A 56,158-nucleotide genomic window follows, 5' to 3' on the forward strand; every position below is an offset into this window, starting at 1 on the left:
GACTCCGCCGCCGCCGGCGGATGCTGGGCGACCGCGCGCTTCTTCGCGGCCACATCGGCCTGGACCCGGCGGAACCCGGGAGCCTGCGACGGCGGGGGCTTCACCGGCGCGCTATAGCGCTGGGCGACCAGACCGGCAACGGCACGATTGCCCACCACACCCTGCAACCGCTGCACCAACCGCGGATCGGGAGCCTGGCGGTCGCCGGGCGCACCCGGCTGCGCGAGCGCGGGATCCATCGCCGTGTCGGCGGCCTGTGTAGGGGCGGGCGGCGCGGGTAGGCGTTGCACCGCGCCCCTGGCCGGGTCGGCGGCGGATCGCCCTGCCTTCGGCGCCTTCTCGCCGGGGGACTTCACGGCGTCACCCCGGGGTTCCGGGCGTTCCGGTCGTCACGCGCGCCATCTGGGCATGCGTGCTCGGCGTCACCGTGCGTCCGGACATGTCGCCCAGCATGAGCGGGGGTCGGCGGCGGCGGCTCAAGCGGACGGGCCGCGTTGCGGTGCAGCGGGGGTGCACGTTAGGGCAGCGTGGTCTGTACTCCGGGGCGGCCGAAAGCCCGTTCCGGTGATCCAGGACGGTGACAAGAATCGCTCTCGTTTCCCCGGTCAAGGAGAGTGGTATGCCGTCGTACCTGTCCCCGGGCGTCTACGTCGAAGAGGTCGAGTCCGGGTCCCGCCCGATCGAAGGGGTGGGCACGTCGGTCGCCGCCTTCGTCGGCTTCGCTCAGAAGGGTCCTTTCAACGAACCCACGCTGATCACGAACTGGACCCAGTTCACCAGCGTGTTCGGTGACTTCGTCGAAGGGACGTACCTCGCCAACTCCGTCTACGGATTCTTCGCCAACGGCGGTGGGATCTGCTATGTGGTGCGGATCGGTGGCCAGGGCAAGGAGGGGGAGGACAGCGCGGCCGCGCCGGGGGAGATCACCGCCGGAGCCCAGGCCCAGCTGGGCCCCTACGTCGTCCGGACGCTGCCCGGCGTCACCGGTGAGATCACCGTCGAGGTCGCCGACGCGGACGTCGAGGACCCGCCGCAGGACGTGTTCAAACTCCTGGTCAAGCGGGACGGCGAGGTGGTGGAGAGCTACCCGGCCGTCACCAGCAAGCGCAGCAAGGAGAACGTGGCCACCCAGGTCAAGGCCCGCTCCCGGCTGATCGCCCTGGAGGAGCCGGGCAAGGGCGCCGCGCCGGCCCGGCCGACGACCCAGTCGGTGCGGCTCGCCGTGCCGCCCGGCGGCGGGACCGAGACCGCTCCGGTGGCGGTGTCGGCGCAGACGTACGTCGGTGACGCCGACCAGCGCACCGGCTTCGGCGGCCTGGAGGCCGTCGAGGAGATCACCATGGTGGCCGCCCCGGACCTGATGAGCGCCTATGAGCGCGGCATGCTGGACCTGGAGACCGTGGTCTCGGTGCAGCAGGGGCTGATCACCCACTGCGAGTCGATGGGGGACCGGATCGCGATCCTCGACCCGCCGCCGGGACTCAGCCCCCAGCAGGTCCTCGCCTGGCGTCAGGAAGGCACCGGGTTCGACTCCAAGTACGCCACCATGTACTACCCGTGGCTCAAGGTCTTCGACCCGGCCGCCGGGCGGAACACCTTCGTGCCGCCCAGCGGTCACATCGCCGGGGTATGGGCCCGCAACGACGACTCGCGCGGAGTGCACAAGGCACCGGCGAACGAAGTGGTGCGCGGCGCGGTCGCCCTGCAGACGCAGATCACCAAGGGCGAGCACGACCTGCTGAACCCGATCGGCCTCAACTGCATCCGGGCCTTCGCCGGCCGCGGCATCCGGGTGTGGGGCGCCCGTACCCTGTCCTCCGACCCGGCCTGGCGCTACCTCAATGTCCGGCGACTCTTCAACTACCTGGAGGAGTCGATCCTGGCCGGCACCCAGTGGGTGGTGTTCGAGCCCAACGACGACGCCCTGTGGGCCCGGGTCCGGCGCACCATCTCGGCGTTCCTGGTCAACGAGTGGCGCAAGGGGGCGCTCTTCGGGCTCACCCCGGACGAGGCCTTCTACGTGAAGTGCGACCGGGAGACCAACCCGCCGGAGAGCATCGACCTGGGCCAGGTCATCTGCGAGATCGGGGTGGCCCCGGTCAAGCCGGCGGAGTTCGTGGTGTTCCGGCTGGCCCAGTTGTCCGGCGGCTCCGGCGCGGTGGACGAGTGACCCCTCCCGCGGCGGCCGGGCACCGGCCCGCCGACCCGCTACCGACCGATTCCTAGGAGGCCGGCATGCCGCTCCCCGATCTCGACAGCTCCGTAGGACACTCCTTCGGTCTGGAACTGGACGCCGTGCTCATCCGGCAGATCACCGAGGTCAGTGGTCTGAAGATGGAGCAGGACGTCATCGAGCTGAAGCAGAACACCGCCGACGGCAAGTACGCGATCAAGAAGCTGCCCGGGCGCCCGAAGGCCGGCGAGGTCACCCTGACCCGGGGCCTGACGGAGGACAACAGCTTCGAGAGCTGGATCAAGGACTCCCGGTTCGGGCGGATGACCACCGCCCGCCGGAACGGTTCGATCATCGTGTACGACTACGAGGGCATCCCGATCAAGCGGTACAAGCTCGTCAACGCCTGGCCCAAGTCGCTGGAGATCAGCACCCTCAAGGCGGGCGACACCTCGGTGCTCACCGAGAAACTGGTCATCACGTACGAGAGTATGGAAGTCGAGTGATGCGCCGAGGCTTTCCGGCACCGCCGCGGCCGCAGGAGAGCGCCGCGGCGGCGCCCGCCGAAGCCCCGGCCCGGGTGGAGCACACCGAGCGGCTGATCACCGAGTTCCCGTTCGAGCTGCCGCGCGGCTACGTCGACGACTCCGGCACCGTGCACCGCACGGGAGTGATGCGGCTGGCCACCGCCCGGGACGAGCTGATCCCGCTCCGCGACGACCGGGTACGGGAGAACTCCGCCTACCTCTCGGTGGTGCTCATCTCCCGGGTGCTCACCCGGCTGGGCACCATCGAGGACATCCACCCGGGCATCGTGGAGGACCTGTTCGCCTCGGACCTGGCGTTCCTGCAGGACTTCTACCGCCGTATCAACGCCGAGGGGCACACCCGGGCCGCCGTCACCTGCCCGTCCTGCCAGGAGAGCTTCGCGGTGGACCTGGCCGGCGGTGGTCGCCTGGGGGAATCGTGACGTACGCGGCGGACCGGATCCACGAGGAAGTCGCGTACCTGGCCTACCACTTCCACTGGCCGCTGGACCAGATCCTCGACCTGGAGCACGCCGACCGGCTCCGGTACGTGGACCAGATCGCGCGGCTCAGCCAGGGCTGAGGAAGCAGCACGGGCGGGGACCCGGGGCGTACGGGGGCGGCCCGGGCACGGACGTGCCCGGCACATCGAACGAGGGGGGAGCGAGGTACTGATGGGATTGCTGTCCTGGCTGAGCGGCCGTCGGCAGACCGCCGCGTCGGACGCGCCCGCGCCCGACGGCCCCCCCAGCGCCGACCCGGCTCCGGCGGCCGGGCGCCCGGCCGCACCCGCCTGGCGGGACCTGCCGCCGGTGCAGCGCACCGTGCCGGACACCGCGCTGATGATCGACCCCGACGGGTTCCGCGGCTCACTGGGCAGTTGGCGGGACACCAGCTTCCACACGCCGCTGGGCCACCTGGTCAGCCCGCAGGCGCCGTCCGGACTGGGGCACGGGCTGCTCAGCGCGGCCGGTTCCGGCGCCGCCACCGGCCCGACGGTGAGCAGACAGGCCGAGGGGACACCGGCCGGTGGCGGAGCGCCCGCCGCCGCACGGCAGGTGGAGATGATCTGGCCCAGGGGCGGTACCCGCACCGGGGCCCCGGTGCCGGTTCAGCGCGCGGGGACGTCGCTGGTCTCGGCGCACCCGCCCCGGACACCGACGGAGGCGCTGCACCAGCTGCCGGCGGTGCAACCGCCGCCCACCCAGTTGCCGTCCGCCGCCGACGTGCCGCCGGCCGAGCTGCCGCCCGCCGAGGTGCCGTCGTCCGCGGGGCCCGCCGCGGAAGCGCTCCACGGTGAGCTGCCGGAGCCCGCGGACCCGGGGGCCGGTCTGCCGTCGCCGACGGCCCTCGCGGAGGAGCCGACAGCCCCCACGGAGATCCCGGCAGCCCGCCAGGAGCCGGTGGAGAGCAGCTCCGGCAACACGGTCACGCACCCCGTTCAGCGCGACACCGACCCGGTGCCGGAGCCGTCGCGGACGCACCGCCCCGGTGCGGAGCCCCCGGTGCAGCGGGCAGTGGACCCGGAGGAAGGCGCGGCGGCTCCGGCCGGGCCGGCCCCGGAACCGAGTGCGGCCCGGCACGCCCCGGACCAGGGAGCCACCAGCACGGCCCCGTCCGGCCCGGGCACCGGACGACCGGTACCGGACGCCGCCACGACGGAGCCGGTGCAGCCGATCGGCGAGCCCGTCCAGCGGGTCCTGGACCCGGGCGGGCACGCGCCGGAGGCGGTGCGGCCGGACGCCGGCCGCGCGGCCGCGGTCCAGGGCGGCGCCGCACCGGCGCCGGCCCCGGTACAGCGAACCGGGCAAGCGGGCCGGCAGCCGGCGGAACCGGCACGGCGGGCATCCACCCCCGGCCGGCCGGGGGTGGAACCGGTGCAGCGCACGACGGACCCGGCACGGACCACCCCGGAACCCGTGCAGCGGACACCGGACCCGGGGTGGTCGAAGGCCCCGGAACCGGTGCGGCCCACGTCGGATCCGGGCCCGCGGGCCGCGGCCCCGGTACAGCGCGCACCGCACCCGGACCGGTCGCCGCACCAGCCGGTCCGGCCGGTGCCGGTGCAGCGCGCCGCCGCGGACACGGATCGCCCCGAGCCGGCGCCGGTGCAGCGCGCGCCGTGGACGGCCCGGCCGGTAGCCGAGCCGGAAGCGCCGACCGGCGGGCCGGACACCTCCCGCCGCCCGCACTTCGGACTGGGGGAGCCGCTCACCGCACTGCCGCCGACGGCCCAGCGCACCCCGGCCGCCGGCCCCGGGACGACCGCTCCGCAGGTCGCCGCACCGGACGGCGGCACGCCGGAGGATGGCGCGCCGGACATAGCCGTGCCGAACGCCGCCGCGCCGGACGGTGGCGACCCGGAACCCGGCGCACCGCCTCCGGTGGCCCAGCGGCAGGCGTCCGACGGTGACGGCGCCGGGGGCGAGCCGCCGACCGGGGAGGACGGCGGTACGGACCCGGGTGAAGGGTCCGCGCCGCTGCTCGGAGACGATCCGCTGGTGCTCCGAACCGACTCGGGGCCGTTGCCGGACACCACGGCGCAGTCCCCGGAGCCGGCCGGGCGGCCCCCGGCGCCCGGTGCGCAGCCGCCGCCGACCGGTGGTGCGGCGGTGCCGGAGCGCCCGGCGTGGGCGCCGGTCCCGTTGCAGCGCGCCGAGGCCGACGGCACACCCGTCCGTGCGGCCCCGGTGCCGCCGGGCGCGGGCGCGGTACGGGTGGTGCCCTTGGTGGCCCAGCGGTCCGTACCGCTGTTCTCCGGGGTGCGGCCGCCGCAGGACGGGTCGTCACCGGCCGTGCCGGCCACGGCGCCCGCGGCCGTGCCGGTCCGGTGGACCGCCGGCGCCGCGGAGTCCGCTTCCGCACCCGGCCCCGGGCCGGCCTCCGGCTCCGGGCCGGCCGGGTACGCGGTGCAGCGGTCCGCCTCCGGCCCTCCGACCCGGCCGGGGCCGGGGACCGGGGCCGGGCAGGGCCCGGGCACCGCACGCGACCGGTCGGCGCCGGCCGGGACGGCGGTGTGGCAGCGCACCGTGGCGCCGACGTCCACCGGCGGCGCGGCCGTATCCGGGCCGGTCGGGCCGATCGTCCCGCCGGCCATGGACGGGACCCGGTCCACGCCGGGTGCCGTTCCGCCCGGCCCCGGTTCCCCGCCGCGGGTGCAGCGCTGGGCCGCCGGAGCGCCTCGGCCGGCGGTACTTCCGGGTGCGCCGCCCGCGCCGGTCGTACCGGTGCCGTTCCCGGGTGCCGGCGGGCCTGCCCGGGCCGGCGTGCCAAGCCCGCCGGTGACCGCCGGGCTGCTGGACGCCGGGGCGGTGGCCGTCGCCGCCGGGGTGGCCCAGCGGATGGCCGACGGCTCGGTGGTGTTCCCGCCACCGGCCGTACCGTACGCGGCCGTTCAGCGGGATGCGGACACCGACGGGGGCACCCCGGCCGAACCACCACCGGAGTCCTCGCCCGAGCCGGTGCCGGAACCGGCGTCCGAGCCGTCCCCGGGGGCGGGATCCGCGCCCGAGCCGGCCTCGGAAGGCGCCGGGAGCGGGCAGCAGTCCGCTCCGGAGGCAGGTGGGGAGGGCGGCGGGAAGGGACCCGGGGGGAAGGGCGGGGCACCGGCGGTCACCGACGAACTGGTACGCGCCCTCTACCCGCCACTGAGCCGGATGCTCAAGGCGGACCTCCGGCTGGAGCGGGAACGGGGCGGATTCCTGATCGACACCAGGCACTGAACGGAGCCCGCGAGGGTGCTCCGCACCGCACCCCGCGACCCACCCGGCACACCGAGACGACGACACGGCACCCGGAGACGACGAACGGCAGACAGGACGGCGACACGGCACACGGCACCGCACACGGCACGACTCGACCCACGGCACGACCGCGACCACGGCACACCCGGCGTACGGCACGGCACCACCGGCAGGACCCACCGACCGCACCGGCCGCACGGGCGACATACGGCCCGGCCGACCACCGGCCGGAGCCAGGCCGTCCCGGCACCACCCGCACCACCCGCACCACCGAGCACCACCCGCACCACCGGCACCACCGAGCGCCACCCGCACGACCGAGCACCACCCGCACCGCCCGCACCACCGAGCACCGCCCGCACCGGCAGGACAGTACGAGCTCGGACCGAACGAGCCGCGAGAGAGAGGACAGGCCGTGCCCGCACCCGAGGACCCGGCGGTCAGCGTCTGCTTCGTCGTCACCATCGACGGCATCGAACTCGGCTCGTTCAACACCTGCGAGGGCCTGGGCTGCGAGGTGGTGCTGGAGCAGCGCGAGGAGGGCGGCAACAACATCCACCTGTGGCAGCTGCCCACCCGTCTGAAGTACTCGAACGTGAAGCTGTCCCGGCCGCTGACCCGGGAGACCGAGAAGGTCGCCAAGTGGTTCGCCAGCATGACGACCGGCTTCAGCCGCAAGACGGCGCACATCGAAGCGCGTACCGGGGACGGCCAGAAGGTCGCCCAGTGGGGCCTGCTGGAGGTGGTGCCGGTCCGCTGGACCGGGCCGGTCTTCAACCCCGAGTCACCCAAGGTGGCGACCGAGACCATCGAGATAGCGCACCACGGCTATGTGATGGAGGGCTGAGTGGTGAGGCGAGCGGGATGTGACCGAGCGGCACCAGGGGGTGCCCGATGAGCGCGCCGGTGGCGTTCAGCGCCGCCGGGGCCGGGGGCGGTGGAGCCGGAGGCGGTGGTGCGCGCCCCAAACTCGAACACGCCTATCTGGAGCTGCGCACCCCGCCGCCGGGCGGCAGCCTCACCCCGGGCGGGCCGTGCGGCCGGATCGACTTCCAGTTCAACCCCAAGGAGCTGAGCGTCACCAAGGCGGCGGCGTGGAAGCGGAACAACGCCAAGGGGGCGAAGAGCGCCGGGCCGCCGGAGTACCAGGGGCCGCAGCCCAGCAAGCTGACCGTCGAGATGTTCTTCGACGCCAGCGACTCGCAGGACACCAGCGTGGTGAAGTCGGTGGAGCAGCTGTTCGCCTGCTGTGTGCCGACCAACGAGACCCGCCAGCAGCAGCGCTCCTCCCCGCCCTGGGTGGTGTTCCACTGGGGCGGTCTCACCGGATTCCCCGGCTACGTCAGCCAGGTGCAGGTGAAGTACACCCTCTTCACCACCTCCGGGGTGCCGATCCGGGCGGTCTGCCAGGTCACCATGGAGGAGATCAGCGGCGAGACCCCCGGCCAGAACCCGACCTCGGGCGCGTTGCACGCCCGCCGGGTGCACCGGGTGCGGACCGGGGACACCCTGCCGCACCTGGCCTGGCGGGAGTACGGGGACCCGACCGTCTGGCGGGTCATCGCCGAGGCCAACGGGATCGACGACCCGATGCGGCTGACCGGCGGCCGGGAACTGCTGCTGCCCGCCCTCGACGAGATCGAGCGGCTGCAGGAACTCCCCGACGGCGGCTCCCCGGCCGGACCCCCGCGGAACGGGACGTCGCCGGCCGGCGGCGCCCCGAACCGGCGGCTCGAGCGCACCGGGGAGGCTCCGCGCGCCGTTCCGCACACCGCGCGCGCCGCCCTCGGCCCGGGCCGGTGAGGCGGACGTGGTCGAACAGAGCGTCGCCAAATCGGTGGTCGTGGAGATCGAGGGCCGGCCGCTGCCCGCGGGCCTCGCCAACACCCTGGTCGAGGGCCATGTGGACGACAGCCGCACGCTGCCCGGGGTGTTCTCGCTCCGGTTCCGCGACCCCGGCCGGGTGCTGCTCCAGCAGGGCGGGATCAAGATAGGCGGCAAGGTGCGGCTGCTGGCCCGGGCGGGCGGCGGCTCGTCCGGCGAGCCGCTGCTCACCGGTTGTGTCACCGCGCTGGAGGTGGAGATCGACGACACCGGCACCTTCACCGTGGTGCGCGGCATGGACGACTCCTACCGCCTCTTCCGCGGTCGGCGGGTGGCCAGTTACCAGAACATGACCATCGCCGACATCTGCTCCCAGGTCGCGCAGCGCGCCGGGCTGAAGGCCGGGAAGATCGACGTGGCCGGGCCGGTGCTGGAACACGTCGCCCAGCCGGGCACCAGCGACTGGGAGTTCGTCCGCGGCCTGGCCGCCGAAGCGGGCGCCCAGGCGTACGTGGACGACGGGCAGCTGCACGTCACCAAGCCGACCGAGGCGGGCGGCGCGCCGGACGTCTCGGCCCGGGCCGACAAGAACCCGCTGGTGCTGGAGATGGGCAACAACCTGCTGCGCTGCCGGGCCGGGGTGTCCGCGGCCGAGCAGGTCTCCAACGTCGAGGTGCGGGGGTGGGACGTCCGGACCGCCCAGCCGCTGATCGGCCGGGCCGACGCCGGCCGGACCAGCACCCTGGAACTCGGCGTCACCCCGGCCCAGGTGGCCCAGCCGTTCGGAAAGGCGGACCACCTGGTCTCCGACGGCGCCTACGGCTCCCAGGCCGAGGTCGACCAGGTGGCCAAGGCGCTGGCCGAGCGGATCGCCGGGTCCTTCGGCGAACTGGAGGCGGTGATCCGCGGAAACCCGTCGGTACGCGCCGGCGGCGCGGTGACCCTCACCGGGGTCGGGGAGCCCTTCGAGGGCCGGTACACGGTGACCGCCGCCCGGCACGTGTTCCACTCCGCACGCGGCTACGAGACCTGGATCACCGTCTCCGGACAGCAGGAGCGCACCCTCCTCGGGCTCACCCGCGCCGGCGGCGGCGGACACGGCCGCGGCACCGGCACCGCGCGCTGCGCGGGGCTGGTCAACGGCACGGTCACCGACACCAAGGACCCGGAGGGGCTCGGCCGGGTCAAGGTGCGGTTCCCCTGGCTGTCCGACCAGTACGCCACCGACTGGGCCCGTACCGCGCAGGCGAACGGCCTGGGGGACGGCGAGTCGTTCATCCCCGAGATCGGTGACGAGGTGCTGGTCGGGTTCGACCAGGGCCACCTGGGGCGCCCCTATGTGCTGGCCTCCCTCTACAACGGCAAGGAGAAGCCGGGCCAGAGGGGCGCCGCGGCGGACGGCACGCCCGTGGACTCCACCACCGGGGCGGTCAACAAGCGGGCCTTCGGCTCCAAGACCGGAAAGCTGGAAGTGCTCGACGCGGCCAACGGCAACCAGGGCGTCCGGCTGTCCACCGAGGGCGGGAAGCTCAAGATCGACCTCGACCGCAAGGGCACCACCATCGTGGTGCACAGCGACGGCACCGTGGAGATCGACGCCAAGGACAAGGTGTCCGTGAAGGCGGGCAGCGGGGTGACGGTCGACGCCGGCAGCGGCGCGCTGGAACTCACCGGGGAGTCGGTCAAGGTGACCGCGCGCAGCGCGGTGGAGATCCAGGGCAGGGAGGTGTCGGTGAACGGCACCGCGAGTACCGAGCTCAAGGGCGGCCGGACGCTCAGCGTCAAGGCCGGCCTGGTGGAGATCAACTGACCGCGGCGACGCCGCGGAGCACCACTTCGGACGGTTCGACGGTTCACGACTAAGGGGCGAGGAGCACATGCCAGCAGCCGCACGCGTCGGCGACCCCACCGGGCACCCCGGTACGATCGGCCCGCCCGGCGTGGTCACCGTGCGCATCGGCGGCATGCCCGCCGCCACCGTGGGCAACCCGCACACCTGCGCCGCCCCCTCTCCCCACCCGCCGTCGCCGATCGCGCCGCCCGGCAGCACCACGGTGCGCATCGGCGGCCGGCCGGCCGCCCGGATGGGCGACATGGCCGGCTGCGGGGCCCCGATCCTGTCCGGTTGCCCGACCGTGCAGATCGGAGGGTGACCATGGCGCAGCAGTTCATCGGCGCCGGCTGGGCCTTCCCGCCGCGCACCGACGCCACCGGCAGCATCGCCCTGGTCAGCGGGGAACGCGAGATCGAGGAGGCGATCCGGCTCGTCCTGGGCACCTCGCCCGGGGAGCGGCCGATGCGCCCCGAGTTCGGCTGCGCGCTCGGTGAGTACGTCTTCGCGCCCGCCGACGCCGGCACCGCCGGACAGCTCGCCTACGAGGTGCGGCTGGCCCTGGAGCGGTGGGAACCGCGGATCGAGGTGGTGGACGTCGTGGTCCGCTTCGACGAGGCCGACAACGGGGTGCTCTACATCGACGTCAGCTACCTGGTGCGGGGCGCCAACGACCCACGGAACCTGGTCTTCCCGTTCTACGTCATCCCGCAGCACGAGGAGGGCGCATGACGCTCCCCAGCCCCAACCTGGACGACCGGCGCTTCCAGGCGCTCGTCGACGAGGCCAAGCGGCTGGTCCAGCAGCGCTGCCCGGAGTGGACCGACCACAACGTCTCCGATCCGGGCGTCACCCTGATCGAGGCGTTCGCCACCATGGTCGACCAGCTCGTCTACCGGCTGAACCGGGTACCGGACAAGAACTACCTGGCCTTCCTCGACCTGATCGGCGTACGGCTGTACCCACCGACGGCGGCCCGCGCCGACGTCACCTTCTGGCTCTCCGCCCCGCAGCCCGAACCCGTCCGGATCAAGGCGGGCACCGAGGTCGCCACCGTCCGCACCGAGAGCGAGGAGGCCGTGGTCTTCACCGTCAGCCGCGACCTGTCGGTGCCCCCCTGCTCCTACGCCCACCTCGCCACCTGGCCCGCCACCGGGGGCGCCACCGACCGCTCCGAGGAGCTGGCCCTCGGCCGCGACGTACCGCTGTTCTCCACCTCGCCGGCTCCCGGCGACTGCCTCTACATCGGGCTGTCCAACCCGGTTCCGGCCGGCGTGGTGGCCCTCCGGCTGGACTGCCGGGTCGAGGGCGTGGGCGTCGACCCGCGCCGCCCGCCGCTGGTGTGGGAGGCGTGGGACGGCAGCGGCTGGGTGGTCTGCGAGGTCGACAAGGACGACACCGGCGGGTTCAACAAGGAGGGCGAGGTCATCCTCCACCTGCCGGCCGGCCACACCGGCTCGGTCGTCGCCCGGCACTCCGGCGGCTGGCTGCGCTGCCGGCTCGTGGAGGCGGCCGCCGACCAGCCCACCTACCTCCACTCGCCGACCGTGCGGCAGATCACCGCGTTCACCATCGGCGGCACCGTGGAGGCGTCGCACGCCGAGACCGTCACCGAGGAGATCCTCGGCCGGTCCGAGGGCGTCCCCGGCCAGAGCTTCCAGGTGGCGCGGCCCCCGGTCGTCCAGAGCGAGGAGCCCTTCGTGGTGGAGGTGGCGGAGGCCACCGGGTGGGTGGAGTGGACCCGGGTGGACAACTTCGCGCACTCCACCGTCACCGACCGGCACATCACCCTGGACCCCAACTCCGGCCAGGTGGACTTCGGCCCCGCGGTGCGGGAGGGCGACGGGTCCCTGCGGCTGTACGGCGCGGTGCCGCCGCAGGGCTGCGCGGTCCGGGTACGCGGCTACCGCACCGGCGGCGGCCACCGGGGCAACGTGGCGAGCGGGTCCCTGCGGGTGCTGCGCAGCTCGCTGCCGTACGTGGCCCGCGCGGAGAACCGGCGCGCGGCCCTGGGCGGCGTGGACGGGGAGACCGTCGAGAACGCCCGGGCCCGCGGCCCGATGACCCTGCGCACCCTGCACCGGGCCGTCGTCCCGCACGACTACGAGCAACTCGCCCGGGAGATCGCGCCGGACGCCGCGCGGGTCGCCTGCGTACCGGCCGGGAACGTCCGGGACGCCGACGCCTCCGGTGAACCGGCCAACGGCGTCCGGCTGCTGGTGGTACCCGCCGGACGCAGCGACGCCCAGGGCCGGATCCGCTTCGACGAACTCATCCCGCCCCGGGACACCCTCGCCATGATCGCCGCCTATCTCGACGAACGGCGTCCGATCGGCACCCGGCTGGTGGTCGAACCCCCGTACTACCAGGGCGTCACCGTGGTCGCCTCGGTGCAGGCGGCCCGCGGCTGCGCCCCCGACAAGCTCCGGGACGCGGCCCTCACCGCCCTGTACGGCTACTTCAACCCGCTGACCGGCGGGCCGGCCGGGCAGGGCTGGCCGTTCGGCCGGCCCATCCACTCCGGCGAGGTGTTCGGGGTACTCCAGCAGGTGCCCGGCGTGGACCTCGTCGAGGACGTCCGGCTGTTCCCCGCCGACCCGCTCACCGGGGAACGCGCCGAAGCCACCGCGAAGGTCACCCTCGACCGCCACGCGCTGGTCTTCTCCTACGAACACCAGCTACGGGTCCGGGAGGCATGAGGTGCGCGAGACGCTGCCCGGACTGCCCAACCCGCACCCGCTGCTGGACCAGCTGCCGGGGCTGTACCAGGACCACGACTTCCTCAAACGGTTCCTCGGCGCGCTGGACGAGGTGCTGGCGCCGCTGCTGCTGACACTGGACAACCTGCCCGCCTACCTCCATCCGCGTACCGCGCCGGAGGACTTCCTGTCCTGGATGGCCGGCTGGGTGGCGGTGGAGGTGGACGAGGAGCGCCCCGACACCCAGCGGCGCGCCGTGGTGGCCGGCGCCACCACCCGCCACCGGCAGCGGGGCACCCGCCAGGGGCTGGTGGCCGCCCTGCGGGTCGAGACCGGTGTCGAACCGGAGATCAGCGAGAGCGGAGGGGCCATCTGGTCCGAGACCTCGGGCACCGGGCTCCCGGGGTCGGCCCGGCCGTGGGTGGCGGTCCTGCTGCGGGTCCCCGAGCCGGCGCGCCACGACCGGGCCCGGCTGGAGCAGCTGGTCGCCGCCGAGGTACCCGCCCATGTCGCCTACCAGGTAGAGATCGTGCCGCTCGTGGCGGACGGAAGGGATGCGTCATGACGTGCCCCGAATGCGGACATCGCAATGCTGCCGGGGTGCAGTTCTGCACCTCCTGCCAGGCGTTCCTGGAGTGGGACGGCAGGCCGGACCAGGGATCCGGGACGCCCGGGCCGCCCGCCGCCACGGCCTCGCCCGACCCCCCGGGGCGGCCCGGCGGCCCGGGGACGGACCCGGCGGCCACCCCGGCCGCGTCCGCCACCACCACGGAGCAGCCCACCGCGACGGGCCCGTCGGCCCGGCCGGCGGCACCCGGTCGGCCGGCCGGGTCCACCGCCCCGGCCACCGCCACCCCGGCCCCGGCCACGACCGACGCGCCGACCATGCCGTTCGTGGCCGACCGGGCTGCGGCGGCGCCGGCGGCCCCGCCCAGGCCGTCGCCGGAGCCCGCGCCCCCGCCGTCGCCGGCCGCCCCGGCCGCGCCCGAGGCGGTGGTGCCGCCGGCCGCGGCCCCGCCCCGGCTGGTGGTTCCGCCGCTGCCGTCCGCGCCGCCGACGCGCCAGGCGGCCGCGGAACCGGCCGCCCCGGCCGCCCCGCGCCCGGCTCCGGCCGCGTCCACCGCCCGGCGGCCCGGCGAGCGGCTCCGGTACGGCGACGGGCCCGACCACCGCGAGGGGGACCTGGCAGCCGAGCCGGGCGGGACGTCCGCCGCACCGCCGGCGGCCGCCCCGCGGCCGGTCCGGGCCTGCCCGCGGTGCCGGGCCGACAACGCCACCGACCGGAAACTGTGCTCCCGGTGCGGAGCGCTGCTGGACCCGGTGGCCGCGTCCGGCCAGCATCCGCCGCTGCCGTGGTGGCGCAAATTCTTCCGGTGGGGCTCCGAGCGGGAGCTGGCCGCCGGGGCCCGGCCCCGGCACCGCGCCTGGCCCCGGCCCCGGCTCGCCCTGCCGATCACGGTGCTGCTCCTGGCCGGACTCGCCTGGTTCGCCCGCTCCCAGCTCAGCGAGGTGTTCACCTTCACCCAGGACCAGACGGCGAAGCCCGAGGCGCTCCGCCCGGAGACGGTACGGGCCTCCAGCGAGGCGTCCGGGCACCGGGCCGGCGCGGCCTTCGACGGGTTCAACAACCGCTACTGGGCGCCTGCCGCCGGCGGTCCGGGCGACGGACAGTACCTGGAGGCGGAGTTCGCCGCCCCGGTGCGGCTGCGGAAGGTCATCATCACCTCCGGCAGCTCGGCCAAGCAGGACGAGTTCCTGCTCCACGCCCGTCCGGCGGGCATCACCGTGACGCTGACCACGGCGGACGGCGACCGCAGCACCAAGGCGATCAACCTCAAGGACCAGGCGGGCGAGCAGACCTTCGACCTGCGCGGCTCGGACGTGGTGAAGGTCCGGCTGACGTCGGACGCGGCGTTCGGCGCCCGGTCGGACCGCCGACTGGCCATCGCCGAGGTGGAGTTCTTCGGCCGGCGCTGAACCGGCGGCGGGCGCGGGGTACGCCGCCCCCTCGGCGTACCCGGCCCGGCCGCCGGGGCCCGGCCGCCGGGGGCGGCCGTGGCACGCCCCCGGCGGCCGGGGGCCCGGTGACGGCCCGGCCGGCCGGAGTCCTGCCCGGGCCACGACCGCCCCGGCGCCGTCACCGGACCGGGTGCTACGCGCGTCGCCCGCCGGCCGGCCGGGTCCCCTTGATCGGCTACGCGCGTCAACCGCGAACGGCTACGCGCGTCACCACGACAGCTACGCGCGTCGCCCGTGGACGGTGCGCGTCACCAGATGGCCTCGACCCACTCCGGGTGGTCGATGAACGGGTTCCGGTTGTGCTGGTACTGGTCGAAGATGACCTGGTTGCGGCGCTTCTCGAAGGTGTCCGGCGGGTCCTGGAGGCTCCACTGCTTCAGCACCGAGAGCCGGCCGTGGTACGGGAGGGAGCCGTTGTTCACCCGGTCGTTGGGCTCCAGGTTGGGGAACCCGTCGTTGCCCTCGTAGCGGACGGCCATGTAGAGGATCATCCGGGCGACGTCGCCCTTGACGGCGTTGCGCGGCTCGAAGGAGTCGGCGTCGGTGTAGTTGCCCGGGGCGCCGCTCACCGCGCTGCCGCCCTTGTCGAAGTCCTTGTTGCCCCTGATGCTGTTCACCGTCACGTCCTCGGGACGCAGGTGGTGCACATCGGTGCCGGGGCCGGTGGCGGTGCCGAAGTCGCCGTGGGACTTGGCCCACACGTGCTCGCGGTTCCAGTCACCGGAATTGCCCCCGGCGCGGCTCTTGCTGATCGAGCGTCCGGTGTACAGCTCGATGACGTTCGCGGAGTTCGCCGGGTCCTGGTCGGTGACCTTCAGCGCCTCCCACACCTGGGTGTAGCTCAACTTGGACTGGTTCTTGATGATCGAGTGCAGCGCGCTCTTCAGCTCCGGCCCGGTCTTGCCGATGGCGTTGCGGTAGTAGGTGTCGTCGTACGAGCTCACGGTGGCCGTGGCGGCGGCCGCGGGTGTGGGGGACGCGGTGGCCGGGGCCTGGGCGACGAGCCCGACCGTCACCGCGAGGGCGGCGGTCAGGGGCAGGGGTATCCAGCGGGTCACGCGGCGGACTGACATGCGGAAGTCCTCTCCCGTGGGGGACCTCGCGCCGTCCACCGAGGAGTGATCGGCGACCGATGCGAGGTGATTGGTTGAATGGGTCAACCGGGAGGGTGACACAGACATGACACTCAGGTGTGAACCCGATGCGGCGGTTGTGTGTCAGCGTGGTGGACGCTACGCGCGACAGTCGCCGACGCGTGACACCAGCAGGGCCACGTCGTCGTGCTCCGCCGGATTGCGCAGCGCCGCCAGCAGCTGGTCGCAGAGCGCTTCCAGGTCGTCCCCGGGCTCGGCGAGCAGGTCCACCAGCATCTCCAGCCGGGTGTGTATCGGCTGGTCGCGCGTCTCGACCAGCCCGTCGGTGTACAGCACCAGCAGGTCCCCGAGGGCCAACTGCACGGTGGTCTCCTCGAAATGGACCCCACCCACCCCCAGGGGCGCCCCCGCGGGCAGCTGCAGCAGCTCCGCCTGCCGCCCGGGCCGCACCACCACCGGCGGCACATGACCGGCCACCGAGATCGTGCACCGCATCAGATGCGGGTCGTACAGCGCGTAGATGCAGGTGGCCAGGGCCGGATCCAGATCGGCGGCGGTGCGGTCCAGATGGCGCAGCACCTCGGCCGGGGGCAGGTCCAGCTCGGCCAGCGTCCGGGTGGCGGTGCGCAACTGCCCCATGGTGGCCGCGGCGTTGATGCCGCTGCCCATCACGTCACCCACCACCAGTGCGGTCCGGTCCCCGGTGAGCGGTATCGCGTCGAACCAGTCGCCGCCGATCCTGGCCGCCGCGTGCGCGGGCTCGTAACGGTAGGCGATGTCCAGCCCGGTGGGCTGCGGCGGGCGGTGGGTGAGCAGATGCCGTTGCAGGGCGAGCGCGGTGCGCCGCTCGTTCTGGTACCAGCGGGCGTTGTCGATGCACACCGCGGCGCGTGCCGCCAGTTCGCCCGCCAGCACCACGTCCTCCTCGTCGAACGGCACCGGATTGCGCGCCCGGCACAGGTCGAGCGCGCCCAGCACCTCGCCGCGGGCGATCAGCGGTACCGCCATGTAGGAGTGGACCCCGGCCTTGGCGAGCAGCTCCGCCGAGCGCGGATTGGGCGCGATCGTGCGCAGCTCCCGCTCGGTGACCCGCTCCACCAGCACCGGGCGGCCGGTCACCACGCACTGGGTGATCAGCCGGTCGGCCGCGTAGGCGGCTATCTGCCCGGCCGGGTCGGCGGCCTCCACGGCCTCGGTCGGATAGGCCGCGGTGACGGCGAGCGCCCGGAAGCGCTCGGTGCCCGGGGCGGGCGCCGGGGCCCGGCGGCGCCCCTCCAGCACGGCGTCCAGGATGTCCACGGCGCCCAGGTCGGCCAGTTCCGGGACCAGCACGTCCGCCAGTTCCCGCGCGGTGCGGTCCACGTCCAGCGTGGTGCCGACGGACACCGAGGCGTCCGCGATCAGCGCCAGCCGTTTGCGGGCCCGGGCCGCCTCCCTGGCCGCCTGGTGCTGCTCGGTCACGTCGATCACCGAGACGGACAGCCCCAGGACCCGCCCGCCGGGGTCCTCCAGCCGGTAGTACGACACCGACCAGGCGTGTTCCACTCCGGGGTCGGCCGGCGGTCGGCCCACCGTGTACTGGTTGAGCACCGGTGCGCCGCCGACCAGCACCTCGCGCATGGTCCGGGTCAGCGCACCCGTGTCCAGGAACGGCAGCATCTCGTCCAGACCGCGGCCGATGTGCTCCTCGACGGAGCGGCCGTTCATCCGGGCCAGCGCGGGGTTGACCATCACATAGCGCAGCTCGGTGTCGTAGACGGCCAGGCCGATCGGGGACTGGGCCACCAGCCGTACCGAGAGCGCCAGGTCCTGTTCCACCTCGCGCAGCACCGACTCGTCGGCGGCGATGCCCAGGGCGTAGGAGGCGCCCTGCTCGTCCAGCAGCCGCATGTTGCGGAACTCGATCATCCGGGTGCTGCCGTCCTTGTGCCGGACCGGGAAGACCCCCGCCCAGCTCTCGCCGGCCTCCATGACCTCGGAGAACAGCCCCAGCACCAGGTCCACGTGCTCCGGCGCCACCAGTAGTTGCAGCGCGTAGCGGCCCAGCGCCTCGTCGGCGCTCCAGCCGAACAGCTTCCGCGCCTGCGGGCTCCACAGCGTGATCCGGCCCTTGGCGTCCAGCATCACGGCCGCCACTCCCAGCACGTCCAGCAGGCCGCCGGGCTCGGCCGGGCCGGCCGCGGCCGGGGCGAGGCTCGTGGGGAACGCGTCGGTCGAACCCATCGAGGCACTCCTTCCGCCGGCCGTCGCGGGGCGCCGGCCGTGGGGCCGGTCCCCGCCCCGGCCGGGCCGGCCGCCGGCCTCCATCATCGCCCCGGGCGCGGGGTACTTCCAGATCAAGTGCGATGACCTTACCGGACCAATCCGGCCCCCGGCCGTCGTACGGCACGGCGTGCCGTCCGGCGTCCGGGGGCGGTGCGGTGGCGGAATGCGCCGCTCCACCGGGCCGCCGCCGCCGGATTCCCGTCCGTGCCGTGCTGACCTGCGGTGACGGTCCGGGTCCCGGTTCCAAGCCGGCCTCCGGGCGCCGCTACGGCACGCCGTATCGGGGTGCACCGGGTGCCGGGCCGCGGTGCCCGGGGCGCGGGGCCGTCCGCGGGCCCCGGGTGACGGCCGCGCCGTGGCCGGGAAGCATCAGGCGAAGGGCGGCTCCCGGGTGGCACCGGGCCCGCCCCGGCGGATGCCGCGACGACCGGAGGGCGCACCGAAGATGGACCACGTCAACACCACCAACACCAACGACACCAACAACGCCAACAACACTGCCAGCACCGACAGCACCGTCGACACCGGTACCACCACCAACGCCGTCACCACCACGCACGGCACGCTCCTCGGCCGCGAACGCGACGGCGTCACCGCGTTCCTCGGAATCCCGTACGCCGCACCGCCGTTCGGGCCGCGCCGGATGCGTCCGCCGCGGCCACCCGAGCCCTGGACCGGGGTCCGCGAGGCGCTGGAGTACGGCCGGACGGTGCCCCAGCCCGGCTACCGGCCGCCGCTGAGCGACCTGTTGCCCAACGCCGGGAACCCCGGTGAGGACTGCCTCAACCTCAATGTGTGGACCCCCGCCCCCGGCCGGACCGGCGGCAGGCTGCCGGTCATGGTGTGGATCCACGGAGGCGCGTTCCGCAACGGCGCCGGTTCCCTGCCGCTGTACGACGGTGCCCGGCTCGCGGCCGGCGGCACCGTGTGCGTCACCCTCAACTACCGGCTCGGCGCGGAGGGCTTCCTGCTGCTGCCCGACGGCACCGCCAACCTCGGGCTGCTCGACGTGGTCGCCGCCCTGGAGTGGGTGCGGGACAACATCGCCGCCTTCGGTGGCGACCCGGACCGGGTCACCCTCTTCGGCGAGTCCGCGGGGGCGATGGCCGCGGTCACCCTGATGGCGATGGACCGCGCCCGCGGGCTGTTCCACCGGGTCGTCGCGCAGAGCGGAGCCGGCCACCACACCCACCCGGTGGACGTCGCCCGCCGCATCACTGAACGGCTGGCCGCACTGGCCGGTGTCGAGCACACGGTGGAGGCCCTGGCCGCCGCGCCGCCGAAGCGCCTGATCGCCGCCAACAACGCCCTCGCCATGGAGTTGGCCGGCGCCGAGGACCGCAAGACCTGGGGGGAAGCGGTCGGCGGCATCGCCACGCTGCTGCCGGTGGTGGACGGCGTGACCCTCCCCGCCCGCCCGTCCGACGCCCTCGCGGCCGGCGCGGGGGCCGGGATCGACCTGCTGATCGGCACCAACGCCGAGGAGTTCCGCTTCTTCCTGGTCCCGGTGGGCCGTCACCACCGGGTCACCGAGGACTCCCTGCGCCGGACGCTCACCGCGTACGGCGTCGACCCGGAGACCGCCCTGCCCGTGTACCGCGCCGCCCGCCCCGGGGCCGTCCCCGGGGATCTGCTCTCCGCGGTGATGACCGACCAGATCTACCGGATCCCCGCCCTCCGGCTCGCCGAAGCCCGCGCCGCGTACCGGGCGGCGACCTACGTCTACGAGTTCGCCTGGCCCTCGCCCGCCCTCGACGGCCGGATCGGTGCCTGCCACACCCTGGAGATCGGCTTTGTCTTCGGCCGGCTCGACTCCCCGCTGACCGGTGACGACGCCCCGGCCGCGCTGTCCGACCGGATGCGCGGTGCCTGGACGGCCTTCGCCCGCGACGGGCGGCCCGGCACCGCCGACGGACGGCTGCCCGACTGGCCCGCCTACGGCACCCGCCGCGCGGTCATGCGGCTGGGCGGCGGTCCGCCGACGGTCCGTCAGGACCCTGCCCGGCAGGAGCGGTTGCTGTGGGAGGGCGTCCGCTGAGCGCGGCGGGGCGCGGCGGGCACGGGTAGCCCGGTCACACCTGGCGCACGGCCACGCCCGCCGCGCGCAGCGCGGCCAGGTCCTCGGGGGACGCGGACGCGTCGGTCACCACCGCGTCGATCGCGTCGAGCGGCGCCACGAACGCCAGGGCCGTCCGGGAGAACTTCGCCCCGTCGGCGACCGCGATCACCCGCCGGGCCGAGGCCATCGCCGCCCGCTTCACCGCCGCGTCGGCGAGGTCGTAGGCGGTCAGCCCGTCCCCGGGGGTGAGCCCGCAGCAGCCGATGACCGCGGTGTCGAACCGCAGCGCGGCCAGCGACGCCTCCGCCAGCGGGCCGGTCACCGCCAACTCGCCGCGCCGGGCCTCGCCGCCGGGGAGCAGCAGCGTCACCGCGGCGGGGGCGCCGGCCAGCACGTTCGCCGCGTGCAGGGAGAGCGGCATCACCGTCAGCGGGCGGTCCGCCACCGCCCTGGCGACCTCCAGGCACGTGGTCCCGCTGTCCAGCACCACCGACTCGCCGTCCGCGATCATCCGCGCCACCTCGGCGGCGATCCGTGCCTTGGCGTCGACCCCCTCCCGGACCCGCAGGCTGAACGGAGGCTCCTCGCCGCGCAGCACCAGGCTCCGGGCGCCGCCCCGGTAGCGCTCCACCAGGCCCTGGCCGGCCAGCTGCTCCAGGTCCCGGCGGATGGTCATCTCCGAACAGCCGGTGATCGCGGCGAGCTCCGCCACGCTCAGCCGCTCCGCGTCCCGGAGGGCTTCGGTGATCGCTGTCAGTCGGTCCGTGGTCGATCGCATGGACGTATCGCACAGGATTGATGTGCGTAAGTCAACCTGGCGATCGTGAAAATTGTTCGTTACGCTCCGGTCGATGACCGACACCACTGCCGCACCCAGCGCCCCACCGGGCCGTCCGCTGCGCCGCGCGCGCCTGTCCACCTTCGCGTTCTTCACGCTCAACGGCTTCCTGATGGGGATGTGGATCGTGCACATCCCGGCGGTCGAGGACCGCACCGGCACCGGCCACGCCGCGCTCGGCTGGCTGCTCCTGCTGCTGGGCGCCGGCGCCTTCCTCGGGATGCGCCTCGGCGGCCCGCTGACCGACCGGTACGGCACCCACCGGACGGTGCCGCTGGGCGGGGTGCTGTGCAGCGCGGCCCTGGTCCTCCCCGGACTGGCGGTGGACGCCTGGACGCTGGGCGCCGCGCTGTTCCTGCTGGGGCTGGGCAACGGCTGCCTCGACGTCGCCATGAACACCCACGCCGTGCAGGTCGAACGGGGTTACGGCCGGCCCGTGATGTCCGCGTTCCACGCCTTCTTCTCCATCGGCGGGGTCCTCGCGGCGCTCGTCGGCGCCGCCACCCTCGGCTGGGGCTGGAGCGTGCCCGCGACCCTCACCGCGGTGGCGGTGGCCGGTGCCGCGGCGACCGTGCCGGCCACCCTGGGACTGCTGCGCCCCGGCCCGGACGCGGCGGGACCGGAGCCGGTGCCCGGCGACCGGCCGCCCGCGGTGGCCGACGGCCCGGCGGCCGGCCGTGCCCGGCGGACCCCGGCCAGGGTGTGGACGCTTGCCGTGCTGGCCCTGCTCGTCATGCTCTGCGAAGGCGTCGCCAACGACTGGAGCGCGCTCCACCTGCGGGACACCCTGGACGCCTCGGGGGCCACCGCCGCCCTGGCCTACGGCGCCTTCGCCACCGCGATGACCGTCGGACGGCTGGTCACCGACCGCGTGGTGACCCGCGTCGGGCCGGTCCGCGTCATCCGCCACGGCACCGCCCTGGCCGCCGCGGGGCTGGCCGTCGCCGCGCTGACCCCGTGGATCCCGGCGGCCCTGGCCGGCTGGGCGGTCTTCGGCATCGGGCTGTCCGGGGCGGTGCCGCAGTTCTTCAGCGCCGCGGGGCACGTGGACCCGCGGGCGGCCGGGGCGAACGTCGCCACGGTCGCCGGACTCGGCTACCTCGGCATGCTGGCCGGACCGGCGGTCATCGGGCCGCTGACCCGGCTGATGCCGCTCAACGTCACCTTCCTGCTGCCGGTGGCCTGCTGCGTGGCGGTCGCCTGCGCCGCCACCGTGGTCCGGCCGGACCCGGCCCCCGGCGAGGCACCGGACACCGGCCGGGCGCCGGCCGGTCTCGCGCACCGGGCCGGTCCGGCGTAGGCAACGGCAGCCGGCTCCGCGCCGGACCGCCGCCCCGCCCCGAGGCGGGGACCGTCCGGTGACCCGGACCGGCCGCGCCTCAGTCCTGACGGCCCGTCCCGGACGGGCCCGCGCCGCCCGCCACCCCCGGGCCGGCGGGGGAGGGCCGGCGCGGCCAGTAGTGCTCCGCGAACAGCCGGGCCACCAGCGCCCCCCGGCTGGACACCCCGACCTTCTGGAACACCGTCTTGACGTGGCCGCGCACCGTGTGCGGCGAGATGACCAGCGCCTCGGCGATCTCACCGGTGGCCAGGCCGCGTGCGATCAGCTGGGTGATCTCCAGCTCACGCGTGGTCAGCTCGTAGGCGTCGGCGATGATGGAGGCGATGTCGCCGACCGGGGCCGGCTCGATGATCACGGCGATCGGCCCGGGGGCCCCGTCGGCCCCGGTCATCCGCGAGGCGTGGCACACCAGCCACCGGCCGTCGACCGTCCGCACCCGCACCCGCGCGGTGCCGCGGTCCCGTCCCTCGGCGATCGCCCGGGCCTGCAGCGCGGTGCCCACCACACAGACCGGCAGGCGCAGCCCCGGCACCGGGCCGGCCAGCGGCCCCGGCGGCAGCTGCCCCAGGTGGTGGCGCGCCTCCTCGTTGACCGACAGCGGGGTACCGGAAGCGTCGAACAGCACCAGCCCCGGGCCCGGCCCGTCGGCCGGCGGCCGGCCCGGCACCGGACGGGCGAAGGCCCGCAGCCGGGTGGCCAGCGGCCCGGACAGGCTCGCGGCGAGCGCGGTGTCCGCGGCGTCGAACGCCGGCCGGCCCCGCTCCCGGAAGAGGCTGACGACCCCCCAGGAGCGGTTCGCCACCCGGAGCACGATCCGCAGCTCGTCCCCCAGCCCCTGCCGCCGTCCCAGCTTGCGGAACTGGGCGCTGCGCGCCGGGAGATCACCGGTACTCGCCCGCAGCCCGGCCACCGGCACGGCGGCCCGCGCCAGATCGCGGAACGCGTTGACGTTGTCCTCCAGCAGCTCGCACTCCCAGAAGGCGAAGCAGTCCGACCCGCCGTTGAGGTTCTCGGTCACCATCGGAGCGGTGATCAGCGCGGTCTCCGGGTCGGTGGCGCACCACGCCGCCGAGTCGAAGCCGAGCATCCGGCGCAGCCGGGGCGAGACCGCCTCGAACAGCTCGCCCGGGTCCGCCGCCCGGTCGGCCCGTGCCAGCAACTCCCGCAGCCGACGTTCCTGTGACACCGGATCCTCCCCCTCCGCGCGGCCGCGACGACCACCTGACCTGCATCTCCGGCGGGGCCGGGGATGCTCCCCCTCCGCGCGGCCGCGACGACGACCGCCGGTCACCCACCCTGACCCATCGTGCCCCGGCCGCCAACCCCCCGAATGAGGGGGTCGGCCGGGCCCGGTTCGCCACCGCCGGGGCGTGGGCCCGCGGTGCCGCGCCGACCAGGGTGGACCACGGACGGCGGCGGCTCCCGGCCCGGCCGTCCGACCCTGCCCGAACACCCACCCCCGGAGGAACCCATGACCCGTCTCGGTGTGATCGGCGGCGGCGCGGCAGCCGTCAGCCTGCTGGACGCCCTCTCCCGCACCGCCCGGCCACCGCGCTCGGTGACGGTGTTCGAGCCCGCCGCCCGCCGCTGGCGCGGCCGGGCCTACCAGCGGGACCTGGACTCGGTGCGGGTCAACGCGCCGGGGTCCATCATGTCGGCGCGGCACGGCGACGACGACCACTACGGGCGCTGGCTGCGGCAGCGCGGGCCGGAGTACTCCGACAGGTGGCTCGACGACCGGCTGGGCAGTCCGCTGCTGCCCCGCGGCGCCTACGGCGACTACCTGGCGGACACCGCGGAAGCGGCCGTCGCCCGGCTCCGGGAGGCGGGCTGCGAGGTGACCGTGGCGGCCGCCCGGGTCACCGGCGTCGCCGCGTCCGGCGACCGGCTCCGGCTGCGTACCGACCACGACGGGCGGGGCCTCGAGGTGGACCGGGTGGTGCACGGTGTGGGCAGTGGCGTGCCGGAGGACGTGTACGGACTCGCCGGGGCGCCCGGGTTCATCGCCGACCCCTACCCGCTCGCCGAGACCCTGCGAGCCGTCCCCGAGCGGGCCGAGGTGGCCGTCGTCGGCAGTGGACTGACCGCGGTGGACATCGCCGTCTCGCTCGCCGCGCGCGGGCACCGAGGCGGCATCACCCTGCTGTCCCGCCACCGGGTCCTGCCGTACGTGTGGCTGCGGCCGGTCCCCGTCGAACCCCGGTGGCTGACCCGCGAACAGCTCGGCGGGGCCGCGGCCCGGCACGGCGAACTCACCCTCGACCACCTCACCGATCTGCTCCGCGCCGAACTCGCCGAGCACGGCCAGGACCTGGCCCAGCTGACCGAGGAGATCCTGGACACCGGACGGGAGGAGCCGGGGGAGCGGCTGCGCCGCCAGCTGAAGGAGGGGGACTCGCCCTACCTGGGCCGCCGTCTGCTGCAGGCCGCGGTGCACCCACTGGGCCTGCCCGCGTGGCGGCTGCTGACGGAGCGGGACCGGGAACGGCTGCGCGGCCCGTTCGGGCGCACCGTCACGGCCCTCAGCTCGCCGATGGTGCCGGTCAACGCGGCCGTGCTGCTGGACCTCCTCGACTCCGGCCGGCTCACCGTCGCCACCGCGCCGGACCGCGTCACGGCGCGACCGGGCGGGGGGTTCCACCTCGGTTCCGGCACCGGGGCGCGCACCGCCGACGTGGTCGTCAACGCGGTCAACCCGCGCCCCCGCCTGGTGCCGGGCGCCGCTGCCGCCGCCGGCCGCGGCCTGTGGTTCGTCGGGGAGGCCGCCGTGGCGCGGGAGGGCTGGATCGTCACCCCCGGCATCCCCGGGGTCGCCGCCCAGGCGGCGGCCGTCGCCGCGGAACTCACCGCGTAGGACGCGGGCCGGCGGCCGTTGCCGGCCTCGCACCGGTCGGCTGCCCCGAACGCGGCGGGGCAGCGCCCCGGCCCGGGAGCCCCGGCGGGCGGACGGCGGCACGGCCGGCTTCCGGCGGGTGGCTTTCGGCGGGGTGGACATCCAGTCTCCCCGCTCCCGGCCCGCGCTGTCACCGTCCGCAGGAATGATCTTCGTCTCGGTTCCGCCGTCTAGCCTGGAGCAGCCGGCATGGACAGCGCATCGAGGAACGCGACGATCGGGAGTGACGGGGCAGTGACAGCGGAGAAGGACCGCGCGGCCACGGTGGCGGCGGAACTGGTGAGCATGGCGGAGGCCGACCGGCGGACCTCGCCGCGGGCCCTCGGCCCGGACCCGGCCGACCAGTTGGCCTGGCGCCGGCTCACCGCCGAGCACGGCGACCGGCTCGCGGCCATCATGGCGGAGTTCGGCTGGCCGACGGCCGAACTCTTCGGCGAGGAGGCCGCCGTGGCGGCGTGGCTGATCGCCCAGCACGCCGACCGGCAGCTGGAGGTCCAGCGACGGGCGGTCGAGCTGCTGGCCCGAGCGGTGGAGGCCGGTGCGGCGAGCCCGCGCGAACTGGCGTTCCTGCGCGACCGCGCGCTGGTGAACGAAGGCCGGGAGCAGATCTACGGCACCCAGATCGCCGGGGTCCGGGACGGTTCGCCGGTCCCCTGGCCGTGCCGGGAGCCCGAACGGGTGGACGAACTCCGGGCGGCGGTCGGCATCGAGCCGTTCGCCGAGTACGTCGCGCGGCACGCCCCCGCCTGACGCGGCCGCCGGAGCGGCCGGCACTCCCGGTGGCCGGGCGCACCGCACTCCGGACGGGTACCCGGGCGGCGGGCGATAGGGCGGACGGGGAGCGCGCGGTGCGGACGGGGAGTGGGCGGGCAGCGGGCGGTAGGGCGGACGGGGAGTGCGCTGCGGTGGCGGACGGGGAGTGCCCGGGGTGGGGGCGGTGCGGCGGGCGGTGGGTGCCGCGCCGCACCCGGCACCCGGCGCCCGGCGGGCACCGATCGCCTACGATCGGGCCGTGGCCCTGATCGCGTTCGAGCGCCGTTGCCCGCTGCCGCCGGCCGAGGCGTGGCGGCGGGTCACCGACTGGCCCCGGCACTCCGCCGGTGTCCCGCTGACCCGGATCACGGCCACGCCGCCCGGCCCCACCCGGGTGGGCACGGTGGTGCTGGCCCGCACCGGGTTGTGGCGGCTGGGCTTCGACGACCCGATGGACGTCGTCCGCTGGGAGCCGCCGGACGAGGGCCGTCCCGGCCGGTGCCGGCTGGTCAAGCGCGGCCGCGTGGTCACCGGCTGGGCGGAGATCGAGGTGCGGGCCGACGGCCGAGGCTCGTGGGTCGGCTGGCGGGAGGACGCCCGGGTCCGCGCCCTGCCGCGGCTGTTCGACGCGCCGACCGCCCGCGCGGGCCGGCTGGTCTTCGGCCGGGTGGTCGACACCCTCCTGGCCGGCCCGGGCGGTTCCGCGGAGACGGGCCGCGGGGCGCCCCCGGCCTGACCGGCCGGGCCCGGCGGTGACGCGTCCGCGAGCCGGGCGTACGATCCGACGGATCCCCGGTGCGTCTTCCCCTGCCCCCCGAACGTGCGTCGGAAAGGACGGCAGCCCGTCATGAACGAGGGCCTTCGCTGGATCGTCCGCCCGGAGCGCGCGGGGGAGGCGGCCGCCGTGCGCTCGGTCCATGCCGCGGCGTTCCCCGGCTCCGCGCAGCCGGACCTGGTGGACGAGCTCCGTGCCGGACCGGCCTGGATACCCGGTCTCTCGCTGGTCGCCGCCGCGCCGGACGGCACCCTGGCCGGGCATGTGGCACTGGTCCGGTGCCTGGTCGACGGGGCCACGGCGCTGGTGCTGACCCGGTGCGCGGTGCTTCCCGGGCGCCGGGGCGCCGGCTGCGGGACCGCGCTGCTCGAGGCCGCGCTGGACGCGGCCCGCGCGCGGGGCGAGAACCTGGTGCTGGCCCCGGAGCCGGCCGAGCACCACCAGCGGTCCGGTTTCGTCCCGGCCTCCCGGTACCGCGTCGGGCCCCCGTGCGCGGGGGCCGACGAGACGGTGGCGGCGCTCGCGCTCGATCCGGCGCGCCCGGTGCCCGGCGGGACCATCGCGTACCCGGCCGCCTTCGGCGTCCCGGACGAGGGCCTGCGCGCCGCGCCCGGCGAACTCTTCGCCTACGGCAGCCTGCAGTTCCCGGAGGTGCTCCGCCCGCTGCTGGGCAGGGTCCCCGAGAGCCGCCCGGCGGCGCTGCCCGGCTGGCGCGCGGCGGAGCTGGCGGACCGGCTCTATCCCGGGCTGGTCCCGGCCGCGGGGGACTCCGCCCCCGGACGGCTGCTCACCGGACTGACCGTGCGCGAGCGCGAGCTGCTCGACGCCTTCGAGGACGACGAGTACCACCTGCGCCGACTGCCGCTGGCCGGTGGCCGGGCCGCCTGGACCTACGTCTGGCGGTGCGGGGACGTACGGGACGGCACCTGGTCCGCGGACGCCTTCCGGGCCCGGCACCTGGCGGACTTCACCGCCCGGTGCGGGCTCACCGGCTGACCGGGCCGGGCGGCCGGCTCAGCGCCAGGCGGCGGAGCGGTCGCCCGCGGCGTCCTCGCCGAGCCGGAAGGTCAGTTCCCGCGGCCGGGCGGCATGCGGGTCCAGACGCACCACGGTGCCCGGGCGCACCCGGTCGGCGGTGACCCCGGAGAGCGTGGCGCGGAGCCGGAAGCCCTCCGCCATGTCGATCACGCCGACCGTGCGCAGGGAGCCGTTGCTGCGGCGCACCACCGTGGCCTGCCGGACCACGCCCGTGCCCGAGCTGTGCTCCCAGTCCATGTCGGGGGAGGCGCAGATGGGGCAGAGCAGCCGGTGGAAGACCGCGGTGCGGCACCAGCGGCAGCGCTGGAAGTACAGCTCGCCGCGCTGGAGGTCGTCGAGGTAGTTCTGTCCGGGCCAGCCGTCGGCCTGCGGAACGGTCGCGTCCGTGGCGTCGCCGTCGGGAACGGCCAGGCTGTCCTGGATCGGGAAAGGGGCAATGTCGGCCACTGTGTGGAACACGATGTCATCTCCCTGCGCCGGGGCCGGAGGAATCGGAAGCGCGCGCTGCGAGCGTATGGCACGCAGTGCCAGCTGTAAAGGCACTGAGTTCCCTCTGTTGTCTTCCGTCGGACGCCCGGCGTTCCCCTGGGGGCGTCCGGCCAGGCGTCCGGTCCGGTCCGGCCCGGTCCGCCCCGCGGTACCGCGGGCGCGCCGCATCCGGATCCCCGCCCGGCGGGGGCCCGGTGTCGCCGGGCCGCGCCCGCCCCGTGCCGCCGTCCGCGGCACCGGCAGGCAGCACTCGCGGACGAGGCCGCCCCGCGGTACCGCAGGCGGCGCTCCTCCGCAACCCGGCCCGGCGGCGGCCGGCGCCGACCCGTCCCGGCCGGCCGGGCCCCGTCGTACTCCGGGCCCGGCCTCGGGTGCCGCACCGGGTCGACCTGCCCGGCTCGGCCCGGCTCGGTGCGCGTCCCGTCCCGCCCCCGGCCGAGGCTGCCCCGGGGCCGCCCGGGCCGAGGGCTCCCCGGAACCGACCGGGACCTGTGCCGCGCCGGTCGCACGCCCAAGCCATGCCGCCCAAGCCATCACATCCAAGCCGTGACGCCCGGGTCCTTACGCCCAAGCCGTGCCGCCCAAGCCATGCCGCCCAGGCCATCACATCCAAGCCGTGACGCCCGGGTCCTTACGCCCAAGCCGTGACGCCCAGGCCGTCACCCCGGGCCGGTCCGCGCGCCCCCCGGTCCACCGGGCTCCGGGGCCCGCCGCTCCGGGGCGGGGCGTCAAGCCTCCTCGCGGGTGTTCTCCAACTCGCGGACCACCCGCCACAGCGGGGTCCGGCGCTTGGTGATCACCACCACCACGTCTTCCTCACCCTGCGCCGCGGCCTCCTCGGCGCCGCCGTCCGGCGCCCATGAGTTCTGGACGAACGACAGCGCGTGGTCCACCGCCGCCTCGGCGTCGCCCTGCCCGCCGGAGCGCAGCCAGGACCGCAGCGCGTTGTTGTGCGCCGCCACCACCGCGGCGGCGATCACGTCGGCCCGCAGGTCGCCGTCGGACCAGCCCGCGAAACGGCGCCGCAGGTAGGCGGCGAGGGCCCGCTCGTAACGCCACACCACCGACAGTTCGTAGCCGCGCAGCCCGGGGAAGCTCTTGGTCAGCCGGTACCGCTGGACGGAGAACGTGGGGTTCTCCGCGTACATCCGCAGCACCAGGCGCGCCGCGTCGCACACCCTGGCCACCGGCTCGTCGTCCTCCGCGGCCGCCTCCAGGAAGCGGGTGAGGTCGGCCAGGCAGCGCTCGTGGTCGGGGAAGACCACGTCCTCCTTGGAGGGGAAATAGCGGAAGAACGACCGACGCCCCACCCCGGCCAGTGCGACGATGTCATCGACCGTGGTGGCCTCGAACCCGCGCTCCAGGAAGAGCTGGAAGGCGGCGGCGACGAGGGCGTCCCGCATCGGGGGTCTGGTCGGTGTCGTGCCTGGTCCCGGCCCTGGGGGGTGCTCCTCGGTCATGCTCCGGAACATAGCACCCAGGATTGTCGGATGGCACTGAGTGTGCATACTTGAGGGTACTGAGTGCCGTATCCGTTGTGTGTTGACCCACGTAACCGAAACTGAGGTTCCGATCATGAGCCAGGACTTCGATCTGTACCGGCCGTCCGAGGAGCACGACATGCTCCGCGAGTCGGTGCGCGCGCTCGCCGAGGCGAAGATCGCGCCTTTCGCGGCCGAGGTCGACGAGGAGGGCCGCTTCCCGCAGGAGGCCCTGGACGCGCTGGTGGCCAATGATCTGCACGCGGTGCACGTCCCGGAGTCCTACGGCGGCGCGGGCGCGGACGCCCTGGCGACGGTGATCGTGATCGAGGAGGTCGCGCGGGTCTGCGGTTCGTCCTCGCTGATCCCGGCGGTCAACAAGCTCGGGTCGCTGCCGGTGGTGCTCTCCGGCTCCGAGGAGCTGAAGAAGAAGTACCTGGCGCCGCTCGCCAAGGGCGACGCGATGTTCTCCTACTGCCTGTCGGAGCCGGACGCCGGCTCGGACGCGGCCGGCATGAAGACGCGCGCGGTCCGGGACGGCGACTTCTACGTCCTCAACGGCGTGAAGCGGTGGATCACCAACGCGGGTGTCTCCGAGTACTACACCGTGATGGCCGTCACCGACCCGGAGAAGCGCTCCAAGGGCATCTCCGCGTTCGTCGTCGAGAAGTCCGACGAGGGCGTCTCCTTCGGCGCGCCGGAGAAGAAGCTGGGCATCAAGGGCTCCCCGACCCGTGAGGTCTACCTCGACAACGTCCGGATCCCGGCGGACCGGATGATCGGCGCCGAGGGGACCGGCTTCGCCACCGCGATGAAGACCCTCGACCACACCCGCATCACCATCGCCGCCCAGGCGCTCGGGATCGCCCAGGGCGCGCTGGACTACGCCAAGGGCTACGTCCAGGAGCGCAAGCAGTTCGGCAAGCCCATCGCCGACTTCCAGGGCGTCCAGTTCATGCTCGCCGACATGGCGATGAAGCTGGAGGCGGCCCGTCAGCTCACCTACGCGGCGGCGGCGAAGTCGGAGCGGGTCGACGCCGACCTCACCTTCTTCGGCGCGGCGGCCAAGTGCTTCGCCTCGGACGTGGCGATGGAGGTGACCACCGACGCCGTCCAGCTGCTCGGCGGTTACGGCTACACGCGCGACTACCCGGTGGAGCGCATGATGCGCGACGCAAAGATCACGCAGATCTATGAGGGCACGAACCAGGTCCAGCGGATCGTCATGGCGCGCAACCTCCCGTAGCGGGATATAGCAGGTCAGCGGCTGTTCGGGTGGTCCGGTGAGCCCGTCGGGGCGCACCGGACCGTTCGGGCCCCCGCCGGCCCGCTCGCGGGCGTCGGGCCGGGGGATTCCCGGGCTGACGCCACGCCTGAGAAATGCGTTGCCCTGCGGAAGCACGACGGCCCCCGGCATCTCGCCGGGGGCCGTTCGCATGGGCCCGTCAGGCCGCCTCGGTCCGACCTGCCGGCGTGCGCCGGTCGCGGCGTCCCGCTCCGCCGCCGGGCTCTCGGCGTGTCCGCGGCGCCGCCGGGACCGCGAAGCCGGTCACTCCGCTTCGTGGTGGGCGAGCACCGTGCCGAGCAGCCGGGTCAGCGTCTCCCGGTCCTCGGCCGGCAGGGGCCGGAGCAACTCGTCCTGGACCCGGTCCAGGACCCGGTCCAGGTGTCGCAGCTGCCGGGCGCCGTCCTCGGTGAGGGTCACCTTGTTGCGCCGGCCGTGGCCCGGGTCCGGCGCCTTGTCGACGAAGCTTCGTGCGACCAGTTCGTTGACCGCCGCGACCACGTCGCTGCGGTCCATGCGGCACCGGCGGCCGAGCTCGGCCTGGCTCGCCGCCCCGAACTCGTGCAGCGCGGCCAGGACGCGGTAGTGGTACCCGCGCGCGTCCGCCGCGGTGAAGCCTTCGGACACCAACTGGCGGGTGTGCACCGCCAGCTGGGTGATCAGCCAGCTCGGCTTCGCCGCCAGCCGCTCGGGGATCTCGTGCATGGCGACCACGGTAACAGTGTTGGCAAGACCAACATTCTGGACTTAGTGTTGGCCGCACCAACATTGCAGCCCGCTGAGGAGATCCCGTGTCCGCTGACACCCGTACCGCCGACCGCGCCGAGATCGCCGAACTGTTCGCCCGCCTGGCCGACCTGCTGGACGAGAACCGGCACGCCGACGCCCACACCGTCTACGCCGACGACATCGTGGTGCGCTCGCCGCTCGGCGGCGAACTGCACGGCCTGGACGAGGTGACCGCCTACCTGGAACGGAGCCATGTCGAGGGAGAGCGCACCTTCCACCTGCACGGCGACGTGCTGGTGCAGCTCGACGGCGACCGCGCGAAGGCCACGGCGAAGGAGCTCACCTACTTCTACCGCGACGGTGAACCGCCCTACCGGACCAGCGGCCTGCGAGTGGCCTGCATCGCGGTGCGGACGCCCGCGGGCTGGCGCTTCAGCGAGACGCGGATCACGCTCGCCTGGATGCAGGAGAAGTGACCCGGGGCTCCGGCCGGCAACCCGGTCCTGACAGGATGGGGTCATGCGATCACGACCGCCGTTCGGAGAGGAACTGCGGGCCGAACTGGGTCCGCCGAGCCGGGTGCGCACCCTGGAGAGCAGTCCGCGGTCACGGGTGTGGCGGGCCGAGCTGTCCGGCACCCCGGTGGTGATCAAGCAGCTCGTCGACGGTCCGGAGGCCGCCGAGAGGTACGCCCGCGAGGTGGCCGCGCTGCGGCTCGCGGCGCGGGCCGACCCACCGGTGGTGCCCGCGCTCCTCGGCGCCGACGCCACCGAACGGGTGCTGGTCCTGGAGCACTTGGACCACCGGGAGCCGGCCGACGACTGGGTGGTCGGCTACGCCGAGGCGCTGGCCCGGCTGCACGCGGTCACCGGTGCCGACGCGGTGGGCACGCTCCCCGCCTGGTCCGGCCCCGGACGGCAGGACGTCGACTCCTTCCTCGCGCTCGCCGGTACCCTCGGCTGCCCGGTGCCGGCCGGGGTACGGTCCGAACTCGACGGCCTGGTGGACCGGCTGCGGAGCGCGCCCGGCCACGCCCTGCTGCACGGCGATCCCTGCCCGGGCAACGACATGCACACCGCCGGCGGCATCAGGTTCATCGACTTCGAGCAGGCCGCCCTCGGCGACGGGCTGGTGGAACTGGCCTACCTGCGCATCGGTTTCCCGACCTGCTGGTGCGCCACCGTGCCCGAGCCGGCCCTGCTGGACGCGGCGGAGACCGCCTACCGCACGGCCTGGCGGACCGCGACCGGCACCGAGGCGCACGGCGACCTCACCGACGCCTGCGCCGGCTGGCTGCTGCGCGGCGACGCGCTGGTGCAGCGGGCGCACCGCGGCACCACCGACCATCTGGCGAGGATCCCGGGCCGGGACTGGCGGTGGGGCACCGCGACGGCCCGTCAGCGGCTCGCCCACCGGCTCGGGATCGTCGCCGGGATGACCGCGGGAGACGGCGGGCTGCGGGATCTCGGACGGCTCGCCACGGCCATGCGCGACCGGATGCTCACCCGCTGGCCCGCGATCCGGCCGCTGCCCGCCCGGCGGCCGTGAGGGTTTCCCCGCGGGATGCGCCCTCACGGCCGTGCGGCACGCCCCGGCGCGACCGGGGTGACCGTCCGCCCCGGGCCCACGGCGCGAGGCACCGGGCGGTTCACCGTCAGGAAGCGGCGGTGAACCTCCACTGCTGACTCGTCGCGCCGCCGCAGGCGTTCTGGACGATCCGGGCGCCCCTGGTCAGCGAGCCGCCGGAGACGTCCATGCACCTGCCGCTGTGTGCCGCGGTCACGGTGAAGCCGGATCCCGCCGCGGCGACTTTCCACCGCTGGCTGTCGTCGGTCCCGCAGGTCCGCTGCTGGACCGGGACGCCGTCACCGGTGCCACCGCCGTCGACGGCGACGCACTTGCCGCTGTTCTTCACCTTGAGCTGGAAGCTGCCGTCGGGGTTCCTGGTGGCGGTGAACTTCTGGTTGACGTAGTTCCCGCCGTCCCACTGCACCAGCTGCGTCCCGTCGGTCGTCCCACCCGGGTTGTCCAGGTACTTGCCGGAGTTGACGTTGACGAGCTGATAGGTCGTCCCGGACACGATCGGGTCGGTCGGGGTGGAGGTGGGCGTCGGGGTCGGCGTGGGCGTGGGCGTGGGCGTCGGGGTCGGGGTCGGGGTGGGCCCGGGGCCCGGGTCGGTACCGCCGCCCTTGGCGTGGCAGGTGCCGGTGACGGTGTCGGTGAAGGTACGGCCCGCGACCGGTTTGAAGGTGAAGGTGTAGCCGGTGGCGGACAGGTCGAACCGGCCGACGCCGAAGGTGTTGTTGTTGAACACCTCCGACGGCCCGGCCGAGGTGCTCTTGGAGGTGTAGAGCGTACGGCCGCCGGTGCCGATCACGAACGACCGCAGACCGTTCACCGTGTCCTTGGTGCCGTTCGCCATCGCGGGCGCGAACCGCTCGTAGTGGTGGTCGTGGCCGAAGAGCGCCACGTCGGCCTTGTGGTCGGTCAGCGCCTTGAACAGCGCCGAGGCGCCGCTGTTGTCACCGTGGTCGCCCGAGGAGAACCGGGGGTGGTGCCAGTAGGCCATCGTGCACGGCTTGGTGCTCGCCGCCAGATCGCCGCGCAGCCACTTCTCCTGGGTGCTGCCCGCCTCCATGCCGACGTTGGAGTTGAGTGCCACCATGTGCCAGTCCCCGACGTCGTAGCTGTAGTAGCCCTTGCCCCGGTCGCCGGTCGGCACCCCCTTGTTCCCGAAGTAGTCGAAGTACCCCGAGGCTCCCGAGGTCCGGTACTCGTGGTTGCCCGGGACCGGGCGCGCCACCGGATTGAACTTGCCCCAGTGAGGGTCGTACTTGCTGTTGTACTCCGACAGCGAACCGCTTTCGTAGGCGTTGTCGCCCATGGTGAGTACCGCCGCGGGCGACATGGCGCTGACCACGTCGTCGGTCTGGTTGCAGGCGGACCCGCAGATGTCACCGGCCGCCGCGACGGTGACGGTGGCGTCGGCGAGCGGCTGCCGGCCCGCCTGGTAGGCGGTGATCGAGTAGCCGCTGCCGGGTTCGGCGAGCCGAGGGGTCACGGTGACGCACTCGCCGCGCAGCGCCCGGGTGTGGAAGGCGCGGCCCGGCCAGTTCCGGCCGGTGAGCGTGTAGGTGTCGCCGCCGGAGCCGGTGAGGGTCACCGTGTCGGCGCCGTGCAGCGTCAGCGTGGCGAAGCGCAGCCGCAGCCATTTCGATCCGTCGTCGCAGACCCGCTGGGTGGTGGCGGAGGTGGGCCCGGTCGCCGCGTGGACGTCGGCCTCGCCGGTCCGGGCGCCACGCTGTGCCAGCTGCTCCACCGCGGAGTCCGCCGTGCCGGCCGCCCGGGTCGACGAGGGCTGGCCGGCGAGCGCGTCGGCCGCGACCAGCCCTCCGCCGAGCAGTGCGGCGACGGATGTGGCCACCAGCAGGTGCCGCCGGTTCCGCCGATGGGGTGGGGACGGTTGCATGGGTGTTCCTCTTTCCAGGGGGAGGGTTGGTGTCGCTGTCCGGTTCGTTCGCCGGTGGCGCCGCGCCGGGGGCCCGCGGCTCGCCGCGGTGGCCGGCGGTCTCGGTGCGGGCCCGCCCGCCGGCCCGTGGACTGGACGTGGCGCGCGGGCTCCGCGGCGCGCGCCGGGGAGCCCGCCGGCCGGGCGGGCTCCGTGGCACGCGGTCGCCGGCCGGGGGGCCGGGGCCCGTGGCCGGCGAGGCGGGGAGCCGGGGTGAGGAACCGGCGCCGGGGCGGTCGATGACATGCCCCGCGCCGGGGTGCGGGCTCGCCCGGCGCCGAGCGCGGCCCGGCCGGCCTCCCCGGGGGTGCGCTGGGTTGCCCTCGGCATCGGTGTCTCCCCGGTGGGTCGGCGTGGGTGGTCGACGCGGAGCGCCGCGGTGCGGTTCTACTCCGGACGGTCCGGGCCTGCTGTCATGTACTCGCCAGTGGCGCGGGTGTGCCACACAGCCGCGCGGGCCGGACCGTCGGGCGGCACCGGGCCTGCCGCACCGGTCCTCCCGGGCCGCGTCGTCCCCTCCGGTGCTCTCCGGTCCTCTCCGGTCTTCTCCGGTCCCCTCCGGTGCTCTCCGGTCCCCTCCGGTCCCCTCCGGTGCTTTCCGGTCCCCTCGCGTCCGCACCGGTCGGCCCGCCGTCCGCGCCCCGGCATCCCGGGCGGTGATCCGCCGGGGCCTCGCTCGCCGCTCGACGGCACGCCGCCGGCCGGGGCTGCCACCCGCCCGCCACCCGGCCCGGAGCCGGGTTTTTGCCGTATCCGTAGTGACCCGGGCCCGGATGGCCGCGCGGCGCACCGGGCCCGTAGCGTCACCACCGCCGGCGGCGAGGCCGCGCTCGACCCCACATGCGAGCGCGACGAGCGGCCGGCGCGGTGCCCGGGCATGCCGAGGGACCGCGCGCGACCCGGCCCGCCGCACCCCGGACGGGCCGGGTGCCGCGCCCTTCCTTCACGGCCGAACGCCGGCGCGGGCCACCCCCGCCGCCCGGCCGGCGATCCGTGCGCCACCCTCCGCCGAAGCGCACCCACGGGCACACTCCCGTCCGCGGCGGGCCGGCGGGCCCCCGGCCGCCCCGGCGACGCGCCGATCGGCGCAGCCCCGGGGGGCCGCCGCCCAGGACACCGCCGCCGGCCGGTGACCCGGGCGCGCGGGTCGTGGGCCGGACGCCGCCGAGGCCCCGCGCCCCGGCCGGACGTCACCCACCAGGCGACCGCCCGGCCGGACGGGGGTTCCGCCGTGCCGGACACCCGGGGCTCGGCGGGCCCTGTCGCGGACCGCCCGGTCCGCGCGGCCGCCCGTCGACCGGGCCGGTGTGCCCGTGCGCGGCCGCCGTCAGGGCGCCGCCGGCCGTGCCCGGGGCGGCGTTTGCGCGGACAACGGTCCGGCATTGCACTTGTGACGAGGGCTTTCCTGCTCTATTCAGGAGACCCCCGGGGCGCCGGGAGCGCCGGGGGACGGAAGCCGAGAACGATGGGGCGGTGGCGTGGGCACGGGGCACGAATTCAGCTGGCGGCCCGGGGTGCGGAGGGCGCTGGCGGGCGGTGCGGCCGGACCGCTGGCGGTGCTGGTGGAGGGCGCGGCGGGCATGGGGAAGAGCCACCTGCTCGAGGCGGCGGGCGCCCTGCCGGAGGCGGCGGACGCGACCCGGCTGGTGTGGCGCTGCGGCGGTGCGGGAGCGTGGCCGGAGCAGGAACGCCGGGAGGGACCGGTGCTGCTGCTGGTGGACGATGTGCACCGGGCGGACGAGACGGAGCGGGGACGGCTGCGGCACCTGCTGGAGCGGCCCTGGCCGGGTCTGGCGGCGCTGCTCGCCTACCGCCCCGAGGACCTGGACACCCCCGGTCTGCCGCTGGGCGCACCGGCGGTGGCCTACCCGCCCGGGCTCAGCGTGCTGCGGCACCGGCTGGAGCCCTGGGACGAGGACCGGGTCCGCCGGGCCGCGCAGGAGGCGCTGGGCGACCGCTGCACCGCGGAGGCGGTCGGCAGGCTGCGCGAGCGGTCCGGTGGGGTGCCCCAGGTGGTGGTGGACCTGCTGTCGGTGGTGCGGGAGCGCGCCGGGGACCCGTGCACGGCCGACGACGTGGACGCGGCCGGGGTGCCGGTCCGGCAGGCCGAACTGGTGCTGGGCCGGATGTACGCCCTGCCCCCGGAACACCGGCCGGTCGTCTGGGCGGCCGCCGTACTCGGCGACCCGGCCGGCCGGGACGAGCTGCTCGCGGTGGCGGGACTCGGCCCGGAGCGGGGCCGGGACGCCCTGCTGGCGGCCCTCGCGGGAGCGGCGCTGGCGGAGCCGGACGAAGGGCGCTACGGGTTCGCCGTCCCGCTCGCCGCCCGAGCCGTGCACGCGTCGCTGCCCGGGCCGGTCCGCCAGGAACTGCACGGCCGGGCGGCCGAAGTGCTGACCCGTGCCCAGCCCGTCCCGTGGGCCGCGGTGGCCGGGCACCGCAGAGCCGCCGGGCGCGGCCGCGGCTGGCTGCGGGCGGTGGAGAAGGCCGCCCGGCAGGCCGCGGAGTCCGGCCGGCACCAGGAGGCGATCGCCCTGCTGGAGCGGACCCTCGCGGCCTCCTCGGTCCCGCCGCGGGCCCGCGCCCGGCTGGCGCCGCTGCTGGCCCGCAGCGCCGTCGTCGGACTGCGCTCGGACCAGACCGTCGAGGTGCTGACGCAGATCGTCCGGGACGCGGGGCTGCCCGTGGCCGTGCGCGGTGAACTCCGCCTCGACCTCGGGCTGATGCTGTGCAACCAGGTCGGTGACTTCGGCACCGGGTGGCGGGAGCTGGAGGTCGCCGCCGCGGAACTGATCGACGTGCGCCCCGGCCTGGCCGGGCGGGCGATGGCGGCCCTGGCCATGCCCTACTGGCCAGGCCCCGGGATCGACGTCCACCAGAGGTGGCTGCACAAGGCCCTCGAGGCCGCGGACGCGAGCGGGGACGACGCGGTCCGTGCCGCGACCGCCGCCAACCGCGCCTCGCTCGCCATGTGCTGCGGCGACCGGGACGCCTGGGAGCTGGTCGAGGCACTGCCCACGGACAGTCCGGACCCGGTGTGCCGCCAGCACGCCGCGCGCGGTCTGTGCAACGCCGCGGACTCCGCGGTCTGGCTCGGCTTCGACCAGCGGGCGGAGGAGCTGCTGGCGGGCGGCCTGGACCTGGCCGCCAGGAGCGGCGCCCACTACACCGAGCACACCGCGCTGGGGACCCGGTTGCTGCTGGAGTGGTGGACCGGCGGCTGGGCCGGGCTGGCCGAGCGGTGCGAGAGGTTCGTCGCCGCGACCGCCGACATGCCGGTCCTGGCCTCCGACGCCCGCATGGTGCGGGGGCTGCTCGCGCTCGCCCAAGGGGACTGGGGGACAGCGCTGTCCTGGCTGTCCGGGCCCGGTGCTCCCGGGCCGGCGACCATGCCCACCCCGCTGGCCGCGGCCGCGTCCGGCGCGCTGGTCCGCCTCGCGCTGGCCCGCCAGGAACTGCCCGCCGCGGCGGAACGGGCCCGCCGGGCCTGGTCGGAGATGGCAGGCAAGGGCGTGTGGGTATGGGCCGCGGAACTCGCCCCCTGGGCGGTGGAGGCGATCGCCCGGGCCGGCGACCTGACCGCGGCCCGCGCCGCGGTGCGGGACTTCGCCGAGGGCATCGAGGACCGTCAGGCGCCCGCCGCCCGGGCCGCGCTGGCCTGGAGCCGCGCCGTGCTGGCGGAGGCGGAGGAAGCCCCGCGGCAGGCCGCGGAGCTGTACCGGGAGGCCGCGGAGGCCTACGGGGCGCTGCCTCGGCCCTACGCCCGGGCGCTGACCGCGGAAGGGGCGGCGCGCTGCCTGCTGACGGCGCGGACCGCGCCGCCGGACCGGGCGGACACGGCGGACTCCGTGCCGGACTCCGTGCCGGACACCGCCGCCGGCTCCGCCGGAGCGCCGGACACGGCCGGGGAGGCCGGCCCGGAACCTGCCGGCACCGCGCGCGCCGTCGCCGAACTGGAGGCCTGCGCCCGGCAGTTCGGCGAACTCGGTGCCGTCTGGGACGCCGCCCGGGCCCGGGCGCTGCTGCGCGCGTACCAGCCGGCCGAGCGGGGGCGCAGACCCGGCCGCCCCTCGCACGCCGACCAACTCTCGCCCCGGGAGAGCGAGGTGGCGGAACTGGCGGCGAGCGGGCTGACGAACCGGGAGATCGCGGCCACCCTCCACCTCTCCCCCCGGACGGTGGAACAGCACATCGCCCGCGCCATGCGCAAGACCGGCACCCTCTCCCGCCACGACCTCGGCCGGCACCGGCCCTGATCGTGCCCGGATAGCCCGGGACGCGGCGGGTTCCGCGGCCCGCCGCCGGTCAACGCGTGGCCGGGCGGTCCGACCGGGGGCGGAGCGATGCGTGGTACGGCGTACGGAAGGCGCAGAGATCCCAGCGGACCACCGTCGCGGCCGCCCAGTCGGGCACCCAGCCGGGACGCACCCCGCGGGCTCCCCAGCCGTCCAGCCGCCGGTGCGGGACGCCGAGCCCCGCCGCCCGCGCGGCGAGTGCCGCGTCGCACGCCTCCCGTGCGATACGCACGGCTTGCGGGGCGGTGTCGGCGGGGCCGGTGAGGACGTGGATGCCGTGCCGCTCGGGCTGGACGGTGCTCCTGATCGGAACGTGGACCTGGAAGTAGGGCTTGGCCATGACGCCATCTCCCTGCGTAGCGCTGTCGTGCTCGTTCCCGGGGCCGGCCGCGGGGGAGGCTCCCGCCCGGTGGGCCGGGGGCTTCCGCCGGGACCGGCCCGGCCATCAGTGGTCAACCTAGGGCGCGAGCGGCGGTGCGCATATCCGGGGCCCGGGTCTCACCCATACCCGTTTAAATACGGCCCGGGCCGTCCGGGCCGTCCGTCAGGGCCCGGGCGCGGCCTCCCCGGACGGCCTCGCGGGCGGCGGGACCCGCGGAATCCGGCCGGTGGACACCGCCGGCCGGCGCGGTGCGGCGGGCCCGCCGCACCCGGCGGCGTGCGGGCCGGGCCCATGCGTCGGCGCGGAGGGATCCGGTGCCGGCGGGAGCCGGTGGTCACGCACCGCCGCCGTCCGGACGCGCGACGCGCCGCCCGGTCGGCGGCGGACTGCACCGTCCCCCCGGCGCGCGTCCGGCGGCGCGTACGTCACGGGTTTTCCACGTATCCGTACCGGGTCCGTATCGGGGAGCCCGGGGCCGGTGGCGTCGATGGCCCGGAATCCGGCCGGAGCAGCCGCCGGAGCATGGCCTGGAATCCCGCCGGAGCAGCCGCCGGAACCGGGTCCGGCGGCGGGCCGCGGCGCCGGGCGGGCCGGGGTGCGGGCCGGAAAGCGCAAGGCCGCCGACGGCAAATGAAACAATATGTTCCGGACAATCGAATAAAGCCCGTTGCTGTTCCCGGTGTGAATATGTGAGCCTCGACGAGGCGCCTGGGAATTCCGAGGCGACCGAAGAAGTGCCGGAACCGGCCGACCGGTGAACTCCAGTAGAACCACACATGTCGAAAAGATTGCGCACGGCCATCCCGTTTGATTTTCCACGGGCTACCCGGAGCAATTCCGAATCGGAGGAGAGAACATGCGTGATGTCCATGAGGAAGGCACCCGAAAGGCCGGCCGCCGGGGCGGGACCGGGGTCGGGAGTGGCCGCCGAGCGGCGGGCCGCATCCTCGGCGCGGTGTGCGCGGCGGGTGCGCTGACCTTCGCCCTGCCGGTCGCGGCGTCCGCCGCCACCATGGAAACCCCTGGTCAGCAGCGCGGTGCCGCGGCGACCTACTGGTCGTTCGACAACGCGGTCCGCGGCTGCCTCACCGGTGGCAACAGCGATGTCGCCTTCGAGACCGTCTGCAGCGGGACCAGTCAGTACCAGGACTGGTACTGGACCGGTCCGCAGCACGACATGCTCGCCAATCGGGCCACCGGAAAGTGTCTGGCCACGGACTACGAGTCCGGCACCCCGGAGAAGGCGAACGCGGTCTGGACTTCCGCGTGCAATGACAACGCCCGGGGTCAGCACTGGGAATTCGTCTACGCCTCCGGAAACGTGGGCACGCTGCGCTCCGCTTACCCGACCTATCTCCGGACTTCGCCGGGCACCGGCCAGGCGGTCTACACCGACTACAGCTCGCAGACCGGAAACGACTACTACGCCTGGTCGACCAGCCTCGACTGACCACCCGCCCGACGGGCTCCGCCACCGGCCGGGCGGCGGAGCCCGTCGGCATGTCCGGGTCCGCCGCCGCGGCCGTGGACGCGCCGACCTCGCGGTTACCGGTACAGTGCGCCCCGCACACTGCACGCCACCACCAAGGGGGACCCATGCGCGCCATGCCCATCGCAGCCATAGCTGCAGCTCTCGTGCTGTCGCTGAGCGCCTGTAGCGACGATTCCGAGGGAGACGCCGCGGCCTGCAAGAAGGCCATCGCGGAGCAGATGAAGGCCGGCGCCGAGGGGAGCAAGGACAAGCCCGCCTCCTGCAAGGGCCTCGACGACAAGACGCTGGAGCGCCTCTTCAAGGAGGTCATCAGCGACAGCGTCAAGGACATCAAGGTGCCCACGCCCGAGGTTCCGACGCCCGACATCGACGTTCCCACCCCGGACCTCGACCTGCCCGAGGTTCCCTGACCGACCGCGGGCGCCCGTGACGGCACGTCACGGGCGCCCCGAGCCGTCGGCCTCCGAGCCGTCGGCCTCCGAGCCGTCGGCCTCCGAGCCGTCGGCCTCCGAGCCGTCGGCCTCCGAGCCGTCGGCCTCCGAGCCGTCGGCCTCCGCGCCGTCGGCCTCCGCGCCCGCGGTCCGCGCCGAGTGTGCCGCCCGCCCCGCCAGGGGAGTTGAGCCATCATGAGAGCCCGCGGCGAGAGCGCCCGCGGCTCGGACGATCTCGACCACGGGAGGCCCGTACATGGGCGCGTATGCCGAAACCCACCGCCGCAGCGTGACCGACCCCGACGAGTTCTGGCTGGAGGCGGCCAAGGCCGTCGACTGGACCCGGCAGCCCACCCGCGCCCTGGACTCCGCGGCCGCGCCGCTGTACCGCTGGTTTCCCGACGGTGAACTGAACACCTGCCACAACGCCCTGGACCGGCACGTGGTGGCCGGTCACGGCGACCGGACCGCGCTGATCTGGGACTCCGCGGTGACCGGCACCCGACGCCACTACAGCTACCGCGGGCTGCGCGACGAGGTGGCCCGCTTCGCCGGAGCGCTGCGGGGACTCGGGGTGACCAAGGGCGACCGGGTGGTCGTCTACATGCCGATGGTGCCGGAAGCGGTCGTCGCGATGCTGGCCTGTGCCCGCATCGGCGCGGTGCACTCGGTGGTGTTCGGCGGTTTCGCGCCCAAGGAGCTGGCGGCGCGCATCGACGACGCCCGTCCCCGGGTGATCGTCGCCGCCTCCTGCGGCATCGAGCCGTCCCGGACCGTCGAGTACAAGCCGATCATCGACGCGGCCCTGGAGATGGCCGGACACCAGCCGGACACCGTCGTGGTGCTGCAACGCGAGGCCGCCCCGGCCGTCCTCGGCCCGCGCGACCGCGACTGGCAGGACCTGCTGGCGGACGCCGTCCCGGCCGACCCGGTACCGGTGGCGGCGACCGACCCGCTGTACATCCTCTACACCTCCGGCACCACCGGGAAGCCCAAGGGCGTGGTGCGCGACAACGGCGGTCACGCCGTCGCCCTCGCCTGGTCGATGGGTGCCGTCTACGACGTCGGGCCGGGCGACGTGTGGTGGACCGCCTCCGACGTCGGCTGGGTCGTCGGCCACTCCTACATCGTCTACGGCCCGTTGCTGACCGGGGCGACCACCGTGCTCTACGAGGGCAAGCCGGTCGGCACCCCGGACGCCGGTGCCTTCTGGCGGGTGATCGCCGAGCACCGGGTCAAGGCGCTGTTCACCGCCCCGACCGCGCTGCGCGCCATCAAGCGGCTCGACCCCCGGGCCGGCGAGACCGCCAAGTACGACCTGTCCTGCTTCGGCACGCTCTTCCTCGCCGGGGAGCGGCTGGACCCCGAGACCTACCACTGGGCGCACCGCAGCCTCGGCGTCCCGGTGATCGACCACTGGTGGCAGACCGAGACCGGCTGGCCGATCGCCGCCAACCCGCGCGGCCTGGAACCGCTGCCGGTCAAGCCCGGATCGGCGACCGTGCCCGTACCCGGGTACGACGTACGGATCCTCGACCCCGAGGGCGAGCCGCTCCCGGCCGGCACCGAGGGCGCGATCGCCATCCGGCTGCCCCTGCCGCCCGGCACCCTGCCCACCCTGTGGGGCGACGACGCCCGCTACACCGAGGCGTACCTCTCCCGCTTCCCCGGGCACTACCTGACCGGCGACTCGGGCTACCTCGACGAGGACGGCTACCTGTTCGTGATGGGCCGCACCGACGACGTGATCAACGTGGCCGGGCACCGGCTGTCCACCGGCGCCATGGAGGCCGTGCTCGCCGCGCACCCCGCGGTCGCCGAATGCGCGGTCATCGGGGTGCGGGACGCCCTCAAGGGGCAGTTGCCGCGCGGCCTGGTGGTACTCAAGGCCGGCGCGGACATCGACGAGGCCACGCTCCGCGCCGAACTGGTGGCGGCGGTGCGCCGGGACATCGGACCGGTGGCCGCGTTCCGCCAGGTCTCGGTCGTCGACGCGCTGCCCAAGACCCGCTCGGGGAAGATCCTGCGCAAGACGATGCGCTCCATCGCCGAGGGGCGCGACGAACCCGCCCCCTCCACCATCGAGGACGCCGAGGTGCTGGAGGCGCTGCGCCCGGTGCTGCGCACGGACCCCCGGCCTGACCCCGGCCTGACCCCGGCCTGACCCCGGCCGGGCCGGGGCCCGGGCCCCGCGCGGCGGCGCCCGGCCCGCGGCCGCCGGCCGGGCGCGCGGGCCGCGGGCGGCCGTGCCGCCGCGCCGTCAGCCGGCCGGTGGCACGCGGTAGGTGAGCCGGAAGGTGCCCGCCGGGTCGTACCGCTCCTTGAGTTCGGTCAGCCGGCGCAGGTCCGCGGGCTCGTAGAGGCCGCGCGCGGCTGCCCCGGCGCCGTCTCCGGGCTCCGCGTCGTCAGGGCCGCCGACCCCGTAGAGGAAGTTCAGCGACCGGCCGACGGTCGCCGGTGCCACCGCCCGGAACACCTGGCGCTGCACGGCGCGCAGTTCCGCCACCCCGCCCTCGCCCGGAATCGCCAGGGCGCTCAGCAGATAGCGCGCGTCACGGTGCCCCACGGCGTTCGGCACCGCCGGCGGGCGGCCGAGCGCGCCCCCCAGATGGCGCACCTGGAGCACGCAGCGGATCCGCGCGCCCGGCCCGGTCAGCGCCAGCACCTCGCGCAGCTGACCCGCGTCCAGTTCGCGCAGCAGCGCGTTGTCGCCCCGGTAGGGGTGGGGCCGGGTCGGATCGGTGTAGATGGTGTGGGACTCGCTGTACGGCATGTCGCGCAGGTCGTCCAGCAGCCGGGGGCCGAGCGCGCGCAGCGGGGCGACCAGCCGCTCGCCCTCCGCCGGGTCACCGGTGTAGGCGATCCGGACGTGCGCCGTGTAGCGGCCCCGGAACGGTTCGGGGACCTCGGGATCGTCCGGGAACGCGAGCAGGCCCACCGACGAGGACAGCTCCTCCGGCACGGTCCGGGTCCAGCGGGCGTAGGCGCCCAGCACGTCCTCCGGCAGCGGCGCGTCGAAGACCAGCCGGCCGCCGTAGACCCGGGACACCGGGAAGAGGTCCACCTCCATCGCCGTCACCACGCCGAAGTTGGCCGCCCCGCCGCGCAGCGCCCAGAACAGGTCGGGCTCCTGGTCCGGGGTCACCGTCCGCAGCCGGGCGTCCGCGGTGACCACCTCGATCCGGCGGACATGGTCGGCGGCGTAGCCGAACCGGCGGGACAGCAGCCCCAGTCCGCCGCCCAGGGTGTAGGAGACCGCCCCGACGTGCGGTGCCGAGCCGCTCAGCGGGGCCAGCCCGTGCCCGGCCGCCTCGGGCACGATCTGCTCCCAGCGCACCCCGGCCTCGAACCGTACGGTGCGGTTCCGCGCGTCCACCCGGACCCCGGTCATCCGGCGGGTGCTGATCAGGACGCCGTCCGCCGCGGCGGCGGGCAGGCCGTGCCCGGTGGCCTGGACGCCCACCGGCAGTCCCTGCGCGACGGCGAAGGCGACGGCGGCCCGGACGTCGGCGGCCCCGCGGGCCCCGACGATCACCGCCGGTTCGTGCCGCAGCCCCGTCTGGAAGCCGGAGCGTTCGCTGTCGTAGCCCTCCTCCCCGGGCCGGAACACCGGCCCGGCCACCCGGCCGGCGAGGTCCGCGACGGCCGCGGCGAAGCCGTCGGCGGCGGGGCGGGCGGGGGGTGCGGTCGGCTCTGCTCGGTTCGTCAACGTCTCATCCTCCGTGGTGGTGCCGGATTGCCGCACGCAGGCCGGCGGAGCCCGGAGGGCGCCGTCGGCGTGCTCACGAGGACGAGGCTCCCGCCCTAATATGACAACTGCCGTCAAGTTTTCCGCAGACCCTCCGGGGCGCGGTAGTGCGGCGGGGTCCGGCAGTGTGTGCGAGGTGAAATCCGACCGTCTCCTGTCGATCCTGCTGCTCCTGCAGACCCGCGGCCGGGTCCCGGCCGCCGAACTCGCCGAGCGCCTGGAGGTCTCGCCGCGCACCATCTACCGTGACGTCGAAGCGCTGTCGGCGGCCGGGGTGCCGGTCTACTCCGAGCGCGGGCGGCACGGCGGCATCGCGCTGCTGCCGGGCTTCCGCACCGATGTCACCGGGCTGACCGCCGACGAGGCGCGGGCGCTGTTCGTCCTGACCGCCCAGGGCGCGCACCGGGCCCTGGGACTCGACGGGGCGCTGGACTCGGCGCTGCGCAAGGTGATGGCCGCGCTGCCGGCCCCGCACCGTCCGGCCGCCGAGACCACCAGCCGCCGCATCCTCGTGGACCCGGACCGCTGGCTCGCCGGACCGCGCCCGGCGGCCGAGGTGGACGTGCTGCACGCCGCGGTCGTCAGCGACCGGCGGCTGCGCATCCGCTACCGGCACAGCGGCGAGACCCGGCCGCGCGGCTACACCGTCGACCCGTACGGGCTGGTGGCCAAGGCCGGGACCTGGTACCTGGTGGCGGACCGGCGCGGGCGGGCCCGGCTGTTCCGGGCGGACCGGATCGCCTCGGCGACCGTCGCGGACGCCCCGGTCCGCCGCCGGCCGGGCGTGGAACTCGCCGACGCCTGGGCGGGCCTGCGCAGCCAGGTGGAGCGGCGCCCCGGCGGCCTGCGGGTGCGGCTCCGGATACGGACGGCCCGGCTGGACGTGTTCGCGCGCATCGTCGGCGGCTGGCTGACCGGCCCGCCGGCCGCGGCGGGGGAGTGGGCGACCGCGGAGCTGGCCTACCCCGAACTCGGCTGGGTCCGGCAGCTGCTGCAGTTCGGCGCGGACCTGGAGGTGCTGGACCCGCCGGAGGTCCGGCGCGAGCTGGCGCGGGTGGCGGCCGAGGTGACCGGAGTGTACGCGCGCGACGCGGGCGCCGGGCCGGAGCCGGATCCCGGGCCGGCGCCGCCCGCGGACCGCCTGCCGGCGGACGGTGGGCGGTCCGCGGGCGGGTGAGCCGGCCGGGCGGCCGCCGGCCCGTGCCCGTCCCCCGGCCGGGGCGGGGATCCGCCGGCCGGGCGCCGCCGCGGGTGACGGCTCAGTGCACGGTGAAGGTGCGTGAGGTGCCGGTGAACGGCGTCACCCCACCGGTCAGCCCCTTGGCGTCGCCGTGGTAGCGGACGCGGTAGTGCCCGGCCGGGACGCCGGGCGGGACGTCCCAGGACACGGTGACCCGGGACGCGGCGAGACCGTCCCGCTCCCAGCGGAAGGCGGTGGACCAGTCGCCGTCGTCGGCCACCGTGCGCCACTCCTCGCCCACCCGGCGCTGGATCTCCAGGTACGTGCCGCCCCGGTGCAGGTCGTTGCCGGGGTGGGCACCGGCGAACACCGCCTCCGCCCGCTCCCCGGTCCGGTAGGTCTCCCGGGGCTCCGTCAGCACGTCGCCGAACCGCCGGAACGGGGGTGGCGCGTCGAGGACCACTCCGGGCTGGAGGGCGAGCTGCCGACCCGACAGGTCCGGCGCCTTCGGTCCCGGGGGCGGCTGCCTGCCGTCGCGCATGGCTTCGGCCAGCTCCGCGACGGTCTGCTGCAGCGCGGGCAGCTGCCAGCGGCCGAACAGGGTGCTGCCGCCCTCGTACTGCTGCGCGTCGTACTCCTCGGGGGTGGTGACGTAGTGGAAGTAGGAGTTGGCGTAGCCGGCGACCAGGACGTCGTCCAGCGCGGCCCCGGTGATCGCGGCGACGGTCCGGCGCAGGCGCAGTCCGGCGGCGATGGTGACCTCGCCGGGGATGCCGATCAGATGGAGGCCGCCGATCCGGACCAGCTGGACCGGCACCCGCTCCTGCACCCACGGGTAGATCCGGTTCAGCTCGCCGATCGGCACGAACACGTCCTTCGGCGCCTGGGCTTCCCGCAGTTCCGGCGAAACGGTGTAGACCAGGGAGTCGGAGACCAGGTCCCAGAACGGGTTCTCGCCCTCCTGGAAGCCGGGGAAGGCCGGGCCGTCCTCCATGCTGCCGGCCGCCATGGAGGCCCCGATGCACGGAGTGGAGGTGGTGTGGCTGCGTCCGTCGCCGGTGAACTCCGGCCGCACCGTCACATCGGACAGATCGACGTAGACCAGCCGGGAGTCCACGCCGCCGGTCAGCCGCCGGCCGGGCTGCCCGAGCTGCCGGGCGGCGGCCTCGTACTGCTTGAGGCCGCAGGCCCGGGTGCGGGCGAAGTCCTCGGGGGTGGTCGGCGGCCGGAGGTCGAGGTTGGGGGACATGTCCCCGGCGTTGGTCTGGGCGAACGCGGAGACGAACGCGGGCGACCCGCCGGCGAGGTAGTCCACCCGCTCGACCTCGCGCTCCCAGTGGTAGGCCGCGTACCCCTTGTTGTCCGCGCTGACCAGACGGTTGTCGCCGGACATGCTGGTGCCGTGGGTGGCGAACCAGTTGACCGCGCCGACCGGCCGCCCGTCCCGCTCGACGCGCAGCACGGTGGTGTGCGGGTCGATGGCGTCCGGGAAGTGCCGCTTGATGTCGTCCGGGTTGCGGTCGAAGGCGGTGCGCGACCGGTTGACGCTGGCGTCCTTCAACTCGCCGTGGGTGAGCACCAGATCGGCCGGTGCCAGGTCCTCGTGGGCGCGCCGGGCGGCTTCCACCAGCCCGTCGGTGACCGCCTCGAAGGTCTGCCGGTGGAACCCGAAGGTGGTCGTGTTGTAGAGGAAGTGGTGCGAGTGGCCACCGGGTCCGGCGTGCGTGTGGGTGGCGGTGATCAGTACGTTCCGCTCGGTGTACAGGTCGCCGTAGTGGTCGGCGAGGCGCTGGAGGACGGCCTGGTGCACACTCTCGAAGATCATCGGGGAGTCGGCGACGATCAGCATCACCCGGTCGCCGCCGGCCCGGTCGACCACGGCGAACGCCCGCGCGCGCAGCCGGGTGTGCAGGCCCGCCGCCTGCTGGTCGAACCGGCCGTAGCCCATCAGCCCGACCTCGGCCACCTCGCCGGTGGCGTCCGCCAGGCCGCGGCCGACGAGGTATCCCCCGGTCGCCGCGGAGCCGGTAGCGGCGGTCCCGGGCTCCGCGGCGGCCGCCCGGCCCTGCCCGGTGGCGGAGTGGGCCGCGGCGGCCCCGAGACCGGCGAGCGCGGTGGTGCGCAGGACGGTGCGCCTGCTCCGGAGGGGAGGTTCCGTGGTCATGGGCGTCTCCTGGGCGGTGGGGGGAGGGGCGTCCCGGTGGTCGGCACGGGAGGGCGCCGCGACCGGAGGCACGGCGCCGCACGGAAACGTGAGTGGGATTCAGGTTCCGTATTCGTACCGTGTGGCGCAGGTCACCCGCAAGGCCCCGGTGCCGAACCGGTTCCCCCGATGCCGGGCCCCGCGCCGCCCAGGCCGCCCGGCCACCGACCGCCCGGCCACCGACCGCCCGGCCACCGACCGCTCGCGCCGGCCGGGGCAGGCGGCTACCGGCCGGAAGCGCCGCCCGGCTACCGGCCGTCCGCCGCCGCGCGCAGGATCCGGTCCGCCGCGTTCACCGAGTCCACCAGCGGATGGAGCGCCAGCGCCCGCAGCGCCGCTCCCCGCTCCCCGCTCTCCGCCGCCTCGATGGCGGCCCGCTCCACCGCCTTGAGCGAGAGCATCAGGCCCAGCTGGTCCGGCGCGACCGGACCGGTGGCCAGCGGACGGGCGCCGCCCGCGTCCACCAGGCACGGCACCTCCACCACCGCGTCGTCGTCCAGGCCCGGCACCGCCGAGCGGTTGGCCACGTTCAGGATCAGCGTCGTCCGCTCGTCGCGGGCCAGGGCACGCATCAGGGCCAGCGCCACCCGGTCGTACCCGCCGCCGTCCAGATCGCAGGAGTCCCGCTCCCAGCCCCCGGTGGCCGCCCGGCTCTCCGCCAGGTAGGTCGCCTCGCGCTCCAGCCGGGTCCGCTCCCAGGCCGCGAGGGCGTCCTCGGGCCGAGCGGCGGCCGCCGAGTAGAAACCGGCCTGCTGGTCGCGGAGGAACTCCCCCCGGGTGGTCGCCGCCGAACGGATCGACGCGACCGCCTCGCGGTGGAAGTAGTAGTAGTGCAGATACTCGTTGGGCACGGCGCCCAGGGTCCGCAGCCACTCCGCCCCGAACAGCCTGCCCTCCTCGAAGGACGTCAGCGCGCCGGGGTCGGCGAGCAGCTCCGGCAGCCGGTCGCGGCCGCCGACGGTCAGACCGCGCAGCCAGCCCAGGTGGTTGAGGCCGACGTAGTCGTAGCTCGCCCGGTCGGGGTCCGCGCCCAGCGCCCGGGCGGCCCGGCGGCACAGCCCGACCGGCGAGTCGCAGATGCCGATCACCCTGTCGCCCAGTACCCGCCGCATCGCCTCGGTGACCATCCCGGCCGGGTTGGTGAAGTTGATGACCCAGGCGTCCGGGGCCACCGCGGCGATCCGCTCCGCGGTCCGCACGGCCACCGGCAGTGTCCGCAGGCCGTACAGCACACCGCCCGCGCCGACCGTCTCCTGGCCGAGCAGGCCCTCCGCGAGCGGGACGCGCTCGTCGCGGGTGCGGCCCTCCAGCCCGCCGACCCGCATGGCGGAGAAGACGAAGTCCGCGCCCCGCAACGCCTCGTCGAGGTCGGTGGTGGCGCGTACCGCCGGGGCGCCGGCGCGGCCGGCCGCCTGCTGGGCGAGCACCGCGCCGATCGCGTCCAGGCGCCGGCGGTCGGTGTCGTACAGCACCATCTCGGTGCAGCGGCCCGCCCGGTCCCCGGGGTCGTCGAGGAGCGCCCGGTACACCAACGGCGTGCGGAACCCGCCACCGCCCAGCACGGTCAGCCTCATCCCGTCTCCCACCTCCGTGTCGGTCGCCCCGAGAGGCGCGGCGAGCGGACCGGGGGCCCGCCCGGCGCGGCCGCTCGCGGCACGTCAGCAACCTACTCCCCGCACCGCCCCGGCGGCGGCCGGGGGCACGGCCGCCGGGCGGGCGGCCGTGCCCGTCCGCGCCGCCGCCCGGTGGACGGCACCGGGCCGGGCCGGGGACGTTCCGTGGCCGGGCGCCCCCGACCGGTGAGCGGCCCGGCCGGACGGCCCTGCCCGTGCGACGGGCCGGGCCCAGCGCGGTCCGCGTCGCATCGAAAAATCGGGCAAACAGTGGCACAGTAGGGCCATGGCTGAACGGCGAGCGACGTCAGCCGCCGCGTCGGTGCCGGACGACTGGCCCGCCCGCCCGGAATTGAGCCTGGCCCTGAACGGCATCGGCTGGTTCGACTGGGATCTCGACCGCGGCCTGATGTACGTGGCCCCGTCGGGCCTCCGGGTGCTCGGCATCACCCCCGAGGAGTACGACGGGCAGCCCGGCTCGCTCGGCCGCCACCTCCCGGCCACCGAGGTCGCCCGTCTGGACGCCCGGATCTCCCAGGCCCTGAAGAACGGCAGCGGCGGGTACAGCGCGTACGTCCGGGTCCGCCGCGGCGAGGGCGCCGAGGTCTGGGCGCACACCCAGGGCAGCATCCAGCGCGACGGCCAGGGCCGGCCGCACCGCATCATCGGCATCTTCCGGGAGGCCACCCAGGAGCTGGTGGACCCGCTCCAGCGGGCCGACCTGTACGAGGAGCGGCTGCGCCAGACCAGCGTGGTGGAACGGGTCACCGCGATCCTGGCGCACGCCCGGACCGTCTCCGACGTCATCGACGTGCTGGAGGACGCCGAGGCGCTCGGCCACCTCGGGCTGGTCAGCGTCATCCTCGGACTCGTCGAGGGAGGCCGCGTCCACATCGTCGCCGAGGGGCAGATCGGCAGCAACGTTCCGGAGTTCGAGTACACCGGCGTCGACGAGCAGTTCCCGATGAGCGAGGTGGTGCGCACCCTCAAGCCGCGCTTCATCGTCACCCGCGAGGAGTTCGCGGAGTGCTACCCGCTGCTGTGGCCGCACATCGCGCCCCTCGACGTGTCCTGCGCCGCCTACCTCCCGCTCATCGCCCAGGGCCGGCCCATCGGCGCCCTCGGCCTCCTCTACACCGGGAAGGAGGGCTTCGGCGCCGAGGACCGGAACCTGATCATCACGCTCGGCACCAGCATCGCCCAGGGGCTGCAGCGGGCCATGCTCTTCGAGCAGGAGCACGACCTCGCCGAGGGGCTCCAGCAGGCGATGCTGCCGCGCCGCATCCCCGCCGTCCCCGGCGCGCACATCGCCGTCCGCTACCGGTCCGCCCGGCTGGGCCGGGACATCGGCGGGGACTGGTACGACGTGATCCCGCTGCCCGGCGGCCGGGTCGGGGTGGTGATCGGCGACGTGCAGGGCCACGACACCCATGCCGCCGCCGTCATGGGACAGCTCCGCATCGTGCTGCGCGCCTACGCCGCGGAAGGCCACACCCCGGCCACCGTGATGGCCCGGGCCTCGGTCTTCCTCCACGAACTGGACACCGACCGCTTCGCCACCTGCGCCTACGCGGAGGTCGACCTGCAAGGGGGTACCGCCCACCTGGTGCGGGCCGGGCACATCGACCCGCTGCTGCGGCACCACGACGGCAGCTGCCGCCGGCTGCCGGTCGCGGGCGGACTGCCGCTGGGGCTGTCGGCCGAGTTCCACCGCCTGGAGTACCCGGTGACCACGGTGGAACTGGGGCCGGGGGAGACCCTGCTGCTGGGCACCGACGGCCTCGTGGAGCGGCCCGGCGCGGACCTCGACGACGGCATCCAGCTGCTCACCCGCGCCATCGAGGAGGGCCCGGAGGACCCCGAGGCACTGGCCGACACGCTGTGCGCGCTCGCCGGGGAGCGCGGCGGCGAGGACGACCTCGCCCTGCTGCTGCTGCGCCGCCGCGGGGGTGAGCGGCCGCAGGCGGCCGGACGGCTGCAGCAGCACGTGACCCCGGGCGACCCGGAAGCCCTGTCCTCGGCCCGGCACATGATCCGGGCCGCGCTGCGGTCGTGGGGCATCGGCCAGCGCGCCGACGACATCGAGCTCGCCGCCGACGAGCTGATGACCAACGCGCTGCTGCACACCGACGGCGGGGCCATCGTCACCGTACGGATGCTGACCGGCGCCGAGCGGCGGCTGCGGATCGACGTCGAGGACACCTCCAGCACCCTCCCCAGGCGCCGCGAACCGGGTGAGTCGGGCGTCTCCGGCCGCGGGCTGATGCTGGTGGACCAGCTGGCCGACGTCTGGGGTGTGGAATCGCGGGGCAGCGGCAAATGCGTGTGGTGCGAGTTCGCCGTCCCGGTGCCCCCGGCCGGGGGCGAGCGCGGCGAAGCCGTGGCGGCCGGCGCGCCGCGCCGCGGTGCCGGCGGGACCGCGGGTGGCGGCGGGACCGCAGGGGACGGGCGGCAGCTCAGCCGCCGCGGTACCGGCGCGGGGAGGCCCCGAAGCGGGCCCGGAACACCCGGCTGAAGTGGAACGGGCTGGCGAACCCGGAGGCCGCGGCGACCTGGCCGACGTCCAGTGCGGTGGTCTCCAGCAGCCGGGCCGCCTGCCGCAGCCGGGCCTCCCGCAGCGCCCGCATCGGGCTGACGCCCGTCCGGGCGGTGAACAGATGGGCGAACCGGGACGGTGACAGCGCGACGGCGGCGGCGAGCGAGGCGACCGTGTGCGGCGCCGCGGGATCGGCGGCGATCAGCGCCTCGGCCCGGCGTACCCGGGCGTCCCCGCCGCCCACGGCCGCGGTGCCCGAGGTGGCGAGCAGCAGCACCCGCTCGACCCCGCCCAGGGCCAGTTCGTGGCCCCCGGGCAGTGCGGCGGCGACCGCGGGCGCCGTCCGCCGGCCCGCCGCGACCGCGGCCGGCGGCGGCCCCTCCCCGGACCACCGGGCGTCGGCATGCAGCCGCCGCAGCGCACCGTCCAGCCAGGGCCGCAGGCCCGGGGCGACCCCCGGGACCAGGTAGCACCCGCGGCCGCGCAGGTAGGGCCGCAGCCACGCCTCCCAGGCCGGGCGCGGCTGGAAGTGCACCCACCAGAAGCACCAGCGGTCCGGGCCGGGTGCCGACCGGTAGTCCTGCGCGCTCCCCGGCCCCAGCACCGCCAGGTCGCCGGGGCCCACGGTGAGGTCGGCGCCGCCCTGCCGGACCCGGCCCGCGCCGCCGTCCGTCCACAGCAGCAGCCAGCTCGGCGCCCCCGCCGGACGGCGCACCGCGTACCCGTGCCCGCGCGAGAAGCGGCCCACCACCAGCGCCTGGGCGGGCGGCGCAGCAGTCACGGGCAGGTTCTCGGACGCCATGGTCATAGCCTGGCACGACCCGCCGTCCCTACCGTCGAGTCATGGACACCTCTCCGTTCCACCGGTCCGGATACGCCCTGGCCCGCGGTCTGCTGCCGGCCGGCGAGGTCCGGGAACTGCTCGCGGAGTTCACCGCCCTGGCCGCGGCCGGACCGCTCCCGGGCCACTTCGAACCGCGGCCGCAGGACCCGGACGGGCCGCGTGACCCGCTCCGGGACCATCCGCGGGTGATGAACCCGCACCTGGTCAGCGCCCTCGCGCTGCGCCACCTGCTCGACCCGCGCCTGGGCCGGGTGGTCGCCGGGTTGCTGGGGGAGGAGCCGGTAGCAGCCCAGAGCATGTTCTACTTCAAGCCGCCCGGCGCCCGCGGCCAGGCGCTCCACCAGGACAACTTCTACCTCAGGGTGGAACCCGGCACCTGTCTGGCCGCCTGGGTCGCGCTGGACCGGGTCGACCGGGCCAACGGCGGTCTGGAGGTGGTGCCGGGCACCCACCGGATGGAGCTGTTCTGCCCCGAGGAGGCGGATCCGGCGACCTACTTCACCCGCGAGTACGTGCCGCCGCCCGCGGGGCTGCGCCGGGTACCGGTCGACATGGAGCCCGGGGACGTGCTGTTCTTCAACGGCAGCCTGGTGCACGGCTCCGAGCCCAACACCACCACCGACCGGTTCCGCCGGTCCTTCATCTGCCACTACGCGCCACGCTCCGCGCGGCGCATCTCCCGGCACTACCGCACCTTCGCCCTCGACGGCACCGAACTCCGGCTGGAGCCGAGCGCAGGCGGCGGCCCGTGCGGCACCGAGACGGACGCCGGGGCCCCGCACTGAGGGCCCACCGAGGGCCTCCCGGCCACGGCGACCAGGTGCGCCCGGCGCGCCCGGCGGCGCGGGGGCCGCTCGCCGGGCGCGCCGGGACCCGGGTGCGGGGAGACGGGCGCCCCGGTAATCCGCTGCCGCCGGCGGTGGCCGCGACCCGCCCGGGCCGTCCTGGCGCACGTCCGGCCGGACGCCGCCCCCGGCGAGCCGCGCCGCCGCGCGCCGGACGGCGCCGGAGGTACCGCCCCGGACCTGCCGCCGGGCGGCGGCCGGGGCGCCGCGCCGGCCCGGCACCGGCGGTGGCAGGCGCTGTGGGATGGTGGTCGGGTGACCCTGGAAGATCTCGTCCGGCTGCGCCGGGCCCGCGACCTGATGGACCGCGACTACGCGGAGCCGCTCGACGTTCCGGCGCTGGCGCGCGTCGCCCTCATGTCACCGGGCCACTTCTCCCGCAGTTTCCGCGCCGCCTTCGGTGAGACGCCGTACAGCTACCTGATGACCCGGCGCGTGGAGCGGGCCAAGGCGCTGCTGCGGCGGGGCGACCTCACCGTGACGGAGGTCTGCTTCGCGGTCGGCTGTACCTCGCTGGGGTCGTTCAGCTCGCGGTTCACCGAACTGGTCGGCGAGAGTCCGAGCGCGTACCGGGCCCGTTCCCACGACGAGGGCGCCGCCGTCCCGGCCTGCATCGCCAAGATCCACACGCGACCGGTCAGGAACGGAGAAGCGGGAACCGCCGGCCGTCCGTAGCGTGGCACGCATGGACATCACGCTTTCCCAGTGCTTCATCGCCGTCGACGACCACGACCAGGCCCTCGCCTTCTACCGCGACGTTCTCGGGCTGGAGGTGCGCAAGGACGTCGGATTCGAGGGAATGCGATGGGTGACTCTCGGCGCCCCGTCGCAGCCCGATGTGGACATCGTGCTCGAACCGCCCCTGGCGGACCCCAACGCCTCGTCCGCCGACCGGGAGGCCATGGCGCAACTGCTGGCGAAGGGCCTGCTGCGCGCGGTCATCTTCGGCACCGACGACTGCGACGCGACCTTCGAGCGGATCCGCGCCGCCGGCGGCGAAGTGCTGCAGGAACCGATCGACCAGCCCTACGGCGTCCGTGACTGCGCCTTCCGCGACCCCGCCGGGAACATGCTGCGCTTCTCCCAGCCGCGCGGGCGGTGAACCCCCGGTCGGGGGGGGGGGGGGGCGCGCGCCGCCCGCCCCCCCCGCCCCCCCCCCCCCCCCCCCCCCCCACCCCCCCCCCCCGCGGGCAGGGGGGCCAAACCCCCCCCCCCCCGACGGAC

45 protein-coding genes and 1 pseudogene are annotated in these 56,158 nt (G+C 75.3%); 31 read left to right on the plus strand and 15 right to left on the minus strand.

Annotated features, from left to right (window positions below; all coding sequences use genetic code 11):
* Positions 1 to 356, minus strand: a pseudogene (locus ACH4B3_RS32615) (hypothetical protein); the annotation flags it as partial.
* 263 nt (positions 357 to 619) lie between these two features.
* Between ACH4B3_RS32615 and ACH4B3_RS32620 the strand changes: the two are divergent.
* The 13 genes from ACH4B3_RS32620 to ACH4B3_RS32680 all read left to right on the plus strand — a co-directional run bounded on the left by ACH4B3_RS32620 (position 620) and on the right by ACH4B3_RS32680 (position 14,774).
* On the plus strand, positions 620 to 2,170 hold the full coding sequence (locus ACH4B3_RS32620) for a phage tail sheath family protein (protein ID WP_398469112.1): 1,551 nt from the start codon (positions 620 to 622) through the stop codon (positions 2,168 to 2,170).
* A 65-nt stretch (positions 2,171 to 2,235) separates the two neighbouring features.
* Positions 2,236 to 2,679, plus strand: coding sequence for a phage tail protein (locus ACH4B3_RS32625; RefSeq protein WP_398469114.1), 444 nt, complete (start codon positions 2,236 to 2,238; stop codon positions 2,677 to 2,679).
* Positions 2,679 to 3,143, plus strand: a complete 465-nt coding sequence (locus tag ACH4B3_RS32630) for a hypothetical protein (RefSeq protein WP_398469116.1) — start codon at positions 2,679 to 2,681, stop codon at positions 3,141 to 3,143. The genes ACH4B3_RS32625 and ACH4B3_RS32630 overlap by 1 nt, the downstream gene beginning before the upstream one ends.
* On the plus strand, positions 3,140 to 3,283 hold the full coding sequence (locus ACH4B3_RS32635; protein ID WP_398469118.1) for a DUF6760 family protein: 144 nt from the start codon (positions 3,140 to 3,142) through the stop codon (positions 3,281 to 3,283). Before ACH4B3_RS32630 ends, ACH4B3_RS32635 begins: the two co-directional genes overlap by 4 nt.
* Positions 3,284 to 3,374: 91 nt before the next feature.
* Positions 3,375 to 6,422, plus strand: coding sequence for a hypothetical protein (locus tag ACH4B3_RS32640; RefSeq protein WP_398469120.1), 3,048 nt, complete (start codon positions 3,375 to 3,377; stop codon positions 6,420 to 6,422).
* Between the two features lie 436 nt (positions 6,423 to 6,858).
* On the plus strand, positions 6,859 to 7,290 hold the full coding sequence (locus ACH4B3_RS32645; protein ID WP_398469122.1) for a phage tail protein: 432 nt from the start codon (positions 6,859 to 6,861) through the stop codon (positions 7,288 to 7,290).
* A 47-nt stretch (positions 7,291 to 7,337) separates the two neighbouring features.
* Complete coding sequence (locus ACH4B3_RS32650) at positions 7,338 to 8,246, plus strand: peptidase M23 (protein WP_398469124.1); 909 nt, start codon at positions 7,338 to 7,340, stop codon at positions 8,244 to 8,246.
* 7 nt (positions 8,247 to 8,253) lie between these two features.
* Positions 8,254 to 10,077 (plus strand): VgrG-related protein, encoded by a 1,824-nt coding sequence (locus tag ACH4B3_RS32655; RefSeq protein ID WP_398469126.1) that lies wholly within the window; start codon positions 8,254 to 8,256, stop codon positions 10,075 to 10,077.
* A 67-nt stretch (positions 10,078 to 10,144) separates the two neighbouring features.
* A complete protein-coding gene (locus ACH4B3_RS32660; RefSeq protein WP_398469128.1) occupies positions 10,145 to 10,420 on the plus strand; it encodes a PAAR domain-containing protein in 276 nt (91 codons plus the stop codon).
* Between the two features lie 2 nt (positions 10,421 to 10,422).
* Positions 10,423 to 10,830, plus strand: coding sequence for a GPW/gp25 family protein (locus ACH4B3_RS32665; RefSeq protein WP_398469130.1), 408 nt, complete (start codon positions 10,423 to 10,425; stop codon positions 10,828 to 10,830).
* Positions 10,827 to 12,797: a putative baseplate assembly protein gene (locus ACH4B3_RS32670; RefSeq protein ID WP_398469132.1), complete on the plus strand. Its 1,971-nt coding sequence runs from the start codon at positions 10,827 to 10,829 to the stop codon at positions 12,795 to 12,797. Before ACH4B3_RS32665 ends, ACH4B3_RS32670 begins: the two co-directional genes overlap by 4 nt.
* 1 nt (position 12,798) lies before the next feature.
* Positions 12,799 to 13,362 (plus strand): phage tail protein, encoded by a 564-nt coding sequence (locus ACH4B3_RS32675; protein ID WP_398469134.1) that lies wholly within the window; start codon positions 12,799 to 12,801, stop codon positions 13,360 to 13,362.
* Positions 13,359 to 14,774, plus strand: coding sequence for an NADase-type glycan-binding domain-containing protein (locus ACH4B3_RS32680; RefSeq protein ID WP_398469136.1), 1,416 nt, complete (start codon positions 13,359 to 13,361; stop codon positions 14,772 to 14,774). Before ACH4B3_RS32675 ends, ACH4B3_RS32680 begins: the two co-directional genes overlap by 4 nt.
* A gap of 290 nt (positions 14,775 to 15,064) precedes the next feature.
* On the opposite strand, the gene ACH4B3_RS32685 is transcribed toward ACH4B3_RS32680, so the two are convergent.
* Positions 15,065 to 15,889, minus strand: a complete 825-nt coding sequence (locus ACH4B3_RS32685; protein ID WP_398469138.1) for an endonuclease I family protein — start codon at positions 15,887 to 15,889, stop codon at positions 15,065 to 15,067.
* 159 nt (positions 15,890 to 16,048) lie between these two features.
* Entirely contained in the window at positions 16,049 to 18,133 is a 2,085-nt protein-coding gene (locus tag ACH4B3_RS32690) for a SpoIIE family protein phosphatase (protein WP_398469140.1), read from the minus strand.
* A gap of 487 nt (positions 18,134 to 18,620) precedes the next feature.
* On the opposite strand from ACH4B3_RS32690, the gene ACH4B3_RS32695 reads away from it, so the two are divergent.
* The gene (locus ACH4B3_RS32695) at positions 18,621 to 20,213 is read left to right on the plus strand and encodes a carboxylesterase/lipase family protein (RefSeq protein WP_398469142.1); all 1,593 of its coding nucleotides are present in this window, start codon (positions 18,621 to 18,623) and stop codon (positions 20,211 to 20,213) included.
* 34 nt (positions 20,214 to 20,247) lie between these two features.
* Here the strand turns inward: ACH4B3_RS32695 and ACH4B3_RS32700 are convergent, their stop codons facing one another.
* Positions 20,248 to 21,012, minus strand: coding sequence for a DeoR/GlpR family DNA-binding transcription regulator (locus ACH4B3_RS32700; RefSeq protein WP_398469144.1), 765 nt, complete (start codon positions 21,010 to 21,012; stop codon positions 20,248 to 20,250).
* A 73-nt stretch (positions 21,013 to 21,085) separates the two neighbouring features.
* Here ACH4B3_RS32700 and ACH4B3_RS32705 point away from each other — a divergent pair, with 73 nt between their 5' ends.
* Complete coding sequence (locus tag ACH4B3_RS32705) at positions 21,086 to 22,372, plus strand: MFS transporter (protein ID WP_398469146.1); 1,287 nt, start codon at positions 21,086 to 21,088, stop codon at positions 22,370 to 22,372.
* A gap of 79 nt (positions 22,373 to 22,451) precedes the next feature.
* Here the strand turns inward: ACH4B3_RS32705 and ACH4B3_RS32710 are convergent, their stop codons facing one another.
* Positions 22,452 to 23,600 (minus strand): LuxR C-terminal-related transcriptional regulator, encoded by a 1,149-nt coding sequence (locus ACH4B3_RS32710; protein WP_398469148.1) that lies wholly within the window; start codon positions 23,598 to 23,600, stop codon positions 22,452 to 22,454.
* Between the two features lie 285 nt (positions 23,601 to 23,885).
* On the opposite strand from ACH4B3_RS32710, the gene ACH4B3_RS32715 reads away from it, so the two are divergent.
* The 4 genes from ACH4B3_RS32715 to ACH4B3_RS32730 all read left to right on the plus strand — a co-directional run bounded on the left by ACH4B3_RS32715 (position 23,886) and on the right by ACH4B3_RS32730 (position 27,831).
* On the plus strand, positions 23,886 to 25,268 hold the full coding sequence (locus ACH4B3_RS32715; protein ID WP_398469150.1) for an FAD/NAD(P)-binding protein: 1,383 nt from the start codon (positions 23,886 to 23,888) through the stop codon (positions 25,266 to 25,268).
* 228 nt (positions 25,269 to 25,496) lie between these two features.
* A complete protein-coding gene (locus tag ACH4B3_RS32720) occupies positions 25,497 to 26,057 on the plus strand; it encodes a DUF6624 domain-containing protein (protein WP_398469152.1) in 561 nt (186 codons plus the stop codon).
* A gap of 262 nt (positions 26,058 to 26,319) precedes the next feature.
* Positions 26,320 to 26,796, plus strand: a complete 477-nt coding sequence (locus tag ACH4B3_RS32725; RefSeq protein WP_398469154.1) for an SRPBCC family protein — start codon at positions 26,320 to 26,322, stop codon at positions 26,794 to 26,796.
* A 111-nt stretch (positions 26,797 to 26,907) separates the two neighbouring features.
* Positions 26,908 to 27,831, plus strand: a complete 924-nt coding sequence (locus ACH4B3_RS32730; RefSeq protein WP_398469156.1) for a GNAT family N-acetyltransferase — start codon at positions 26,908 to 26,910, stop codon at positions 27,829 to 27,831.
* 18 nt (positions 27,832 to 27,849) lie between these two features.
* Here ACH4B3_RS32730 and ACH4B3_RS32735 read toward each other — a convergent pair whose 3' ends face one another.
* Positions 27,850 to 28,332 (minus strand): Zn-ribbon domain-containing OB-fold protein, encoded by a 483-nt coding sequence (locus tag ACH4B3_RS32735; protein WP_398469158.1) that lies wholly within the window; start codon positions 28,330 to 28,332, stop codon positions 27,850 to 27,852.
* Positions 28,333 to 29,090: 758 nt separating this feature from the next.
* Entirely contained in the window at positions 29,091 to 29,765 is a 675-nt protein-coding gene (locus ACH4B3_RS32740; protein WP_398469199.1) for a TetR family transcriptional regulator, read from the minus strand.
* A gap of 172 nt (positions 29,766 to 29,937) precedes the next feature.
* Here ACH4B3_RS32740 and ACH4B3_RS32745 point away from each other — a divergent pair, with 172 nt between their 5' ends.
* On the plus strand, positions 29,938 to 31,089 hold the full coding sequence (locus tag ACH4B3_RS32745; RefSeq protein WP_398469160.1) for an acyl-CoA dehydrogenase: 1,152 nt from the start codon (positions 29,938 to 29,940) through the stop codon (positions 31,087 to 31,089).
* A 303-nt stretch (positions 31,090 to 31,392) separates the two neighbouring features.
* Here the strand turns inward: ACH4B3_RS32745 and ACH4B3_RS32750 are convergent, their stop codons facing one another.
* A complete protein-coding gene (locus ACH4B3_RS32750) occupies positions 31,393 to 31,833 on the minus strand; it encodes a MarR family winged helix-turn-helix transcriptional regulator (protein ID WP_398469161.1) in 441 nt (146 codons plus the stop codon).
* Positions 31,834 to 31,919: 86 nt separating this feature from the next.
* Here ACH4B3_RS32750 and ACH4B3_RS32755 point away from each other — a divergent pair, with 86 nt between their 5' ends.
* Positions 31,920 to 32,333 carry a nuclear transport factor 2 family protein gene (locus ACH4B3_RS32755; RefSeq protein WP_398469163.1) on the plus strand — a complete coding sequence of 138 codons (414 nt, stop codon included), beginning with the start codon at positions 31,920 to 31,922 and terminating at the stop codon, positions 32,331 to 32,333.
* 43 nt (positions 32,334 to 32,376) lie between these two features.
* Positions 32,377 to 33,405 (plus strand): phosphotransferase family protein, encoded by a 1,029-nt coding sequence (locus tag ACH4B3_RS32760; protein ID WP_398469165.1) that lies wholly within the window; start codon positions 32,377 to 32,379, stop codon positions 33,403 to 33,405.
* A 106-nt stretch (positions 33,406 to 33,511) separates the two neighbouring features.
* Here ACH4B3_RS32760 and ACH4B3_RS32765 read toward each other — a convergent pair whose 3' ends face one another.
* Positions 33,512 to 35,326 carry an RICIN domain-containing protein gene (locus ACH4B3_RS32765; RefSeq protein ID WP_398469167.1) on the minus strand — a complete coding sequence of 605 codons (1,815 nt, stop codon included), beginning with the start codon at positions 35,324 to 35,326 and terminating at the stop codon, positions 33,512 to 33,514.
* Positions 35,327 to 36,843: 1,517 nt separating this feature from the next.
* Between ACH4B3_RS32765 and ACH4B3_RS32770 the strand changes: the two genes are divergently transcribed.
* Positions 36,844 to 39,621 carry a LuxR C-terminal-related transcriptional regulator gene (locus tag ACH4B3_RS32770; RefSeq protein WP_398469169.1) on the plus strand — a complete coding sequence of 926 codons (2,778 nt, stop codon included), beginning with the start codon at positions 36,844 to 36,846 and terminating at the stop codon, positions 39,619 to 39,621.
* Between the two features lie 49 nt (positions 39,622 to 39,670).
* Here the strand turns inward: ACH4B3_RS32770 and ACH4B3_RS32775 are convergent, their stop codons facing one another.
* A complete protein-coding gene (locus ACH4B3_RS32775) occupies positions 39,671 to 40,000 on the minus strand; it encodes a hypothetical protein (protein ID WP_398469171.1) in 330 nt (109 codons plus the stop codon).
* 898 nt (positions 40,001 to 40,898) lie between these two features.
* Between ACH4B3_RS32775 and ACH4B3_RS32780 the strand changes: the two genes are divergently transcribed.
* Together ACH4B3_RS32780 and ACH4B3_RS32785 are read left to right on the plus strand one after the other, a co-directional pair.
* Positions 40,899 to 41,492 carry an RICIN domain-containing protein gene (locus tag ACH4B3_RS32780; RefSeq protein WP_398469173.1) on the plus strand — a complete coding sequence of 198 codons (594 nt, stop codon included), beginning with the start codon at positions 40,899 to 40,901 and terminating at the stop codon, positions 41,490 to 41,492.
* Positions 41,493 to 41,638: 146 nt separating this feature from the next.
* On the plus strand, positions 41,639 to 41,944 hold the full coding sequence (locus ACH4B3_RS32785) for a hypothetical protein (RefSeq protein ID WP_398469175.1): 306 nt from the start codon (positions 41,639 to 41,641) through the stop codon (positions 41,942 to 41,944).
* A gap of 27 nt (positions 41,945 to 41,971) precedes the next feature.
* Here the strand turns inward: ACH4B3_RS32785 and ACH4B3_RS32790 are convergent, their stop codons facing one another.
* Positions 41,972 to 42,208 (minus strand): hypothetical protein, encoded by a 237-nt coding sequence (locus ACH4B3_RS32790; RefSeq protein ID WP_398469177.1) that lies wholly within the window; start codon positions 42,206 to 42,208, stop codon positions 41,972 to 41,974.
* 13 nt (positions 42,209 to 42,221) lie between these two features.
* On the opposite strand from ACH4B3_RS32790, the gene ACH4B3_RS32795 reads away from it, so the two are divergent.
* Positions 42,222 to 44,129: a propionyl-CoA synthetase gene (locus tag ACH4B3_RS32795; RefSeq protein ID WP_398469179.1), complete on the plus strand. Its 1,908-nt coding sequence runs from the start codon at positions 42,222 to 42,224 to the stop codon at positions 44,127 to 44,129.
* A 96-nt stretch (positions 44,130 to 44,225) separates the two neighbouring features.
* Here ACH4B3_RS32795 and ACH4B3_RS32800 read toward each other — a convergent pair whose 3' ends face one another.
* The gene (locus ACH4B3_RS32800) at positions 44,226 to 45,674 is read right to left on the minus strand and encodes an FAD-binding oxidoreductase (protein WP_398469181.1); all 1,449 of its coding nucleotides are present in this window, start codon (positions 45,672 to 45,674) and stop codon (positions 44,226 to 44,228) included.
* Positions 45,675 to 45,849: 175 nt separating this feature from the next.
* On the opposite strand from ACH4B3_RS32800, the gene ACH4B3_RS32805 reads away from it, so the two are divergent.
* Positions 45,850 to 46,890 (plus strand): helix-turn-helix transcriptional regulator, encoded by a 1,041-nt coding sequence (locus ACH4B3_RS32805; RefSeq protein WP_398469183.1) that lies wholly within the window; start codon positions 45,850 to 45,852, stop codon positions 46,888 to 46,890.
* A gap of 82 nt (positions 46,891 to 46,972) precedes the next feature.
* On the opposite strand, the gene ACH4B3_RS32810 is transcribed toward ACH4B3_RS32805, so the two are convergent.
* Entirely contained in the window at positions 46,973 to 49,057 is a 2,085-nt protein-coding gene (locus ACH4B3_RS32810) for a neutral/alkaline non-lysosomal ceramidase N-terminal domain-containing protein (protein WP_398469185.1), read from the minus strand.
* A 287-nt stretch (positions 49,058 to 49,344) separates the two neighbouring features.
* On the minus strand, positions 49,345 to 50,670 hold the full coding sequence (locus ACH4B3_RS32815) for a 6-phospho-beta-glucosidase (RefSeq protein ID WP_398469187.1): 1,326 nt from the start codon (positions 50,668 to 50,670) through the stop codon (positions 49,345 to 49,347).
* 325 nt (positions 50,671 to 50,995) lie between these two features.
* Here ACH4B3_RS32815 and ACH4B3_RS32820 point away from each other — a divergent pair, with 325 nt between their 5' ends.
* Positions 50,996 to 53,224: a SpoIIE family protein phosphatase gene (locus ACH4B3_RS32820; protein ID WP_398469189.1), complete on the plus strand. Its 2,229-nt coding sequence runs from the start codon at positions 50,996 to 50,998 to the stop codon at positions 53,222 to 53,224.
* On the opposite strand, the gene ACH4B3_RS32825 is transcribed toward ACH4B3_RS32820, so the two are convergent.
* On the minus strand, positions 53,166 to 54,047 hold the full coding sequence (locus ACH4B3_RS32825; RefSeq protein ID WP_398469191.1) for a helix-turn-helix domain-containing protein: 882 nt from the start codon (positions 54,045 to 54,047) through the stop codon (positions 53,166 to 53,168). The genes ACH4B3_RS32820 and ACH4B3_RS32825 overlap by 59 nt on opposite strands.
* Positions 54,048 to 54,088: 41 nt before the next feature.
* Between ACH4B3_RS32825 and ACH4B3_RS32830 the strand changes: the two genes are divergently transcribed.
* The 3 genes from ACH4B3_RS32830 to ACH4B3_RS32840 all read left to right on the plus strand — a co-directional run bounded on the left by ACH4B3_RS32830 (position 54,089) and on the right by ACH4B3_RS32840 (position 56,036).
* Positions 54,089 to 54,874 carry a phytanoyl-CoA dioxygenase family protein gene (locus ACH4B3_RS32830; RefSeq protein ID WP_398469193.1) on the plus strand — a complete coding sequence of 262 codons (786 nt, stop codon included), beginning with the start codon at positions 54,089 to 54,091 and terminating at the stop codon, positions 54,872 to 54,874.
* Between the two features lie 315 nt (positions 54,875 to 55,189).
* On the plus strand, positions 55,190 to 55,609 hold the full coding sequence (locus ACH4B3_RS32835; protein ID WP_398469195.1) for a helix-turn-helix domain-containing protein: 420 nt from the start codon (positions 55,190 to 55,192) through the stop codon (positions 55,607 to 55,609).
* A gap of 10 nt (positions 55,610 to 55,619) precedes the next feature.
* Entirely contained in the window at positions 55,620 to 56,036 is a 417-nt protein-coding gene (locus tag ACH4B3_RS32840; RefSeq protein ID WP_398469197.1) for a VOC family protein, read from the plus strand.
* The last annotated feature ends 122 nt before the right edge of the window (positions 56,037 to 56,158 follow it).

This window comes from Streptomyces sp. NPDC018031 (assembly GCF_044327625.1).
Lineage (GTDB): Bacteria > Actinomycetota > Actinomycetes > Streptomycetales > Streptomycetaceae > Streptomyces.

Bases quoted from the DNA above. Each gene is read 5' to 3' on its own strand.
- ACH4B3_RS32660 (WP_398469128.1), top strand. From the start codon at position 10,145: ATGCCAGCAGCCGCACGCGTCGGCGACCCCACCGGGCACCCCGGTACG.
- ACH4B3_RS32665 (WP_398469130.1), top strand. From the start codon at position 10,423: ATGGCGCAGCAGTTCATCGGCGCCGGCTGGGCCTTCCCGCCGCGCACC.
- ACH4B3_RS32760 (WP_398469165.1), top strand. From the start codon at position 32,377: ATGCGATCACGACCGCCGTTCGGAGAGGAACTGCGGGCCGAACTGGGT.
- ACH4B3_RS32690 (WP_398469140.1), bottom strand. From the start codon at position 18,133: ATGGGTTCGACCGACGCGTTCCCCACGAGCCTCGCCCCGGCCGCGGCC.
- ACH4B3_RS32670 (WP_398469132.1), top strand. From the start codon at position 10,827: ATGACGCTCCCCAGCCCCAACCTGGACGACCGGCGCTTCCAGGCGCTC.
- ACH4B3_RS32705 (WP_398469146.1), top strand. From the start codon at position 21,086: ATGACCGACACCACTGCCGCACCCAGCGCCCCACCGGGCCGTCCGCTG.
- ACH4B3_RS32715 (WP_398469150.1), top strand. From the start codon at position 23,886: ATGACCCGTCTCGGTGTGATCGGCGGCGGCGCGGCAGCCGTCAGCCTG.
- ACH4B3_RS32830 (WP_398469193.1), top strand. From the start codon at position 54,089: ATGGACACCTCTCCGTTCCACCGGTCCGGATACGCCCTGGCCCGCGGT.
- ACH4B3_RS32695 (WP_398469142.1), top strand. From the start codon at position 18,621: ATGGACCACGTCAACACCACCAACACCAACGACACCAACAACGCCAAC.
- ACH4B3_RS32730 (WP_398469156.1), top strand. From the start codon at position 26,908: ATGAACGAGGGCCTTCGCTGGATCGTCCGCCCGGAGCGCGCGGGGGAG.
- ACH4B3_RS32820 (WP_398469189.1), top strand. From the start codon at position 50,996: ATGGCTGAACGGCGAGCGACGTCAGCCGCCGCGTCGGTGCCGGACGAC.
- ACH4B3_RS32745 (WP_398469160.1), top strand. From the start codon at position 29,938: ATGAGCCAGGACTTCGATCTGTACCGGCCGTCCGAGGAGCACGACATG.
- ACH4B3_RS32810 (WP_398469185.1), bottom strand. From the start codon at position 49,057: ATGACCACGGAACCTCCCCTCCGGAGCAGGCGCACCGTCCTGCGCACC.
- ACH4B3_RS32840 (WP_398469197.1), top strand. From the start codon at position 55,620: ATGGACATCACGCTTTCCCAGTGCTTCATCGCCGTCGACGACCACGAC.
- ACH4B3_RS32785 (WP_398469175.1), top strand. From the start codon at position 41,639: ATGCGCGCCATGCCCATCGCAGCCATAGCTGCAGCTCTCGTGCTGTCG.
- ACH4B3_RS32700 (WP_398469144.1), bottom strand. From the start codon at position 21,012: ATGCGATCGACCACGGACCGACTGACAGCGATCACCGAAGCCCTCCGG.
- ACH4B3_RS32640 (WP_398469120.1), top strand. From the start codon at position 3,375: ATGGGATTGCTGTCCTGGCTGAGCGGCCGTCGGCAGACCGCCGCGTCG.
- ACH4B3_RS32750 (WP_398469161.1), bottom strand. From the start codon at position 31,833: ATGCACGAGATCCCCGAGCGGCTGGCGGCGAAGCCGAGCTGGCTGATC.
- ACH4B3_RS32795 (WP_398469179.1), top strand. From the start codon at position 42,222: ATGGGCGCGTATGCCGAAACCCACCGCCGCAGCGTGACCGACCCCGAC.
- ACH4B3_RS32775 (WP_398469171.1), bottom strand. From the start codon at position 40,000: ATGGCCAAGCCCTACTTCCAGGTCCACGTTCCGATCAGGAGCACCGTC.
- ACH4B3_RS32620 (WP_398469112.1), top strand. From the start codon at position 620: ATGCCGTCGTACCTGTCCCCGGGCGTCTACGTCGAAGAGGTCGAGTCC.
- ACH4B3_RS32815 (WP_398469187.1), bottom strand. From the start codon at position 50,670: ATGAGGCTGACCGTGCTGGGCGGTGGCGGGTTCCGCACGCCGTTGGTG.
- ACH4B3_RS32720 (WP_398469152.1), top strand. From the start codon at position 25,497: ATGGACAGCGCATCGAGGAACGCGACGATCGGGAGTGACGGGGCAGTG.
- ACH4B3_RS32825 (WP_398469191.1), bottom strand. From the start codon at position 54,047: ATGGCGTCCGAGAACCTGCCCGTGACTGCTGCGCCGCCCGCCCAGGCG.
- ACH4B3_RS32685 (WP_398469138.1), bottom strand. From the start codon at position 15,889: ATGTCAGTCCGCCGCGTGACCCGCTGGATACCCCTGCCCCTGACCGCC.
- ACH4B3_RS32630 (WP_398469116.1), top strand. From the start codon at position 2,679: ATGCGCCGAGGCTTTCCGGCACCGCCGCGGCCGCAGGAGAGCGCCGCG.
- ACH4B3_RS32680 (WP_398469136.1), top strand. From the start codon at position 13,359: ATGACGTGCCCCGAATGCGGACATCGCAATGCTGCCGGGGTGCAGTTC.
- ACH4B3_RS32765 (WP_398469167.1), bottom strand. From the start codon at position 35,326: ATGCAACCGTCCCCACCCCATCGGCGGAACCGGCGGCACCTGCTGGTG.
- ACH4B3_RS32650 (WP_398469124.1), top strand. From the start codon at position 7,338: ATGAGCGCGCCGGTGGCGTTCAGCGCCGCCGGGGCCGGGGGCGGTGGA.
- ACH4B3_RS32740 (WP_398469199.1), bottom strand. From the start codon at position 29,765: ATGCGGGACGCCCTCGTCGCCGCCGCCTTCCAGCTCTTCCTGGAGCGC.
- ACH4B3_RS32625 (WP_398469114.1), top strand. From the start codon at position 2,236: ATGCCGCTCCCCGATCTCGACAGCTCCGTAGGACACTCCTTCGGTCTG.
- ACH4B3_RS32780 (WP_398469173.1), top strand. From the start codon at position 40,899: ATGCGTGATGTCCATGAGGAAGGCACCCGAAAGGCCGGCCGCCGGGGC.